This is a genomic window from Nonomuraea roseoviolacea subsp. carminata (genome assembly GCF_024172185.1).
In the GTDB taxonomy this organism is placed as follows: Bacteria; Actinomycetota; Actinomycetes; order Streptosporangiales; family Streptosporangiaceae; genus Nonomuraea; species Nonomuraea roseoviolacea.
Genome location: NZ_JAMZEC010000001.1, coordinates 6,386,599 through 6,444,269 on the forward strand (window position 1 = coordinate 6,386,599; position 57,671 = coordinate 6,444,269).

The following is a 57,671-nucleotide window of genomic DNA, read 5'->3' on the forward strand; positions in this document are numbered from 1 at the left end:
GATGAACCCCGCCCGATGCACCGCGGAGGACAGGACGGCGTCCACGGCGTCCTGGGCGCGGCGCAGCAGCCGCTGGCACGGGTAGTCGAGGTCCTCGGGCAGCACGTAGTGCGCGGAGTACTCGCGCGCCAGCCGCACCCGCTGCCGGACGTCCCGCCGGCCCGCCGTCACGCTGGTGTACCGCAGCAGCCCGACCAGCCCGACGGCCCCCGCGGTGATCGCCGCGGCGGGCAGATCGGCGATGAGGTAGACCAGCAGGGCGATCCAGGGGACCAGGACGAGCAGGACGCGACCGCCCGACGCCTTGGGCTCCGCATCGGTGCGGGCCATGCGGAGGAGGTGCGGCCCCGACCACAGCCGGGCCCAGACGTCCCGCGGCAGTCCTGGATCGATCACCACCCGAGGAGGCAGAGCGCGTGGATCCATATGTTCATGCTGCGTTATGAACATCGAATTCGCTGAAGATTGGCGGACATATAGGGTCTAAGCGATGAACGCGATGACGAGATGGATCGACCTGGAAGGCGCCGTCAACGTCCGCGACCTGGGCGGGCTGCCCACCGTCGACGGAGGCGTCACCCGTTACGGCCGGATCTTGCGGTCGGACAACCTCCAAGGGCTCACGGACCGCGACGTGTCGCGCCTCGTGGGCGAGCTCAAGCTGCGGCACGTCGTGGACCTCCGCTCGACGGCCGAGGTCACCCTGGAAGGACCGGGCCCGCTGGCCGGCGTGCCGGAGGTGACACACCACCATCTGACGCTGTTCGCCGAGGGCGGCCGGCACACCGACGTCGAGGCCGACACCATCGACGCCGACAAGGTGCTGCCCTGGCAGGAGCGCCAGCTCGACGAGGACCTGCGGATGACCGGGTTCTACTACGGCTACCTGCGCGACCGTCCAGACTCGGTGGTGGCGGCGCTGCGGGCCATGGCGCTGGACGACGGCGCGGCCGTGGTCCACTGCGCCGCCGGCAAGGACCGCACCGGCGTGCTGTCGGCGCTGGCGCTGGAGGCGGCGGGCGTCACCCGGCAGGCGATCGTCGAGGACTACGTGGCGACGGGCGAGCGGCTGGAGCTGGTGCTGGGGCGGCTGCGCTCCAGCAGCACCTACCGCGACGACCTGGACTCGCGTCCGGCCGACGACCACATGCCGCGCCCCCGTTACATCCAGCAGTTCCTGTCGGTGCTGGACGAGCGGTTCGGCGGGCCGATGGGCTGGCTGGGGGCGCACGGCTGGACGGCCGCGGACACCGAGGCCATCCGGGCGCGCCTGCGCGACTGAACGGGCGTTCCGGCGTTCAGGTTCCGGCGTTCAGAAGGCGTAGCTTCCGGCGTTCAGAAGGCGTAGCGGACGCGGCAGCAGGGGAGCTCGGCGGCGAGCAGGTCGAGGAGGGCGGCGACGTAGCGCCCCTTGTGGCCGGTGCGGTAGCGGACGTTCCAGCCGCCCGTCTCGGAGCGCTTGGCCTGCTGGAGCTCCGGCCGCCACAGCACCTCCTCCGCCTTCGGATGCCAGCCCAGGTTGACCTGGTGGAGCCGGTCGTTGTGGGTGAGGAAGATCACCTCGGCGGCGAGCTGGGCGCGGGCCTCGGGAGACAGCGCGTCGCCGAGCCGGCCCAGCAGCTCCGCCCAGTCCGCCAGCCAGCCGTCCCGGACCACCACCGGGCTCAGGTTGACGTGCACCTCGTAACCGGCCGCGACGAAGTCGTTGATCGCGTCGATGCGCTCGCCGATCGGGGAGGTGCGGATGTCCAGCAGCTTGGAGTCGGCGGCGGGCATGAGGCTGAAGCGGACGCGGGTGCGCCCCCGCGGGTCCCAGTCGAGCAGGTCGCGGTTGACGTACTTGGTGGCGAAGCTGGCCTTGGCGTTCGGCAGGTCACGGAAGAGCTCCACCAGGTCCCGTACGTTGTCGGAGATCATGGCGTCGACCGAGCAGTCGGAGTTCTCGCCGATGTCGTACACCCACAGGCGGGGATCGACCTGGTTGGGCTCGGGCTTGTCGCCCTGGCGAGCGGCGTGCCGCCGCAGGTAGCCGGTGATCTGGTCGATGTTGGCGAACACCGTGATCGGGTTGCTGTAGCCCTTGCGGCGCGGCACATAGCAGTAGGCGCACGCCATGGCGCAGCCGTTGGCCGTGGACGGCGCGATGAAGTCGGCCGAACGGCCGTTGGGGCGGGCGGTCAGCGACTTCTTGACGCCGAGCACGAGCGCCTCGGTCTTGATCCGCACCCAGCGGGCCACGTTGGCCTCGTCGCCGTACAGTTCCGGGATGCGGTGGTGGCTGTCGATCTCGACGATCTCGGCGCCGGGGAAGCGGCCGAGGATCTCCCGCCCGCGCGGCAGGGCGGCCGCCTCGGGCTCGACGTAGACGCGCCGGACGTCGAGGAGGCCGGTCAACGGCGCTCCGGCTGTTCCACAGGACAACCCTATGCGGTCCTGGACGCTGAGTTGCCAGGTCAGGGCGGGTGCGCCGCGCCGGGCTCGTGCCGGAGGGCGTGCCGTCAGGCGAGGGTGACGACCGTGTGCTCGGCCGCCGAGCGGCGGGCCGCCTCCAGGACGGCCAGCGCGCCGGCCACGCTCTCGGGCGTGACCGGCGGCGGCGCCCCCTCGCGCAGGCACGCCGTGACGCCCCGGTAGAAGTCGAGGTACGCGCCGGGCAGCGTGGGCACCATGCCCTGCCGCTCGGTGTCGCCGAGGGTGCCCCATCGCTCCTCGGGCTCCTCGCCGAACCCCGGGGAGTCGGGCGTCAGGCCGGCTCGCAGCCGCTCCTCCTGCACGTCCAGGCCGTCCTTGACGTACGCGGCCAGCGAGCCGAGCACCCGGAACCGGGGGCCGGGCCGGGCGGCCAGCGCGCTGGCCCACAGGTGGGACCTGGTGCCGCCGGCGTGGGTGAGGGCGAGGAAGGTGTCGTCGTCGCCGGAGACGCCGGCGCGCCGCACGTCGCTCTCGGCGTAGACCTCGCGCACCGGGCCGAAGAGCTCGATCGCCTGGTCGACGAGGTGGCTGCCGAGGTCGTAGAGCAGGCCGCCGATCTCCTCCTCGCCGCCGCTCTCGCGCCAGCCGCCCTTGGGCCGGGGCCGCCAGCGCTCGAAGCGCGACTCGAAGCGGTGGACCTCGCCGAGGGCGCCGCCCTTCACCAGCTCGCGCACGGTGAGGTAGTCGCCGTCCCAGCGGCGGTTCTGGAAGACGGTCAGCATGAGGCCGCGCTCCTCGGCCAGGGCGGCGAGCTCGCGGGCCTCGGCGGCGGTGCGGGCGAGCGGCTTGTCGACGACGACCGGCTTGCCGCGCGTGAGCGCCTCGGTGGCGAGCGGCACGTGGGTGCGGTTGGGCGAGGCGACGACGACGAGGTCGCACAGGTCCCACAGCTCGCCGGGGGAGGGCACGGCGCGCGCGCCGTAGCGGGTGGAGGCGTCGGCGGCGCGGCCCGCGTCGCGGGTCACCACGGCCGCCAGTGTCAGGCCCTCGGCGGCGTGGATAAGCGGCGCGTGGAAGTACGCGCCGGCCGTGCCGTATCCGATCAGGCCGACCCGGATGTCGCTCATCGGGCCAGCCTAACGGGTGAGCGCCGGCCCCCTCGGTTCCCTCGCGGTCCTCCTCGTCCCGCCCTGTCGTCGCTACTCGTCGTCGCGTTCGGCCAGGAAGCGTTCGAACTGGGCGGCCAGCTCGTCGCCCGTGGGCATCTGCGCCGCCTCGGCGATGAGGTTCTCGCGGTCGGCGCCCCCGGCGAACGCGTCGTACTGCTGCTCAAGCCCCGAGATGGCGGTCGACAGCTCCGAGGACGCCTGGATCTGCTCCTCGATCTCGGCCGTGGTGCGCCGGGCGGCCTCGCGCAGCGCGTCCATGGGGAAGACCAGCCCGGTGCCCCGGGTCACGGCCTCCAGCGCGGTGACGGCGGCCTGCGGGTACTCGGCCTGGGCCAGGTAGTGGGGGACGTGGACCGCGTAGCCGAGCGCGTCGTGGCCCTCGGCGCCCAGGCGGTACTCGATCAGCGCGGCGGCGCTGCCGGGCACCTGGACGCGGCCGAACGTGCTGGTCTGGTCGGCGTTGAGCAGTTCCGGCCGGCTGGCGTGCGGGGTGATGCCGAGCGGGCGGGTGTGCGGCACGGCCATGGGGATGCCGTGGACGGTGACGAGCCTGCTGACGCCGAGCCGCTCGACCAGCGTGCCGACGGCCCGGGTGAACAGCTCCCACTCGCGGTCCGGCTCAGGGCCGTTCATCACGAGGAACGGCACGCCGGTGGCGTCCTTCACCGCGTACACGGCCAGCTCCGGCATCTCGCAGGACACCCACCGGTCGGTGTCGAACGTCATGACGGGGCGCCGGGAGCGGTAGTCGAGCAGCCGGTCCACGTCGAAGCGCGCCACCACCCGGTGCTCCAGCCCGTCGAGCACGTGCGCGAGCGCGAGCCGCCCGGCGCCTCCGGCGTCCACGAAGCCCTCGAAGTGGTAGAGCAGCACCGGGTCGGCCGGCTCCGGCACGTCGTCGGCGAGCTTGTAGAGATCCGTCGGGTCGAACACGGTTGGACAGCCTTTCCCTAGCTACTCTCAGGTGAAACCCACGGCGAGCCGGAACGATTCCGTGCACGGCACCCTATCGAGACAGAGGGGACCGGCCGGGCGGGGTCTGGCGGGCCAGGTTCGGCGGCGAAGGTGACACTTTGCTGCTGCCGGGGTCACGCCGGCGACCGTGCGCGGGCCCCGCGCGCCGCGCTGCCCGCCCGATCCGGGCGGCGACCGTCGAGGACACGGCGCGGCAGGTTCGCACACGGCGAATTCCGTGAATGGTTCCGTCAAATGGGTGAATAGTACGCAATAGTGCTAAATATCCGAAAATGACATGGAAGTTAGCGGCTGTGGTTTTTCGGACTGCAGCTCGTCATGCTGTATGAGTGGCTACTTCTGCGCGTCCCTTCACGAGGCGACCCCTCCGCATCCCCCCGCTGCCATGCCCGTTCCCGAACGAGATCAACGTGCACGCCGCAGAGGTCGACGCGGAGAGCCACGCCTGGCTGGCCGCCTCCAGCATGCTCGCCGGAGCCGACACCATCGAGCACTTCCGGCGCTCCCAGATCGGCCTGCTGGCCGCCCGCACCAATCCGTCCGTCCCCCGCGACAGCCTCCGGCTGATCAACGACTGGTACAACTGGTTATTCGCGTTCGACGACGCCTTCTGCGAGAGCGAACGGGTGGGATGCCGGGCCTCAGCGCTGGCCCGCGCCCTGCCGCCGCTCCTGGAGATCGTCGACGGGCGCCGCAAGCCCGATCCGGCCGACCCGTTCGGGGTCGCGCTCGACGAGCTGCTCCACCGGCTGTCCGACATCGCCACCCCCGCCCAGGTGGACCGCTGGCGCATCACGGTGAAGGAATACCTGTTCGCCCAGATCTGGGAGGCGGCCAACCGGGAGGTCGACCTCATCCCCACGCCCGACGACTACATCCTGATGCGCCGCATCACCGGCGCCACCTTCACCTGCTTCGCGCTCATCGACGTGGGCGGCGGCTACCGGCTCGAGGCGGAGGAGTGGCACCACCCGGACGTGCGCGCCCTGTCGGACCTCGCGTGCGACCTCATCGGCTGGGACAACGACCTGCTGTCCTACGCCAAGGAGCGCGACCGCGACAAGGCCCGGCACAACCTCGTCACGGTGCTGGGCACCCACCGCGCCCTCACCCTCCAGGAGGCCCTGGAGGAGGTGGCGCGCATGCACGAGGCCGCGGTCACCGCGTTCGTCGCGCGGCGCGCGGCCGTGGAGCAGTGGGCGTCGCTGCCCGTGCGCAAGTACGTGCGCGGCCTGGAGAACTGGGTGCGGGGACACATCGAGTTCTCCCTCGGCAGCGCCCGCTACGTGCACGCCTGGCCCGCCGGCACCCGCTGGCCGCGGGTCGTCTGACACCCGCCTTCCGGGCAGCCCCTCCCCGCCCCGAGAACGTCAGCCGTCCGAGGTGTCCAGCTCGCCCAGGGCGAGCGCGGACGCCTCGTCGAGGTCGAGCCGCGCGCCCGCCTCGAAGGCGGCCCGGTAGGCCGCCTCGCCCAGCGCCTTCTGGCACTCCTTGACGCACCGCTCGTGGTCGCTGGTCAGGAACGGCGCGCCGAGCATCGGCAGGCCGGCCGTGCGCCAGTTCTGCTGCAGCGCGCCCAGCAGCTTGGCCGCCACGGCGCTCTGCTCGTCGGCGGCGAAGATGCGGGCCATGGTCTCCAGCCCGAGCAGGGTGCCCAGCGTGTCGTGGAAGTGCCGCTTGATCCGCACGCCCTCGCGGGCGCTCTCCAGCGCCTGACCGGTGCGCCGGGTCGCCAGCCTGGTGATCGACAGCGCCCACTGCGCGTACGAGCTGACCCACAGCTCGCCCCGCTCCCGGCACACCTGCAGGCAGTCGACCAGCAGCGACTCCGCCTCGTACAGCTCGCCCTGCGACGACAGCACCAGCGACAGCTCGACGATCGCGGGCAGCAGACCCGGGGTGAGCTCCTTGTTGTCGGTGTTGAACTCGATCGCCACGCCGAGCAGCGCGCTGGCCTTCTGCAGGTCGCCCTGGAGCAGCGCGGCCGTGCCCTGCATCTTGGAGGCGAGGATGACGGCCTTGGAGTCGCCGACCCGGACCGCCTCGCTGCTGCACTGCTCGGCCGCCTCCAGCGCGCCCGCGCTGTCGCCCTGGGCGCTGCGGACGTACGACAGCACCCACAGCGCCTTGCAGCGCTCCTTGCTCACGCCCGGGTTGGCGTGCAGCGCCCGTTCCAGGTACAGGCGGCCCTCGCGGGCGAAGCCGCAGCACACCCACATGAACCACAGCGACGACAGCAGCGTCAGCGCCTGGAGCGCCGAGCCGGGCGTGCGCAGCGCGTGCTCCAGCGCGACGCGCACGTTGTCGTGCTCCTGGCGCATCCGTACGAACCAGTAGATCTGCCGCGGGACGGACCACGCGTCCTCGCCGCGCTGGGCGAGGGTCAGGTAGTAGTCGAGGTGACGCTGGCGCATGCGGTCGCGCTCGCCGAGCTTGTCCAGCCACTCCTCGCCGTACTCGGCCAGCGTGTCGATCAGCTTGTAGCGCACGCCCGCGTGGTTGCTCCGGATGAGCAGCACCGACTTCTCCACCAGCCCGGTCACCAGGTCGGTGATGCGCTCGGCGGCCAGCCGCTCGTCGGCGCAGACGAACCGCGCCGCGTCCAGCTCGAAGTCGCCGGCGAACACCGAGAGCCGCGCCCACAGCAGCCGCTCCGCCGGGTCGCACAGCTCGTGGCTCCAGCCGATCGCCGCCCGCAGCGTCTGGTGGCGCGGCAGCGCGGTGCGGCTCGCGCCCGCCAGCAGGCTGAACCGGTCGGCCAGCAGCTCCACGATCTGCTCCACCGACAGGGCGCGCAGCCGCACGGCCGCCAGCTCGATGGCCAGCGGGATGTCGTCGAGCCGCCGGCACAGCTCGGCCACCGCGCCGATGTTGCGCTCGTCGAGCACGAAGTCGGGCACCACGGCCCCGGCCCGCGCCGCGAACAGCTGCACCGACTCGTTGGTGAACAGGCTCTCCGCCGGGTCGTCGCCCGGCACCTGGAGCGGCGGCACCGGCACCACGTGCTCGTACGGCAGGTGCAGCGACTGGCGGCTGGTGGCCAGCACCTTCAGCCGGGGATTGCTCTCCAGCAGCTCCTCGACCAGCTCGGCACAGCCCTGCACGAGATGCTCGCAGGTGTCGATGATGAGCAGCATGTCACGGTCACCGACCCACTCCGACAGCGTCTCGGAGGCGGCCCGCGAGGACTGGTCGGCGATGCCCAGCGCCGAGGCGATGGTGTGCCGGACCATGCCGGAGTCCTGCAGCCGGGCCAGGTCGGCGAACCAGACGCCGTCCTCGTACTGGGCGCGCACCTGGTGGGCGAGGCGCAGCACGGTGCGCGACTTGCCGACCCCGCCGATCCCGGTCACGGTGACCAGCCGTGACTCGCCGAGATGGCGCTTGAGGTTGGCGAGAAGGCGTGTGCGCCCCACGAAGCTCGTGAGCTCCGCCGGCAGATTGCCCTCTCGCCGCCAGCCGGTCGGGGTGGCCATCGGCAGCCTCACGTGGGGGTAGGCGACACCTGCCCTGGCATCGTACCCTCGCCGCCCGCCGATGTCCGGTCTCCCGCGCGGCCCGAGGGGTCAGGTTTGTACGTCTCGATAGCATGTATGCCGTGAGCGACTATCTCCCGGAACAGACGTCCGACGACACCGACCTCGGCTGGGGCGACGAGCGCGACGACGACGCCGACGCCTTCTACCTCGACAACAAGCCCCCGCACTGGGGCTGAGCGCTCAGCTCACCACGTCCTTGCGGCGGAAGCGGCGGAACGCCACCGCGACCAGCACGGCCGCGTAGGTCACCGACACCGACGCGCCCCTGATCATCCCGCTCAGGTCGGGCTCGGGCGCGAGGGCGTCCAGCCACGCGGTGTTCCAGAACGTCGGCAGGAACTCCCGGGCCGGGCCGAGCGCCTCCACCGCCTGCAGGATGCTGCTGACGATCCACAGCCCCACGGCCCCGCCCACCGCGCCGAGCGGCGAGTCGGTGACCGTCGAGATCAGGAAGGCCAGCGCCGCCACCACGAGCTGGCTCACCAGCGCGTACGCGATGACGATCCCGAAGCGCGGCAGCACGTCGAGCGCCGGGATCGTCTCGCCCGTGCCGGGCACCTGGATGTCGTTCCAGCCGAACGCGAGCGTGCCCGCGAGCAGCGCCATCAGCGGCAGGACGACCACCGCGCTCGCCGAGTAGCCGAGCGCCACGACGAGCTTCTGCCGCAGCAGCCGGTCGCGCGGCACCGGCGCGGCCAGCAGGTAGCGCAGCGACGACCAGCTCGCCTCGCTGGAGACCGTGTCGCCGCAGAACAGCGCGACGGCCACGACGAGCAGGAAGTTGGCCGACACCGACAGCACGAACGCCGCGAAGTTCAGCCCGCCGGCGGTCGCGAGGTCGGAGACGCGCAGCGACGCCTGCTGCTGACCGCCGCCCTGCGGGCCGAGCTGGAAGGCGAGCACGAGGATCCAGGGCAGCGCCAGCAGCAGCCCGAACATGGCCAGCGTGCGCCGGCGCTTGAACTGCCGGACGATCTCCACGCGCAGGGGCAGCGTGCGGCTCGGCGCGTAGCCGGGGGCGTGCGCGTGACCGGATGCCCGCGCGGGGCCGGGGGCGGTGGTGGTCACGACTTGTCTCCGATGAGGTCGAGGAACACGTCTTCGAGCCGGGGGCCGTGCCCGTTGGTCCGCGCCGCCCCGTCGAGGAGCACGGACACCGGGCCGGCGGACACCAGGCGGCCCCGGTGCATGACCACGACGTGGCTGCAGGTCTGCTCCACCTCCGCCAGCAGGTGGCTGGAGACGATGACCGTGCGGCCGTCGCGGGCGTAGCGCTTGAGCACCTCGCGCATCTCGCGGATCTGGGGCGGGTCGAGCCCGTTGGTGGGCTCGTCGAGCACGAGCAGGTCGGGCAGGCCCAGCATCGCCTGGGCGATGGCCAGCCGCTGCCGCATGCCCTGCGAGTACGTGCGCACGGCCCGCTCCAGGGCCTTGCCCAAGCCCGCGATCTCCAGCGCCTCGGCGAAGCGCGCGTCCTCGGCGGGCCGCCCGGTCGCCGCCCAATAGAGCTCCAGGTTGTCGCGCCCGGACAGGTGCGGCAGGAAGCCGGGCCCCTCGACGAAGGAACCGAGCCGCGACAGCACCGGCGCCCCTGGGGTGACGGGCTCGCCGAAGATGCGGATCTCGCCGTCGTCGGGGCGGATGAGGCCCATCATCATGCGCATCGTGGTGGTCTTGCCCGCGCCGTTGGGGCCGAGCAGGCCGAGCACCTGGCCGCGCTCCACCCGGAACGACAGCCCGTCCACGGCCTTGTCGCCGTTGCGGTACGCCTTGGTCAGCCCGCTGATCTCCAGCGGCACGTCCGCGCCGGAGCCGGCGGACGCGGGCCGCGGCCGGTTCCGGCCCGTCACCAGCAGCGCCACGGCGATCACGACCGCGACGAGCGGCATCGCCCACACCCACCAGGCCACGCCGGTCGCGGGCGTCTCCAGCGCGGCCACGGTCGGCACGGCCAGCGCGGCCGAGGCCAGGCCCACCTGGTACGAGGCCGCCCGCGCGGGCGTGGCGTAGCCCATGTCGGTGGTCGAGACCGTCAGCCGCAGCCGGTGGCCGGCGGAGAAGAGGCGGTCGACGGCCGGCAGCGCCACCGTGGCCTCGGTGCTGCCGGCCCCCTCCGGGATCGTCACCCGGAACGGCGCGACCAGCCCGGCGGGCAGCGTGGGCGGCTGCACGCCGTCGGCCACGTCGAGGAGCTTGGCGAACAGCGTCACCTCGCCCTTGCCCGACACCCTGAGCCGCACGGTGGGGCTGCCGGTGAGCTGGAGGGGCCGGGTCAGCGGCGCCGACTCGAAGGAGGCGCTCTGCCCCGGCATGTCCAGCGACACGCTCACGTTGCCCTGGCCGCCGCCGCCCAGCAGGCCGCTGATGCCCGGCACGGTGGAGATCGCGGCGGGGGAGCCGCCGGGCGGGTTGGCCACGTTCTGGTCGGGGCCGCTCAGCGTGACCTGGGTGGTCGCGGTGCCGCCCAGGCCGGGGTAGCCGCCGGTCTCGGGGTGCACGCGGACGCGCTGGCGGGTGCCCGGGTCGCGCCCGGCGTCGCGGGTCACCGTGAACGCCTTCGCGACAGGGGAGCCGTCTCCCTTGAGGTGGCGGCCGAACCAGGCGGTGGTCTGCTCGTACAGCCAGTCGTTCTCGCCGTCGCCGCCGTCGTGGCCCCCGTCGAACCAGGCGACGCTCACCGGCGTGCCGGCGGCGGCGATCGCCCTGGCGTTGGCGTCGGCCTGGCCGAGCGGGAACAGCGAGTCGCGCTGCCCCTGCAGGAGCAGCGTCGGCGCCTTGATCCGGCCCGCCACGGTGACCGGGCTGGAGGCGCGCAGCAGGGCGACCGCCTCGGGCGTGGCCCGGCCGGTCTCGGCGACCTGCTGGTAGACGCGGCAGATGTCGGGCGTGAACCGGCCGCAGCGGGCCTCCTCGGCCGTCAGCGGCCGGGCCGGGGCCTGCGCCCGCGCCGCCAGCCCGCCCAGGCCCTGGATCTCGCCGCCGCCCCGGCCGAAGAAGAAGCCCGCCCACATGCGCTTGAACACGCCGTTCTCCGGCCCCTTGCCGGTGGCGTCGGGGAACAGCGCGTCGGCCAGGTCGGCCCAGGTGATCTGCGGGACGATCGCGTCGATCCGGGAGTCGTGGGCGGCCGTCATCAGCGCGATGGAGCCGCCGTACGAGCCGCCGGCGATGCCCACGCGCGGGTCGCCCGGCCCGTCGAGCCGCACCTCGGGCCGCCGGGCCAGCCAGTCGACGAGCTGCTTGACGTCCTTGACCTCGTAGTCGGGGGAGTTGAGCGCGATCTGCCCGGTGGACGCGCCGAAGCCGCGCGCCGACCAGGTCAGCACGGCGTAGCCGTCGGCGGCCAGCCGCCGCGCCTGGGCGCGCATGCCGTCCTTGTCGCCGCCGAACCCGTGGGCGAGCAGCACAGCCGGGGCCCGGCCGCCGCCGGCCGGCGGGTAGAAGGCGGTGTCGAGCTCGACGCGCTGGTCGCCCGCCGGGCCGTCGAGCACGGTGATCCGCTGCTCCTGCGCGCGCACCTCGGGCGCCGACGGCCAGGCCAGCCAGGCCCCCACTCCCGCGAGGACGAGCACCACGAGGAGGGCGACCACACGTTTCATGGCGGAAAGCCTACTTACCGCACCTGAGAGGACCCTGAGATCATGCGGCCCGCTCACCTTCGACGAGCGCACAGCCGCGCGCACAGCCGAGCGCACAGAGGCACGGACGGGCACAGACAGAGCTCAAAGGGGCATGGAGGCGGGCGCGATCGCCGTAAGATGCAGCCCGTGAACGCACCAGCAATCATCAAAAAGGCCGCCGACTGGGCGGTCCCCTACTGGACGCGGGGGCCGGCGGGCCGTGAGACGCCCCCCGACCTGTTCCGGGTCCTCTACTACGGGTGGCTGGTGGCGCTCACGCTCAAGCTGCTCGGCTCGGCCTGGGACGTCTCCTGGCACTTCAAGTGGCTGCGCGACGACCTCGCCCCGCCCCACCTGCTCAACTCCGCCGGCACCGCCGTGGCCCTCGGCCTGACCATCGTCCACGGCTACACCGGCTACGGCGTGGACAAGGCGGCGCTGCGGCTCATCCAGTGGGGCACCGGCGTGTTCCTGGTCGCGGTGCCGCTCGACCTGATCAACCACCGCGTCAACGGGCTCGACATCACCTCGTGGAGCCCGTCGCACATCATGCTCTACCTTGGAACGTTCTTCATGATCGCCGGTGTGATCCGGGGCTGGTTCACGGGCGCGCCGCCGGGGCGGGAGCGCACGGTGCTGCTGGGGGCGTTCCTCGCGTTCTTCCTGGAGAACGTGCACTTCCCCGAGCAGCACCAGGAGTACGGCGTGCTGTCGATCGGCGCGTGGGACAACCACGCCACCTACGCCGAGCCGATCCTGCTGCGGTTCGCGGCCGACCAGATGGGCCGGCCCGTCGACCGGGCGATGATGACCGCGTTCTCGCTGCCCGTGCCGGACGCCCTGTACCCCGTGTACGCGGTGGTCGTGGGGCTCGGCGTGCTCGTCGCGGCGCGCATGCTGATCGGCAGGTTCGGCGCGGCGACGCTGGTGGCCGCGGCCTACGTCGGGTTCCGCACGCTGATCTGGCCGCTGCTCACCGTCGCCGGCTTCCCGCCGTCGGCCGTGCCGTTCTTCCTCGTCGTGGGCGGGCTGTGCGTGGACCTCGCGTTCGCGGTGCGCCATCCGGTGCTCAGGGCGCTCGTCGGGTCCGTCGGCGTCACCGCCGCCGTCTACGGCGCCCTCGCCGCGCAGAGCGCCCTCATGGGCCACGTGTACGGCGCGATCAAGGGCCAGAGCGGCCTGCTCGGCGCCCCGCCCCTGGCGACCGGCTCGGCGATCTGGGCGGGGGCCGGGCTGCTGGCCGCCTGGCTGGCCTTCGAGTGGTGGGGCGGCCGGGCGGGCCGTCAGCCGATCGAGGCCCGGGTGATCGCCACCGCGACCCCGTAGGCGAGGCCCATGACGGCCAGCTCGGCCGTCGCCCACGCCACCACGGCCGTGGCCGCGCCGCCGCGGATCGCCGGCAGCAGCCGGAAGCGGATGTGCGCGGCCAGCGGCACCAGCAGCGCCGCCAGGGCCAGCTTGGCCACCACCAGCAGGCCGTACTCACTGGTGAGGAGCGCGCCCGGCAGCTCCACGCCGGGCGTCAGCGCCATCGTGCCGAGCCCCGTGACCAGCCCGGACAGGCTCACCACCAGCAGGCAGACCGTGGCGATCCTGGAGAAGCGCGGCAGCACGGCCGCCAGCAGCTCCCGGCGCGGCGCGACGAACACCGTCACCGCCGCCAGCCCGCCCGCCCAGGCCGCCGCGCCCATCACGTGGCTCTCCATCGAGATCATGATCGGGTCGTGCCAGACGGAGTTCACGGCGTGCCCGGTCACCGGGATCGGCAGCAGCCCGAACAGCGCCACCACGATCCGCAGCTCGGCCGGCACCTTCTCGCCGAAGCGCACCGCCATGAGCCCGATGCCGGCCGCGGCCAGCGCGCAGGCGGCGCTGAACAGCAGTCCCTGCCCGGTGCCGACGCTGTCCACGTAATCGGCGATCATCGCGGGCGTGGGGACGGACCCGGGGTTCAGCTCGGCCGTCTGGAACACGATCGTCAGCAGCGCGCTCGCCGCCCACGTCCAGGCGGCGGTGACGGTCAGCGGGCGCACGCGGCGCATCACCGGCTCGGTGCCCCCGGGGTCCTCGAAGCCGAGCAGCTTGGGCAGCAGGCTCATGCCGACCACGGCCACGGCGGCCAGGTCGAGCACCACCCGCACGACCGGCAGGCCGTAGGCGACGACGGGGCCCGGCATGGGGATGCCCGGCACGGCCTCCTGCGCGGTCAGCCCGGAGGCGACCACGGCGGAGACGACGGCGCAGGCCAGGAACACCCCGGCCACCGCGCCGCCGCCGAAGGCGCGGACGCGGCGCCCCGGGGGAGCCTCGACGCTCACGCCCGGCCCTCCCCGTCGGAGGCGTCCTCGTGCGAGGCGCCGATGATGGCGTCGGCGGGGCGGGCGCGGCGCAGGGCGACGCCGGTGCCGGCCGCCAGCAGCAGGAGCGCGGCCACGATCCACACCACGGCCATGCCCGCCCCGCCGTTGGCCGCCGCCTCGGCCGCCCGCGCGCTGTCGGCGGCGTCGGAGGCGGACGCCGACGCGGTCTGCGGCGCCGTCTCAGCCGCCGTCGCGGGCGCCGTCTCGGGTGCCGCCGAGCCCGGGGCCGTCAGCCGAAAGGTGATCTTGCCGGTCACCGGGTGCCCGTCGGCCGACAGGATCCGGTAGCCCACCACGTACGCGCCCGCCGCCGTCAGCGGCTTGACCTTGACCGTCACCTTCTCCGCGGCCACCGACGCGGCCCCGTCGGCCATCGCCGCCCCGTCCGGGCCCGTGACGCCCACCTGCGCGTACCCCTGGCGCACCGCCTGGTCGAACACCAGCGTGACCACGGCGGGCGCCGCCGACAGCGCCGCACCGTCCTTGGGGTCGCTGCTGATGAGCACGTTGTGCGCCCGGGCCGGGAGCGAGATCCCCACCGCGGCCGACGCGAGCAGCAGGACCGTGAGTAGCCGCCTCACCGATCGACAACCTTCCCTTGAACGCTTCCAAACCCGTCTATGCTCCCATCCGTGACGGACCTCTTCGGCGGCGCGGCCACCTATTACGCGCGCTATCGCAGCGACCACGGCGACGAGGCCGTCGAGTGCCTGGCCCGCGCGTTCGGCCCGGACGGCGTCGTGCTGGACCTCGGCTGCGGACCGGGCACGGTGGCGATCCCCCTGGCCGGGCGGGTGCGCGCGGTGCTGGCCGTGGACCCCGACGAGGAGATGCTCGCCGAGGGACGCCGCCTGGCCGAGGGCGCGGCGGGGGACATCCGGTGGATCCGCGGCGACTCCACCGCGCTGCGCGCGCTGCCGCCGTTCGACCACGTCGTCATGGGCAGGTCGTTCCACTGGATGGACCGCCGGGCCGTGCTCGCCGACCTCGACGCCCTGCTGCCGCCGCACGGAGCGGTGGCCCTGGTGGGGCCGGTCCGCGAGGAGGGGGACCCGCCGTGGGAGGCGGTGGTGCGGCCGGTGCGCGCCGCGTTCGGCCTGAACGAGTCGGGGCTGGACAAGGAGCGGGCCCCCGGCTCGTTCCAGGCGACCGGCGAGCACCACGACGAGGTGCTGGCGGGCTCGCCGTTCGGCCGCGTCGAGTCGGCCCGGTTCGAGCGGCGGGTGTCGATGGACGTCGACGCGCTGGTGGGGCTCCAGCTCTCCTTCTCCTACAGCGCGCCCGCCCGGCTGGGCGACCGGCTGGCCGCGTTCACGGACGAGGTGCGCCGGGCGCTGCTGGCCGACCGCCCCTCGGGCGTGTGGGAGGAGCGCAGGACCACCGAGGTCCTCATCGCCCGCCGTCCCTGACCGTCGCCCCTGATCGCCGGCCTGGGCAGGGACCGTATTTACCGCGGCCCTGCCCCGTGTCATCATGCGCTCACCGTCTGCCGATGGGAGCGTCGTGATCCGCGACCTACTGACCGTTGCGCGTTGTGCCCGGCCGGCGATCGCCCTCCCCATCGCGCTCAAGGACGCGGTCGCGTGCGCTCCCGCCGCCGTGCGCGACTTCGAGCGGGCCGTCGAACCCCTCGTCCGCGACGCGCTGGCCGGGCCCGAGCGCGAGGCGATGATCGCCTCGCTGCGCGGCACCGCGCTGACCTTCAACGTCGGCATCCGGGCCTACGCGCGGATGGCGGGCCGGCCCTGCGACGGCGAGCTGGCCATGCTCGCCGGATCGGTCGCCCGGCTCTACGACGACCTGATCGACAACGGCGGCGACCCGGAGGTCGACTCCTGGGTGGCGTCCCTGTTCGGGGACGGCGGGCCCGAAGGCGCGGGGCGATCCGATGACCCGCACCGGCGCCTGCTGGCCGCGCTCTACGCGGAGATCCGCCGTCGCGCCCCCGGCGAGCTCTGGCACACCGCGCTGCTCGAACTGCACGACTACCAGGTGCTCTCCCGCCGGCAGCGCGATCCCGCCACCCCGGCGGCGCAGCTCGGCAAGATCACCCGGGGGAAGGGCGGGCTGGCGTGCGTCGTGCTGTTCGGACTGGTGCATCCGGACATGAGCGTGGTGCAGCGCGACACGGTCATGGAGGCGGGCGAGGCGCTGCAACTCCTGGACGACTACCTCGACCAGGACGCCGACCTGCGCGACGGCATCGGCACCCCGCTCAACCGGGGCGAGGTGAGCCTGGCCGACGTCGGCGCCCGGCTGCGCGCCCTGCGGCCCCGGCTGGCCGCCGGCTACGGGCGGGCCGCCGCCCGGCGCTTCGCCGCGACGCTGCTGCTCGTCCTGGCGGCCGACGTGCTCAAACGCCACCGGTCCCGGCGCGCCCGGAGACGGAAGGACACCCCGCTGGGGCTGCTGCTGGCGGGCGGCACCCACGCCATCCCCCCGAAAAGAGCCTCGTAGATGCGCAGACTGCGGACCGCGGTCCTGATCGTCCTGCCGCTGGCGTTCGTCCTGCTGGCCGTCGTACGGCTGGCGGTGGGCGGCTGGTCCAACGTCGAGGCGGTCATCGCCGCCGCGGCCCTCGTCGTCGCCTACGTCGGCACCCTGCGCGGCACGCGGCCCCCGGACAGCGCCTCCGACCTGGCCGACCGGCTGGCCGACGAGGTCATGCACGCGGCCAGGCGGGAGGCCGGCAACCGCGACGTCCCGCACAGCCGCGGCATCCCGATCCGCTGCGAGTCGGGCGGCGCGCTGCCCGCGACGGTCGAGGAACTGGCCGACCACCTGCTCACCCGGAGGGGAGGCGTGGTGGTGACGGGCGAGCGGGGCTCGGGCAAGACCACGCTCGGCCTGCTCCTCGCGCTGCGCACGCCCTCGGTGCGGCACCGGCCGATCCCGGTCACGCTGCCGCTGTCGTCCTGGGAGCCCCGGCTGAGTCTGCGCGAGTGGGTGGCGCTGCGGCTGGCCGCCGAGTACCCGTTCCTGCGCAGCGCCCCGCTCGCGCTGGAACGGCTGATCAGCAGCGGCAGCCTGCTGGCCGTCTTCGACGGCTTCGACGAGGTGCCGGCGGCGCGGCGCGCCGAGGTGGTCAGGGCCATCGACGAGGACTGGTCCAGCTCGCCGTACGTGCTGACCAGCCGCGTCGAGGCGTTCACCGGTCCCGCCATCCGCCGGCTCGCCGGGACGCCGGTCCTGCGGCTGCTGCCGGTGGACGCCGCGGGCGTCACCGGATACCTGGAGTCGCGCTGGGGGGACGTGCCGGCGGCCGCCGCGCTCGTCGCCCGGCTGCGCGCGGAGCCGAGGGGCCCGCTGGCCGAGGCGCTCGACACCCCGTTGATGATCTTCCTGGCGGCGCGCATCTGCGAGAGCGGCCACACCCCGCGCATCGACGGCACCGCCGCGCGGATCAGGAAGGAGCTGGTCGCCGGGTTCGTGCCGGCCGTCTACCGGCCGGAGCCGGAGGCCGACCAGCCGTGGACCCCCGAGGAGGCGGCCCGCTACCTCCGCGCCCTCGCCGAGTTCCTGCGCCGCCGAGGGACCCACGACCTGGCCTGGTGGGAGCTGCACCACGCGCTGCCCCGCGCGGTGATCCCCGTCGTCCAGACCGTGCTCGGCATGGCGATCTTCGGACCGCTGTGCACCGTCATGTTCGCGCTGTTCGGGCTGACGTCGATCGGCTGGTGGTTCGGCCTGGTGATCGGGCTGGCCGGCGGTCTCGCGGTGTCGCTGGCCAGGCAGCACCACCCGCGCGAGGCGCGGCCGAGGCTGCGCAAGACGCTGACCCGGCGCTACCTGCTGCGCCGCCTCGGCCAGGGCCTGGTGTGCGTGGCGCCCGGCATGGTGATCGTCCTGGTGCTGTACGACGGGGTGACCTACGCGCTCACCGAGGGGGCGGTGTTCCTCATCGGTTTCCTGGCCGCCTCCCTGGCCCTCGCCCCCGCCAACGCCGACAGGGCGGGCACGCCCGACGGCTTCCTGCGCAACGACCGGGCGGCCGTGCTGCTGGCCTTCGCCGCGGGCGGCCTGGTCGGGCTCGCCGTGGGCGCGTGCCTCGGCTGGTGGATGGAGAGCGGGCTGCGGGTCAGGGACCAGGTGTGGCTGCTCACGCTCGACCGGTGGCAGCAGACGCTCGTCGGCTCAGCCTCCGGCGCGGTGCTCGGCGCGGCCGGGTTCGGCCTCACGATGATGGCGCCGAGCGCGTGGGGGCGCTTCATCGACGTCCGCATGTGGTTCGCGCTCCGGCGGGTGCTGCCGCTGCGGCTGATGGCGTTCCTGCGCGACGCCTACGAGCGCGGGGTGCTGCGCCGTAGCGGGCCGTACTACCAGTTCAGGCACGAGCTGCTGCAGGATCGGGCAGCAGCGGCGCCGGAACCGTCGGGGTCAGCAGCACCCGGCCCGCCAGCGACCACGCCGTGACCCGGCCGCCCGCGCCGATGACGTAGCCGCCCTCGGGGAAGCGCACCCGGCCGCTGTCCGGCGCGAAGCGCGCGTACCGTACCTCCAGATCTTCGCGCCTGCGGCGGATCCGCTCGACCGCGACCTGCGCGCCCGCCGCGGGACGGTAGCCGAACTCCAGCACCACCTCCGCGCCCGGCGCGGCCCGCGCCAGCGCCGCCACGTCGCCCAGCCTGGTCAGGTCGCAGACCCGGCCGGCGACCGTGCAGCGCAGGACGTCGAAGCCGTGCCCGCGCAGCACCCGCGTCTGCGCGGCCAGCCAGGCGGGCTCGAAGCGCCGCTGGGCCCGATCCAGCAGCCGCAGCGCCACGACCCGCGCCAGCACGTACGCCCCGGCCAGCCAGGTGGCGGCGGAGAAGGCGGGATGCGGCGCGAAGGTCGCCGCCAGCGCGAGCGCGGCCGTGACCAGCGCCCAGACGACCGTCACGGCGGGGGCGCGCTCCGGCGACGGCCCGGCCAGCGCCCGGCGGACCGTCGCGGGCACGCCGGGCAGCGGCGCGAGCGGGACCGGCAGGTCGGGGCGGCAGTGTTCGGGCCCGTAGGTGACCGGCATCTTGCCAGTATCACCCGGAGCGCCGCCCCGCGTTAGCCGCGGACCGGTTGGGGCCGGTCGCCGGGCGCCCGCACGTGCCCGGCGACCGGGCGGTCACAGGTCGGTGGGGGCGAGGCCGAGCTCGGCCGCGGCCGCCGTCCGGATGAGCTGGTTGGCGCGGCGGCGCGACAGCGCCTTCGGATGGACCTGGATCTGGATGGCGAGCCCGTCGATGAGCGCGAACAGGCGCCAGCTCGCCCCCTCCGGGTCCTCGCAGGCGAACTGGCCGCGCGCCACCCCGTCCTCGATGATGGCCCGCAGCACCTGGCGGCCCTGCTGGTCGAGCCGGCGGGTGGTCTCCTCCAGGTCCGAGCTGCGGATCGACTCCGCCCAGGCGTCGATCCACAGCCGCCAGCCGTCGGGCGAGCCGCCCGGCGAGCAGCGCCGCAGCAGCGTGCGCAGCCGTTCCAGCGGAGGCCGCTCCAGCCGGTCGATGCTGTCCAGCGTGTCGCGGTGCAGGCGGGCCGCGTACGCGAACGCCTGGGCGAAGAGCCGGTCCTTGGTCTCGAAGTGGTAGAAGAGCAGTGCCTGGCTCACCCCGGCGGCTCGGGCGATGTCCAGTGTCCTGGTGTGCCCGAACCCCTGCGCGGAGATCACCTCGCAGGCTGTCTTGAGCAAGTCCTCACGTCGTAATCGGCTGAAACCTGGTGTCACAGCGGGCCACTCTAACCAGTGGCCGGAAAACGCTGTAGGACAAACCGGGCATGGGTATGGGAGCGTGACCAGCAGGTGCGGTCATCCGCGGACAGATGTCCCGGATCACATCTCCCTGATCGGCAGCCGCAGCACGAACCGGGCCCCGCTGTCGGAGTCCTCCAGGGTGAGCGTGCCGTGGTGCGCCTGGGCGATGTCGCGGGCGATCGACAGGCCGAGCCCCGTGCCGCCGGCGTCGCGGTTGCGTGAGGCGTCCAGCCTGGTGAAGCGCTGGAAGACGAGCTCGCGCTGCTCGGGCGCGATACCGCCGCCGTCGTCCAGCACCTCCAGGACGGCGTGGCCGTCGTCCCGGCGCACGGTCACGGTGATCGTGGACTCGGCGTGGCGCTCGGCGTTGTCGAGCAGGTTCGTCAGCAGGCGGGCGAGCTGGAGCCGGTCGCCGGTCACGACCACGCCCGGCTGGAGCGTGGTGATGAGCTTCTTCGTGCGCGGCCTGGTCGTCTCGGCCGCGACCAGCTCGGCGAGGTCCACCGGGTCGCGGGCCATGGGGGAGCCCGCGTCGAGCTTGGCCAGCGTCAGCAGGTCGGTCACGATCGCCTGGAGCCGGTCGAGGCTCGACAGCAGGGCGCGGCCGATGTCCTCCCACTCGGCGTCCTCGGGGTGCAGCATCGCCTCCTCGACCTGGGCGCGCATCGCCGTGATCGGGCTGCGCAGGTCGTGGGAGGCGTCGGAGGCGAACCGGCGCTGCTGCTCGACCGCCGCCTCCAGCCGGTCGAGCGTCTGGTTGGCGGTCTCGGCCAGGGACCGGATCTCCTCGGCCTGGCTCGGCAGGGGCAGGCGTTTGCCCAGGTCGCTGCTCGTGATCTCGGCGAGCTTGTCGCGGACCTCCTGCACGGGCGCGAGCGTCCTCTCCACCACCCGCGACACCCCGAACCAGGCCAGCGCGACCATCGCCACCGAGATGCCGATGAGGAACGCCAGCACGGCCGGATGGACGTACCAGGGCACGGTGGAGTCCACCACGTACACCAGCCAGTCGCCGCCGTGCTCGTACACCCTGACCACGGTCATGTACTCGCACTGGCCGCGGAAGTACGGCAGGTCGCAGACGATCTCCATGCGGCTGGCGTTGAACTCGTCGGGCACGACGGCGCTCATGCGCGGCAGGCCGACGAGGTTGTCGGTGGAGGCCACCACCTGGCCACGGGAGTCGACCACCTGGATGCCGTCCAGGTCGCTGGGGATCACGGTGGGCAGCGCGCCGCGTTTGACGAGGTGGACCACGCGCAGGGCGGAGGTCGTCACCGCGGTCTTGCGGTAGTCGTCCGCGGTGCTGTGGATGGCCCACAGCACGAACGCGTTCACCACGACGCTGAGCAGCACCATGGCGATCCCGGCGAACAGCGTCAGCCGCGTCCGGATGGACCTGCCGAACCGTGTGACCAATCCTTTCCCCCCGGTGATCAGATGATCACACTAAGTCGCCATGGTCCTAATCAACGGAGATTCACCGTCAAATCCGGATAAAAGGTGCATTCGGCGGCGCTCTTTGCCGGTCCGGCGGGGCTGGTTAGAGTAAGTGAACACTGATGCCCGAGGAGCGAACGTGAATCTCGACGATTACCGGCGGGCCGCCAGGGCATGGCTGCGCGACAACGCGCCGGCCGGCGAAACCCCGCCCGAGGACGCGATTCCCCACGCCAAGCACTTCATGGCCAGGCTGTACGACGCCGGCTACTCCGGCATCACCTGGCCCGCGCGATGGGGCGGCCAGGGCCTGACGCAGGCGGAGGAGCGCGCGTTCGCCGCCGAGGCCCGGCACTTCTCCCTCCCCACGTACGTCTTCTCCATCGGGCTCGGCATGACCGGGCCGACCCTGGTCGACCGGGGCTCCGACGAGCAGCGCGAGCGGTTCGTCCGGCCGCTGCTGCGCGGCGAGGAGATCTGGTGCCAGCTGTTCTCCGAGCCGGGCGCGGGCAGCGACGTGGCCGCGCTGCAGACCCGGGCGGTCCGCGACGGCGACCGCTGGATCGTCAACGGGCAGAAGGTGTGGACGTCGGTCGCCCAGCACGCCGACTGGGGTCTGCTGCTCACCCGCACCAACCCGGAGGCGCCCAAGCACCGGGGCCTGACCATGTTCGTCGTGGGCATGCGCGACCCCGGCGTCACGGTCCGGCCGCTCAAGGACATGACCGGCCGCGCCCACTTCAACGAGGTGTTCTTCGACGAGGTGGCCGTCCCCGACGCGCACCGCGTGGGCGAGGTGGACGACGGCTGGAGCGTGGCCGTCACGACCCTGCTGCACGAGCGGCTGTCGATCTCCGCGGGGGTCGGCATGGGCCGCGCCAAGGACGACCCCACCTCGCTGGAGGCGCTGCGCCGCACCGCCGACACGAGCGACCCGCTGGTCCGCGACGACCTGGTCGAGCTGCACATCCGCACCCGGGCGCTGGCCCTGTTCAACCAGCGGCTCGCCCAGGAGGCCGAGGCGGGCCTGTTCCCCGGCGCCCGAGGCAGCGCCGCGAAGCTGCTGCTGGCCGAACTGACCCTGTTCGAGGCCGACCTGGCCACCCGGCTGGCCGGCCCGTCCGCCGTCGTCGGGACCAGGGACGGCGCCGGCGCCGGCCCGCTCGCGCACGCGATCTCGCTGGCCCCGGCCATGTCGCTGGGCGGCGGCACCAACGAGATCATGCGCAACATCATCGGCGAGCGCGTCCTCGGCCTGCCGCCCGGGCCGCGCGTCGACAAGACCGTGCCCTTCAAGGACCTGAAGGTGGGGACCCAGGGATGAGGCTCGTGCTCACACCGGAGCAGCGGGAGCTGCGCGAGGCGGTCCGCTCGTTCCTGGCCGCGGCCGCGCCGCCCGCCAAGGCCCGCGACGGCTACGACCCGGCCGTCCACGCCCGCCTCAACGGCGAGCTGGGCCTGTCCGGGCTGATCGTCCCCGAGGAGTACGGCGGGGCGGGGGCGGGCATGGCGGAGCTGGCCGTGGCGCTGGAGGAGACCGGGGCGGCGCTGCTGCCGGGGCCGTTCCTGGCCACGGCGTTCGCGGCGCTCGCGCTCACCCGGGCGCCCGACAAGGAGCTGCTGACCGGCGTCGCCGAGGGCCGCCTCACCGCCACGCTCGCGCTGCCCGTCGTGCCGGACGGCCTGACGGCGCGGGCCGAGGGCGGCGGGGTGACCCTGCGCGGGACGCTGCCGCAGGTGCTGAGCGGGGCGGAGGCGGACGTGCTGCTGGCCGCCCTGCCCGGGGCGCCGGCGGCTGACGGGTCCGGCGCGCCGGGGGAGTCCTCGGCCGGCGGGTCCGGCGCGCCAGGGGAGTCCGCGGCTGACGGGCCCGTGCTGGTCGCCGTGGATCTGGGCGGACCGGGCGTCACCCGCGTCCCGCTGGAGACCCTCGACCTCACCCGGGGCCAGACGCGGGTGGAGCTGGACGGCGCGCCGGCCCGGGTGCTCGGCCGGCTGGGCGCCGAGGGGGCCGCCGCGGTGGCCGACCTGGTGGCCGTCGCGCTGGCCGCCGAACAGCTCGGCGTGCTGCGCGCCTCGCTCGACGCCATCGTCGCCTACGCCAAGATCCGCGTCACGTTCGGCCGGTTCATCGGCTCGTACCAGGGCGTCAAGCACAAGCTGGCCGACATGCACTGCAAGCTCGAACAGGCCGAGTCCGTCGTCCGCCACGCCGCCTGGACCGCCGACGAGGACCCCGCCGAGCTGCCCCACGCCGCCGCGCTCGCCCAGGCGTACGTGGGGCGGGCCTGCTTCGAGGTGGCCCGCGACCACCTGCTGCTGCACGGCGGCGTCGGCTTCACCTGGGAGCACGACGCGCACCTGTTCTACAAGCGGGCCAAGGCCGACGAGGTGCTGCTCGGCCCGCCGCGCGTCCACCGCGCCCGGCTGGCCGCCCTGATGGAGGCCGGTGAGCCCGCTTCCACGGAAGCGGCCGGCGAGCCGGCTCCGAGGGAGGCGTGATGGCGGCCGACGAGCCCGCGGGCGGGCACCCGCCCGGTTTCTACGCGCTGGCCGCCGCCGACCCCGGCCGCCTCGCGGTGATCGACGCCGATGGCACCCGGACCACGTACGGCGAGCTGCTGGCCCTCGTCAACCAGGTATCCCACGGCCTGCGCGCCCGCGGGCTCGGCACCGGCGACGTGGTCGCCGGCGTGCTGCCCAACGGCCTCGACGCCGTCGTCATGCTCATGGCCACCGGCCAGATCGGGCTGTACTACGTCCCGGTCAACTGGCACCTCACCGCGCCGGAGATCGCCTACATCCTCGGCGACTGCGACGCCAGGCTGGTCGTCACCCACGAGGCGTACGCCGGCAAGGTGCCGGCCGGCGCCGAGACGGGCACGGCCGGACTCGCCGCGGGACAACCCCGCAGCGCGCCGGAGGGCCGCACCTCGGGCGCGGTCATGTGGTACACCTCCGGCACCACCGGCTTCCCCAAGGGCGTGCAGCGCCGCCTGTCCGGCTCGGAGCCGGAGGCGGTCGTCCCGCTGTTCACCTGGTTCCTCGGCGAGGTGGTGGACCTGACGCCGGGGCGCGACGTCCACCTGGTCACCTCGCCGATGTACCACTCGGCGCCGTGCGCGCACACGCAGTTCGCGCTGCACCTCGGGCACACGGTGGTGATCACCGCCCGGTTCGAGCCGGTCCACGTCCTGGAGCTGATCCAGCGCCACCGGGTGACGAACGCGATGATGGTGCCGACCATGTTCCACCGCATGCTCCAGCTCCCGCGCGAGGTCCGCGAGGCGTACGACGTCTCCAGCCTGCGACAGGTGATCCACACGGCCGCGGCCTGCCCGGTCGCGGTCAAGCGCGAGATCATGGAGTGGTGGGGGCCGGTGCTGTACGAGTACTACGGCTCCACCGAGTCCACGATCGCCTTCGCGGTCAAGCCGCGGGAGTGGCTGGCGAGGCCCGGGACCGTGGGCCGTCCCGCGCCGACGTTCGAGGTGCGCGTCCTCGACGACGAGGGCCGTGAGCTGCCGCCGGGGGAGCCCGGCATGGTGTACGTCAAGTCGGGGCTCGGCCGGTTCGAGTACCGCAAGGACCCCGCCAAGACGGCCGCCAGCATGCGCGGCGAGTGGTACGCCCCCGGCGACATCGGCTACCTCGACAAGGACGGCTACCTGTTCCTGTGCGACCGGCGCACCGACCTCATCGTCTCGGGCGGCGTCAACATCTACCCGGCCGAGATCGAGGCCGCGCTGCTGGAGCACCCGGCGGTCGCCGACGTGGCCGTCATCGGGGTGCCCGACGAGGAGTGGGGGCACCGGGTGGTCGCGCTCGTGCAGCCGGCCGAGGGTGTCGCGCCCGGCCCGGAGCTGACGGCCGAGCTGCTGGAGCACTGCGCGCCGCGCCTGGCCCGGTTCAAGCACCCGCGGGTGGTCGAGTACCGCGACAACCTGCCGCGCACGCCGACGGGCAAGCTGTCCCGCTCCCGGGTCCGGGAGGCGTACCTGGCCCAGCAGTGACGTCCACGTCCGGGGGGACGTACCTCGGCCGGCGATGACGGCGTTCACGACCCGGGCGGGCCGGCGGCGGTCGCCCGCCGAGCGCTGCCGATGGTGGCCCGCCGGTAGCGCTCGCCCAGCTCCGCCACCGCCTGCGCCAGCTCCGGCGGGTCCAGCACCTCGAAGTCCACGCGCAGGAACCCCATCCACGCCGCCAGCCCGTCCAGGTCGTCACCACCGATCCGCAGCAGGCAGGTCGTGTCGTCCACCGGCTCCGGCTCCAGCCCGTCCGGCAGGTGTCCCATCCGGTCGGCGGGCGCGTGCAGCAGCACCGTCGCCCGGTACCTCCACATCGCGGTGTTGACGCCCTTCTCCACGTACTGCGCCACGTCGCCGTCGCCGGGCAACTCGCGCGGCGCGAACCGCGGCCCCTCCGGGACGCGCGGGCGCACCCGGTCCACCCGGAACGTCCGCCAGCCGCCCCGCTCGACGTCGTAGGCCAGCAGGTACCACCGGCCGCGCCGATGGACCAGCCGGTACGGCTCCACGTCCCGCACCGTCGACTCGCCCTCGTGGCCGGTGTAGTCGAAGCGCAGCCGGTGCCGGTCGCGGGCGGCGTTGGCGATCGTCGTCAGCACCTCCGGCGCCACCGAGGGAGCCCGGCCGGGGATCTGCACCGTGTACGCGTTGAGGGCGCTCACCCGGTGCCGCAGCCGCGCGGGCAGCACCTGCTCCAGCTTGGCCAGGGCCCGTACCGACGTCTCCTCGATGCCCTCGACGCCGCCGCCCGCGGCCCGGCCCAGCCCCACCGCCACGGCGACGGCCTCCTCGTCGTCCAGCAGCAGCGGCGGCAGCGCGGCGCCCGCCCCGAGCCGGTAGCCGCCCGCGACGCCAGGGGTGGCGTGGACGGGGTAGCCGAGACTGCGCAGGCGCTCGACGTCGCTGCGGATCGTCCGGGTGGAGACCCCGAGCCGTCCGGCCAGCTCGGGGCCCGACCACTCCCGGTGCGCCTGGAGGAGGGACAGCAGCTTCAGCAGGCGCGCGGACGTCTCGAGCATGCGCCCAGTCTGCCCGGTATCGCGGAAGCGTCGCTTCCGCTTTCCTCGCTTCCGCTCTTCAGCCCCCGAACAGCTTCTGCGCCTGCTGGACGACGGTGAGCACGGTCAGCGTGCCGAAGAACGCGATCGACCACACCAGCGCGGCCAGCCGGTACGAGCGGACCTTGATGGCGGACGGCAGCGCCCGGCGGTTCAGCACGATGAGCAGGATCGAGTACACGAACATCATCACGGCGGCGAAGCTCGCCGACAGGACGAGCAGGATCAGCGGCTGGTCGAAGCCGAGCAGCAGGACCGCGATGCCGACCAGCGTCATGGCCCAGACCACGGCGAAGTAGACCCGGTTCACCGAGACGGGCCGGTTCCGCAGGTAGACCGTCTTGATCGTGTCGGAGGCCAGCCGCGAGGTGTAGTCCACGATGCCCATGGCCGAGGCGAACAGCGCCAGCGCCCCGATCACCCAGAACAGGACCCCGAACCACGGGCCCACCACGTCCTTCAGCGTCTCGCCCTCCACCTTGAGGAACCCGATGCTGTTGGCCAGCCCCTGCTTTCCGAACACGGTGGAGTACGCCAGCATCGACATGAACGCGATCGTCAGGAACGACACCAGCGCGAACGTCGTGGCCTGCTCGACGTTCGCGAAGCGCCACCAGGCCCGCCACCGGGCCAGGTTCGCCTTGGTGGGCGCGAACTGGAAGCCCGTCGAGGAGGCCGCCTCCTCGTGCCCGGTGACCGGGCTGACCAGGCGCGGCACGTACACGCCCATGCCGAAGCCCTTGTCGCGGATCCAGTTGCTCTGGCAGAGGTTCTGGCCGCCGCCCGCGCCCGCGTAGGCGATGGCGCCCATGAGCAGCGCGAAGTCCAGCGGCGGGACCGGGATCCGGGCGCCCACCGTCAGCCCCTTGCCCAGCTCCACCCAGCTCTGCGCGGTGATCGCCAGCGCGACCGCCACCACGACGAGGATCGTCACGAGAGCGATCTTGACGAAGATCACCCGCTCCAGGGCGACGTAGATGACCGGCGCCAGCGTCAGCCCGAGCGCGATGACCAGCAGCATGCCGATCGCGATCCAGCGCACGCTGCCCTGCCCCGAGCCGGTCAGGTACGTGACCATGGTGGCCGACGTCGTCACCCAGCCCGGCCACAGGTTCGAGGCGAGCGTCATCAGCACGAACACGATGCCCCAGTGCCGCCACAACCGGCTGAACCCGGTCAGCGCCGTCTCACCGGTGGCCAGGGTGTAGCGCTCGATCTCCATGTTGAGGAACCACTGCGTGATGATGCCGATCGCCGCGCCCCAGATGAACACCAGCCCGACCTGGGAGGCGATGTACGGCCAGAGGATGAACTCGCCGGAGGCGAGCCCCACGCCCGCTCCCACCAGGCCCGGGCCGATGATGCGCCAGGTGGACCGGGGCGGCTCGGGCAGGTCGCGGACGCTGACGGACGGCAGGACTCGTGCGGGGACGGTCGGAGTGAACTCCGTCATCGCGGATCTCCTTGTTCGGCTCCCGGCTTGGAACCTCAAACCAGCAGATAGCTTTTATTTCCTGGTTCGCAGCGGCAGGCGAAGCCCGCGATGACGGCCCGCGGCGGATGACCGCCTACGCCCGCCTGAACCCGTGGCTCCGCTCCACTTTCGCCACGTGCAGCGTGTAGCTCTCGTACCACTCGGCCCGCCCGCGCTTCTGCGCCGCGCGGTGCTCGGCGTCGGACCGCCACTCCGTGAGGGCGTCGGCGTCGCGGAAGTACCCGACGGTGATGGCCAGCCCGCCGGGAGTCTGCGCGTAGTCCATCCCCAGATATCCGGGGATGTTCTTCACCAGGTCTTCCATGCGTGCGTTGGTCTCGCTGTAGCCGCTCTGCTCCTGGGTCCGCACCGCCGTGAAGACCGCCACGTAGTAGGGGGGATCGAAGGCTTCGACGGGCGTGACAGGCGCTTCAGAGGGGATGTTGCTCATGGTGCCACCGTAAGCCGGGATGCCTCTCATGATCCAGTGTGGCGAGGTGACGACTGGCGGCTATCCGGACTGCCGAGTCACCACGACGTACTCGCCGGCATCCGTGAACCCCGTCACCCTGCCGCCCTGCCGCATCAGCCCGCCCAGCGCCTCCCGGACCGCCAACCGCCACGCCTTGCCCGCTCCCGGATCGCGCCGCCGCAACGTCTCGATGTCGTGCGGTGTCGCCACCAGCGTCACCGGCCCGTCCGCGCGGCCCTTCACCGGCCGCTCGTCCGCCACGCCCAGCGCCACCGTGTACGGCGGGGGCGGCGGCTGCTCCGGCTCCCCGTCCAGCCGCCACGCCATGAACAACCGGTCGGACTCGTCGCCCTCGTTGATGGCATCGGCCATGACCCCGTAGAAGTTCTCGGCGTACCCGGTCGGCCGCGCCCCGAGCTTCACCAGGTTGAACCGCGCGTTCCTGCGGACCAGCGGGTCGAACGTCCAGGTGATGCGGGTCAGGTCGTGCTCCAGGCACCAGGCGCGCTGGTGCAGCTTGAGCGCGTAACCGATCCCGCGCCCGATGGCGGCACCGGTCACATGAGAGTGCAGCGCGCCCCCGGCGGCCAGGAACCCCACGGACGCGCCCACCAGCCGCTCGCCCTCGTACGCCCCGGCCACGTACCCGCCGGTGTGGGCGAACCCGATCATCAGCTCGACGGACACGGGGGCGTTGGCCGGATCGGGGTGCCAGATGTCGTCGAACAGGCGGTGAACGTCCTTGAACTCAGGGATCCGGTGCAACTCGCGGATCGTCACCCCGGTCCGCAGGGCCGCCTCCTCCGCCACCCGCCGCGCATCCTCCACTGCCTTGCCCGTCCGCCGCCCCATGGGCTCCACACCGTCTCCCTCTGATCGCCTGACCTGCACGTCGTCTTCCGCCCGGGGTGGCCTTTGCTTCGTCTTCGGCTCGCCGCATGGCTTCCACCTGGGGCTGCGCCTGCCGGGTGGCTTCTGTCCTGTTCTCCGAAGGCTCCTCGCTCATGGCCACGCGCTTTCCCCCTTGCGCCGCTCATCCCCGCGCTTCGGCCCCGGAGCGCTCATGCTGTCGCGCGGATCAACGGGGTTCACGGCCGGCTGTCTTGTATGCCCGCTCGGCCCGGAGGGTTCTGACCTCGCCGGCGCCTCAGCCTGCCGAGCCGGCACCGGAACCCCGGCATCTTCGGGGGGATCGGTGTGCCGGGTCGGTCCGGACGAGTCGGCGTACTCCGCGTGCTCGGACGCGAGGGCGTACCCCGCCCCGCGACCGTCGGCCCGCCGTACCAACCGACCCCCCGACACCCGTACGGCGGTCTCCGTCATGTCGTCCACGGACGGCAGTCCGGCGGTCGCGGCCACGCGTCCGCTCTCGTCGCACACGATCCGCACGTCCGGCCACCCGCCCGCAGGCACGGCGGCACGCAGGTGTGCGCCCATCCGGGCCAGCGCGAACCGTGCCAGCGGCCCGTGCTCGCCGGGATCGGTCATCACCGCGACCAGGGTGATGGGCATCGCGGCCGGCGCGGCCCGTACGACGTCCTCCAGGGCCGACAGGCGTCGCAATCCGAGGAAGACCACCAGCCCGTCGCCGTCGAGGGTGAGAGGATCTCCGCGCAGCGCGTCCACGGCCGGGGGCGGCGCCCAGGGCGCGTCGACGGAGTACGGCTTCAGGGTCAGGACGGGGAACAGCGGGGCAGGTCCGGGATCGAGCCGCGCGAGCCGCTCACACGCTCGCACCACGTCCTCTTCCTCACGCGCGGCCGACACCGTCCGCGAGCGAGTGGCAGGGTGGGCGGCGAGGGCGGCGCGCTGCGACGCCCCCTGGAGGAGGGTGAGCGCTGCGGTCGCCGGCCGCACCATCCGCCGCCCGGAATGTCCGTCGAGCCGTTCCATGGCCAGCCCGAGGAGCGTCGCGTACAACGTCATGAGCTCCGCGAACGCCAGCCGGCTGCCCTCCTCGCCCTGTACCTGCGGCACCACTTCGCGCCAGACGGCCATCGCGCCCGCCGGCACGGGATCATCCAGCCAAGCCCGCGCGACCGCCCCCAGCACCCACCCCACGTCTCCACCGCGAGGCTCTGCACCGGGACGTGAACCGCCACGTCCCTCGCCGACCAGCCCTCCGGCGCCTTCCTCACCCTGCGGGCATCCGTCACGTCCCTCGTCGAGAAGCGGTCCGGCGCCTTCCTCACCCCGCACCCCTCCGCCACGTCCCACGTCGTACGCGTCGGCGAGGACGGAGAAGAACAGGGCTCGCTTGCCGGGGAAGTTCGAGTAGACCGCGCCCCGGGTGAGCCCCGCCCGCTCGGCTATGTCGTCGATCTTGACGTCGCGGAAGCCTCGCTCGGCGAACTCGTCGTGTGCCGCGGCCAGGATGCGCGCCCGGTTGCGCACCTGCGACTCCGCTCTCGTCATCCTCCCCATCCGCTCACGATATCGCCCGTACCTGCCCTCTGATCAGCCCGAACCCAGCCCATGACAAGCCCGCACCCGGCCCCTGCGCCGGGCGCGCCTGGCCCATGGCCGCCCCGTATCCGGCCCGGGGGCCGGACTGCGCCCGGGTCTCTCGTCAGGGCGGCCTCGGGCGTCGGGAAGACTCGGCCCTCTCCGTGATCAGGTGAGGAACTCGCCGAGGAAGCGGTGCAGGTTGCCGCCGATGATCTTGGCGACGTCCTTCTCCGGCAGGCCGCGACCCAGCAGGCCCTCGGTCACCATCGGGAGCCCTCTCGGCCCCTCAAGGCCGGGGACGGCCGCCATCGCGTCCACGTCTCCCGGTTCGACGTCCTCGCAGCACGGCGGGGTCAGGTCCGTCATGACCTCGCGGATGAAGTCGGGGCCGAGCCCCACGTGGTCGATGCCCGCCACGTCCACCACGTGTTCGATGTGGTCCAGCACGTGGTCGAGTGTCGCGGACCGGGCGTCCTCGGTGAGGAAGGGGGCGAAGAAGTTCACGCAGATGACGCCGCCGGTGGCCGCCACGCCGCGGAGCTGCTCGTCGGTGAGGTTGCGGTGGTGGTCGCGCAGCGCGCGGGCCGACGAGTGCGTCGCCATGACCGGCCTGGTGGCCAGCTCCAGCACGTGCGCCACCCCGGACGCGCCCAGATGCGACACGTCGAACACCATGCCGAGCCGTTCCATCTCCCGCAGCGCGGCGACGCCGTGCGAGGTCAGCCCGCTGCCGGTCGCATCCTCGGCGCTGCCGTCGGCGAGCGGCGTGCGGCCGAAGTGGGCGATGGAGGCGATCCGCACGCCCAGCCGGTACGCCGTCGGGATGAGCTCCACGCTCGCGTCCAGCCCCGGCATGCTCTCCAGCGCCAGAATCAGGGCGATGCGGCCCGACTCCAGCGCCTGGTCGATGTCCTGTGAGGTGAGGCAGAGCGCCACCCGGTCGGCGTTGCCCTCGGCGATCACGTGCGCGCACTCGATCATACGCAGCGTCTGCCGCAGCGCCCCCTCGGGCCGGTACTGGTCGTCGATGAACACCGGCAGCACCTGGAGGCCGACCCCGCCCTCCTGGAGCTGCGGCAGCCACTGCTCGCGGAAGAAGGCGGCCCATCGCGCGGGCGGCCGGGCGGAGACGGCCATGAGGAGGTCGTTGTGGGCGTCGGCGACGACGGAACGCTGGTGGAGGGATGTGCTGCTCATGCCCGGGACGCTACCGCCAGGGGCTTGGCTGAGGCCACGCCGGAGCTCACACGTGACGGTACGCGGCGCGCGGCGGCCGCGACGTCAGCCTGCGGTACAGGGTGGTCGTGCCCGGCCAGTTGTTGGTGATCCGCCCGTCGGCCGTCTTGTACCAGCTCCGGCACCCGTCCCGCCACACCATCGGCTCCATCGCGGCGCCGAGCCGCCGTGTCCACGCGGCCATCGCCTCGGGCCGCACCTCCATGGGCCCGTGGTCGGACAGGTGCGGCAGGCAGGCCATGACATGGTTCACCTGGCATTCCAGCATGAAGACGATCGAGTTGTGGCCGAGGTTGGTGTTGGGCCCGTACAGCAGGAACAGGTTCGGGAAGCCCGGCACCGAGATTCCCAAGTACGCCTCCGCGCCGGCCTTCCACCGCTCCGCGAGGTCGAGCCCGTCGCGGCCGGTGACGCTCATCGGCGCGAGGAACTCGGTGCTCCGGAAGCCGGTGGCGTAGACGATCGTGTCGGCCGGGTGGAGAGCCTCGGCCGTCTCGACGCCCTCCGGCGTGATCCGGACGATCTTCTCCGTCACCACGTCCACGTTCGGCCTGGTCAGGGCGGGATAGAAGGCGCTGTCGATGACGACGCGCTTGCAGCCCGGCGGGTAGTCGGGGGTGAGCTTGGCGCGCAGGCCGGGGTCCGGTACCTGGCGGCGCAGGTGTCCGAGGGCGCGTCTGCGCAACAGGTCGGCACTCCAGCCCTGGGCGAGCGCCGGGTACAGGGCGGCCTCGGCGTACCGGTAGATCCACTCCCGGTAGACGCGCTGCACGCCCGGCAGGTACCGGAACGCGAGCCTCGCCCGCGGGCCGAACACGGCATCGGGCTTGGGGATCACCCAGTTCGGGGTGCGCTGGAAGACCTCCAGACGCTCGGCGGCCCGGGCGACGTGCGGGATGAGCTGGGCGGCGGACGAGCCGTTGCCGATCACGGCCACCCGCCTGCTGGTGAGGTCGTGGCCGTGGTCCCAGCGGGCGGAGTGGAACGATGTGCCCGCGAAGTCCGGCATTCCCGGGATGTCGGGGAGGTGGGGCCGGTTGAGCTGGCCCACCGCACTCACCACCACGTCGAACGCCTCGGTCGAGGGTGAGGCGGAACCGGTCGCGGCGGTCACCTGCCAGCGGTTCCCGTCGAAGGCGGCGCTCACGACTTCGGTGTTGAAGCGGATCTTCCGCCTGACGCCGTATTTATCGGCGCAATGCTGTAAGTAGGCGAGGATTTCGGGTTGGCCGGGGTAGCGGCGCGTCCAGCTCCCGTACCTCTCGAACGAGTACGAGTACAGGTGCGAGGGGATGTCGCACCCCGCGCCCGGATAGGTGTTGTCGCGCCAGGTCCCGCCGAGGTCGCCCGCCTTCTCGAACACGGTGTACGTCGTGATGCCGGCCCGTTCCAGCCGGATCGCCATGCACAGCCCGCCGAACCCCGCCCCGATGATCGCGACCCTGGGTGCCATCCATGCCTCCTCGACGGATGTCAGGACGCACTTACGGTACGCCGGGGCCATGCCGTAGGACAGCCCGGACGACGCTCCGCACGCGGGCGACCGCCCCCGCGCGACGATCGCGCGACGCCCCCGCGAGGGCACCGCGGCAAGGAACGGGACACCCTCCGTTCCCGATAGTCTGCCGAGGTGGCTGCAGTGACGCTGGCAGAGGTGATCGGGGTGCTCGAGGCGGCCTACCCGCCCGCCCGGGCCGAGTCGTGGGACGCGGTGGGCCTGGTCTGCGGAGACCCCGCCCAGCCGGTCGGACGGGTGCTGTTCGCGGTCGACCCGGTCAGGGCCGTGCTCGACGAGGCCGTCGAGTGGGGAGCCGACCTGATCGTCGTCCACCACCCGCTCTACCTGCGCGGCACCACCACGGTCGCCGCCGACACGCCCAAGGGCCGCATCGTCCACACCCTGATCAAGCACGACATCGCCCTCTACACCGCCCACACCAACGCCGACGTCGCCAATCCCGGCGTCTCCGACGCGCTGGCCCGCGCCGTCGGGCTCGTGGGCGACCTCGTGCCGCTGCGGCCGTTCCCGGACGACCCGTGGCGCGGCCTCGGACGCGTCGGGGAGCTGCCGGAGCCGGTGACGCTGGAGGAGTTCGCGGTCGCGGTGGCCGAGGGGCTGCCGAAGACCTCGTGGGGCATCCGGGTGGCGGGCGACCCGTCGCGCCGCGTCGCCCGCGTGGCGGTCAGCGGGGGAGCGGGCGACTCGCTGCTGGAGACGGCCCGCGCGGCCGGCGTCGACGCGTTCCTCACCGCCGACCTGCGGCACCACCCGGCCAGCGAGTTCGCCGAGGCGGGCGGCCCCGCGCTCATCGACGCCGCCCACTGGGCCACCGAGTGGCCGTGGCTGGACGGCGCCGCGTCCATCCTGCGCGGCGGTGGCGTTAACGTTGAGACGCGCGTCTCCGCCACGGTCACCGATGCTTGGACAAGAGGATATTGATCATGAAAGCAGCCCCTGACGCCCAGAAGCGACTCCTCGACCTGGCCGAGCTCGACTCCGTCGCCGACCGGCTCGCCCACCGTCGCCGCACGCTGCCCGAGCTGGCCGAGATCGACGAGCAGTCCAAGCGCTACGCCAAGCTCGCCACCGAGGTGATCGAGGCCGAGACCGAGGCCGGCGACCTCGCCCGCGAGCAGGCCAAGGCCGAGGGTGACGTCGACACCGTGCGCGCCCGCGCCGAGCGCGACCAGAAGCGGCTCGACTCCGGCGCCGTGACCTCGCCGAAGGACCTCGCGAGCCTCCAGTCCGAGATCGCCTCGCTGCACCGCCGCCAGGGCGACCTCGAAGAGGTGGTGCTGGAGATCATGGAACGGCGGGAGGCCGCCGACAGCAAGGTCGCCGACCTGCGCGGCAAGCTCGACGAGGTGGCCGCGGCCCGCGGCGCCGCCGAGGACCGCCGCGACGCCGCCCTCGTCGAGATCGACAAGGAGGCGGGCGAGACCGCGGGCCGCCGCTCCGCCGTGGCCGGCGACATCCCGGCCGACCTGCTCGGCCTCTACGAGAAGCTGCGCGAGCAGTACGGCGTCGGCGCGGCCATGCTGCGCGGCGGCCGCTGCCAGGGCTGCAAGGTCGCGCTGTCCATCGCCGAGATGAACCGCATCAAGGCCGCCCCCCACGACGACGTGCTGCGCTGCGACGAGTGCCGCCGCATCCTCGTCCGCACCGCAGAGTCGGGCCTGTGACGTCGTACGTCATCGAGGCCGACGGCGGCTCGCGCGGCAACCCGGGGCCGGCCGGTTACGGCGCCGTGGTCCGCGACGCCTCCGACGGCCAGGTGCTGGCGGAGGCGGCCGAGGCCATCGGCGTCACGACCAACAACGTCGCCGAGTACCGCGGGCTGATCGCCGGTCTGCGTGCCGTCCTCGACGTGGGCGGCGAGGGGGCGTCGGTGGCGGTGCGCATGGACTCCAAGCTGGTCGTCGAGCAGATGGCCGGCCGGTGGAAGATCAAGCACGAGGGGCTGCGCCCGCTCGCCCTTGAGGCGGCCGGGCTGGCGCGGCGGCTGCGCGTGACCGAGTGGACGTGGATCCCCCGCGCCAGCAACACCCACGCCGACCGCCTGGCCAACGAGGCCATGGACGCCGCCGCCAAGGGCCTCACCTGGACCCGCTCCGCCGCCCCGGCTGACGCGTCCGGTGGCGGCGCGGCGTCGCCTGGCGTCGTGTCCGGTGGTGGCGCGGCGTCGCCTGGCGTCGTGTCCGGTGGTGGCGCGGCGTCGCCTGGTGTCGTGTCCGGTGGTGGCGCGGCGTCGCCTGGTGTCGTGTCCGGTGGTGGCGCGGCGTCGCCTGATGTCGTGTCCGGAGGTGGCGCGGCGCGGACCGCCGCTCGTTCCGGGGACCAGACGGACCTCCTCGACCTCGCCGCCCCCACGGCGTCCGTCGCCGCCGAGCAGCAACGCCGGGGCGGCCGCCCCGAGGGCGTGGGCACCGGCTGGGCGCCGCCCACCCGGGTCGCGACCTCCCTGCTGCTCCTGCGCCACGGCGAGACCCCGCTCTCGGTCGAACGCCGCTTCTCCGGGCTCGGCGACCCCGAGCTGACGCCCCACGGCCTGGCCCAGGCCGAGGCCGCCGCGGAGCGGCTGTCCCGCCCGCCGTACCGGCTGGACGCCATCGTGAGCTCCCCGCTCGCGCGCGCCCGCCGCACCGCGCAGGCGGTCGCCGAGAAGACCGGGTTGTCCGTCGAGGTGGACGACGACCTCCGGGAGACCGACTTCGGGGCGTGGGAGGGGCACACGTTCACCGAGGTCCAGCGCCGGTGGCCGGAGGAGCTGACCCGGTGGCTGGCCGACTCCGACGCGGCGCCGCCGGGCGGAGAGAGCTTCACCGAGGTGGCCGAGCGGGTGCAGCGCGCGTCCGACCGGCTGCTCGAACGCTACGAGGGCCGTACGGTGCTGGTCGTCTCGCACGTGACGCCCATCAAGACGGTGCTGCGGCTCGCCCTGATGGCCCCGCCGGCGGCCCTGTACCGGATGCACCTCGACGTCGCCTGCCTGTCGCTGGTCGAGCACTACGCCGACGGCGGGTGCGTGGTGAAGTCGTTCAACGACACCGCGCACCTTCGCTGAACCGGCCGTCAGGGCAGGATGGAGCCGTGCCGACCACTGTCGCGCTGCTGCGCGGAATCAATCTCGGATCGCGGCGGCGGGTGGCCATGGCCGACCTGCGAGGCTGGCTGGACGAGCTGGGCTGCGCCCGGGTCAGGACCTTCCTGCAGAGCGGCAACGTCGTCTTCGACAGCGACGAACCGCTCTCCAGCCTGGGCCCGCTGATCGAGGCCCGGCTGGCGGACGGAGCCGGCTTCCCGATCGCCTGCGTGCTGCGGACGGCCGGCGAGTTGCGCGCCGTCGTCGAGTCCGACCCGTTCGGCGACGTGGCGACCGACGGCACGCGGTACCTCGTGTCCTTCCGCGCCGCCCCGGCTCCGCCGCCGCCCTTCGCCCGTGCCGACTTCGAGCCGGAACGCTTCCACTTCGGCGAGCGCGAGTCCTTCTTCTGGCTGCCGGACGGCATGCGAAACTCCAGGCTGCTCGCCGCGGTCGCGAAGGCCGACGACGGCGCGGCCACGATGCGCAACTGGAACACCGTCACCCGGCTCCTCGCGCTGGCCGAGACCGCACCGAACGGTCGGGGATGAACGGGAAGGCGACGTCGGCCACATGCTCCTCCGGACCGGCCGTGTCCCAGGTGGGGTGGTAGATCTCGCGCGCCGACAGGCACGGCGTCACGTCGTGGTCGTCGAGCCAGACCTGCAGCGCGTCGTAGGCGGGCAGGATCGCGGGAAGGCCGCATCGTTGCTTGGCGACCATGACGTACGCCTCGCGATGGGCCGGCTCCAGCCGCAGCCCGATGCGGCCGGCGGGCTCGATCGGGCTGTCGGTGGGCACGCAGACCTCGACCGGTCCGTCGGAGTCCTGGCTGACGGTGCCGTGGAAGACGGCGAACGGTGGCCCGGACAGGCAGCCGGCGAACGCCGAGAGGTGGCCGAACAACGCGGCCGAGGCCTCGGTGATGAAGCCGGCCAGCGAGGCGGCGTCCACGTGGCCCTGGATGGAGATGACGCGCTGCTCGGGGACGTCGCGCTCGCGGACCTCGTACGTGCTCGCGCCGTCCTCCAGGAAGACGTCCCGGATGTAGGCCAGGACGGACTGCTGCGCCCGCCACTCGGCCTCGCGTCGCCCCCAGAACTCCGCCACGGCATGCGCCGCGTCCGGCCCCGTCAGCCGCAGCACCCGGCTCACCTCCGCCAGCGGCATGCCGATGGCCCGCAGCAACGTGATGCGCCTGGCCAGCGCGAGCTGCGGGCGACCGTAGCGGCGGAAACCGGTGTGCGGATCGACCTCGGCGGGCGGCAGCAGACCTTTGGCGTCGTAGAGCCGGAGCGCCTTGACCGTCAGGTTCGAGCGCGCGGAAAACTCCCCAGTAGTCATCAAATCGGACACGAGGCCAGTATGGTGACTGCCCCAGGGGCAGAGGCAACGCCCCGAACACACTTGTGCCTTGGGATGCCGGGCGTTTTGGTAGGGTCACAGGCAGACGAGCCGGCCGGGCGACCGCGTCGAGCCCTTCGCGGGGCTCGCCGAGGAAGGTCCGGGCTCCACAGGGCAGGGTGGTCGGTAACGCCGACCCGGGGTGACCCGCGGGACAGTGCCACAGAGAACAGACCGCCTCCCGTCCGCGGGAGGTGAGGGTGAAACGGTGGTGTAAGAGACCACCAGCGCCCACGGTGACGTGGGCGGCTCGGTAAACCCCACCCGGAGCAAGGTCAAGAAGGGACGCTCCTCGGAGCGTCCCGCGCGCGGCGTTCGAGGGCTGCCCGCCCGAGCCGCGCGGGTAGACCGCTTGAGGCCGCCGGCAACGGCGGCCCTAGATGGATGGTCGCCCCTTCGGCAACGAAGGACAGAACCCGGCCTACAGGCCGGCTCGTCACTCTCATCCCTTGGGTTCTCAGTTCGGCGAGCGACGCGCGGTATGGCCAGTCGATCTACGATTGAGGCCTTATGCGACGAAAGATACCCATACTCGCTACAGCCCTCATGATGTTAGCGACGCGGGCCCGGCAACTCCGGCGTGAACGACATCCTGCGGCCGTCCGGTTTCAGTGAGGACGTTCAGCGGCGGTTCGACATCGTCAGCTTCGACCCCCGGGGCGTGGCCCGCAGCGGCTCGACCACGTGTACGGCGTCGGTGTACAACGAGATGCCGTACCCGGTGATGAGCAGCCAGGCCGACTACGACAAGTGGGTGGCCTTCGACGCGAAGCTGCACGCCGACTGCCGCAAGCAGACCGGTCCGCTGTACGACCACCTCGACTCGGTCAACGTGGCGCGGGACATGGACGCCATCCGGGCCGCGCTGGGCGAGGCCAAGCTGACCTCCTACGGCGTGTCGTACGGCACGCTGGCCCAGCAGATGTACGCCGAGATGTACCCGAACCGGATCCGGGCCATGGTGCTGGACAGCAACATGGACCACAGCCTGAACGTCAAGGGCTTCCAGGTGACCGAGGCGGCCACCGTCTAGGACAGCTTCGACGAGTTCGCCGCCTGGTGCGAGCGGGACACCGACTGCGTCCTGCACGGCCGCGACGTCAGGGCGCTGTGGAAGAAGCTGCTGGAGAAGGCGGACCGCGGCGAGCTCTACTGGCCGGGCTTCACCGACCGCCCGGTGAGCGCGCACAACCTGCTGTGGCTGGGCGTGGTGCTCAACGAGGCTCCGGCCTGGCGGCAGGAGGCCAAGGTGCTGCTCGCCCTGGACGGCGGGCCCGTGCCGGACGACATGGGCAACCCGCCCGGCAACGGACCGGTGAACGGTGAGTTCGCCGAACTGCCGACCGCGATCCTCTGCCAGGACTGGAACCTGTCGCTGCGCGACTACGCCGAGTACGCCGACGTGATGCGCGCCTCCAACGCGGTGGCGCCCGACCTGCGCTACAACCCGATGCCGATGGGCGACATGCCGCTCTGCCAGGGCAGCCAGGTCCCGGTCAACAACCCGCAGCACCGGCTGCGGTACAGGGGGAGCACGCCGCTGCTGGTGGGCACCTCCATGCACGACCCGGACACGCCGTACGAGTGGTCGGCCAACGTGGCGCGCCAGCTCGGCGCCAAGGCCAGGCTGCTCACGTACGAGGGCTGGGGCCACGGCATCTATGGCATGACGCGGTGCACCACGGAAGCGATGGACGACTACCTGATCTCGCTGACCGTGCCCGCACGCGGCGCCCGCTGCCCGGCGGAGGAGCCGCAGGGCTGAAACCGGACGGTGCCGGGCTGACACCCGCCGGCTCGGCACCGGGCCGGAAACCCGTTGGACGTGATCGTGTGTCCGCTGATATGTTTCCGCGAACCGTGACAAACACGCGAGGAGGTGAGACCCATGAACGTTGTATCGATGTGGGTGCTCCCCTCGTCGTCACGGTAAGGCGATTCGACGTAGGTGTCGCCCGGGAGCGCCGCAACAGGGCTATCCCGGAAGGTGACACCTCATGGAATCTGCGCATCTCACCGCCCGTACCGACGGGCAGGCCGTGACGATCGAACGCGTCGCCGACGGCTCATGGCACGCCGTGGAGGACGACCAGGTGGTCGGCCGCGGCGACCTCTCAGGCAGGCCCGACGGGCGGATGTTCGTCAGCGTCGACGCCTGGCACTGCGCCGTCTTCGACCGGCTCGCCGGCGCCATGCTGGCCGAGCTGCCGAGGCCGCTGCACACGCTGGTCGGCGAGGACGACCTCGACCTGATCTCCCACTGGGAACGGGCCGGGTTCACGGCGCGGCGGCGCGAGTGGGAGTGCCTCGTGCCGACCGACCCGGCCCTCACGGGGCTCGGCCCGGCGCTCCCGCCGCCGGGGGTGACGATCGGCCCGGCGGAGGAGGACCCGCTGCGGGTGCTGGACCGGGTGATCCGCGACGAGGTCGAGGCCGCTGTCGGCTGGCGCGAGATGCCGGCCGAGGTGCTGCCCCGCCCGGCCGCGCCGGACCTGTCGAGGTACACGGTGGCGGCGGAGGCCGGCGAATACGTGGGATACGTCCGGCTGGCCGCGGTCACCAGACAGCCCCGGATCGGGCTGGTCGCCGTACGGTCCGGCCACCGGCGCCGCGGGATCGGGCGGGCGCTGCTCGCCCGGGTGCTCGACGACCTGCACCGCCGCGGGATCGAGGCGGCGTCGGCCGAGGTGAACGAGTCCAACACGGCGGCCATGGCACTGTTCGAGGCCATAGGTGCCCGCCGTACGGGCAGCAATCTGGAACTGGTGCTGGAAGGAAGTGAACACCATGGCTAGATCAGCAGGCGGCATCGAAGTCGAAGGCACCGTCACCGAGTGCCTGCGCAACGCCACCTTCAGGGTGGAGCTGGAGAACGGGCACAAGGTGCTGGCCCACATCAGCGGGAAGATCCGTAAGAACTACATCAAGATCCTCCCGTTCGACCGGGTGCTGGTGGAGCTCAGCCCGTACGACCTGAACCGCGGCCGCATCCTCTACCGCTACCGCAACTGAACCCCCGGCGCCTGACTCTCCGACGCCCCCCGCTGACCGTTGCCGAGGCCACTGCGCTCCTGGTCGCCACCGCGACGCCACCGCGACGCCACCGCGACGCCACCGCGACGCTGCCGCGCCGGCAGCGGCCCGCGGGAGCCGGGCGCCCCGGCACCGGCAGCGGGCGGGCGCGCTCCACGGATGAAGGTGGAGCGGCCGTGCGGCAGATGGGCGGCGTCGGGGCCACTGCGCTTGACCAGGGTCGCTCCGCCGGCGCCTTGGACTCGTCACCATGCGACCGGGCCGAGGGACAGGCTCACGGACCCCAGAACTTCACCTCCGGATATTCGGCCGAGGGACCGTCCAGGAGAGGGCGGCGTTCGCCGCGCAGGTGCGTGTCCAGGAAGGCCGTGACGTAGGCGCGGGTGATCCGCAACGAGCGCTCTCCGTCGATCGGGGACGCGGGCAGCCCGAGCTGTGGCTGCAGCACCGCGTAGTCCACGAAGCTCATGTGCTCGGCCCCCGTGACCGTCAGCCAGCGCTTCCAGTCGCCGGTCAGATGCGTCCAGAACGCGTCCCACGAGCCCTGCTCGCCGCTCGTGCCCGGCTGCTGCCGCGGGTTGCCGATCATCATGAACGGCTTGCCGATGTCCTGGGCGGGGGTCCTCGGGTTGTACGAGCCGTCCAGGTTGACCGCGGCCCGGACGCGCCGGCTCACGGGCAGGAGATGGGCGGCGCTCTGCCCGCCGACCGAGTGACCGACCATCGCGATCCTGCGTTCGTCGATGAGGCGGTTCCAGCGCCCGGCCTTCACCAGCCGGTCCAGCACGAACTCCGTGTCGGCCGCGCGGACCCGCGCCACCTTCTCGCCCAGCTCGGGCGTCTGCCCGCCCCTGCCGGCCTCGAACGTCGCCGTCCTGCCGTCCGGGAACGAGGTGGCCACGGCCTCGTACGTGTGCCCGATGCCGGCGACCACATAGCCCCTGCTCGCGAACTCCTCGGCCAGCGAGGTCAACGTCGCCCGCGGCAGCGACATGCCGGGGGACATCACCACCAGCGGCCTGCCGCCCTTCCGGCCGAGCGCGGGCGCGTCGGTCGTGGCGTACGTCCTGGTCTTCGCCAGCGTGTCCGGCGGCAGGTCCGTCAACTGCGGAACGCCGCGCAGGATCAGCTCCGACTCCTGAGGCGTGACGTACGGGGCGGGGCGGCCGGTCGCCTTGCGCGCCGGATACCAGACGGACACCATCAGCTCCCGCGCCTTGCGGTCGGGCACCCAGGGGTCCGGGCGGCTGGAGTCGACCAGGTGGAGAGTCGAGCGTCCGACCGGGTGCGGACCGGTCGGGCGGGGAAGGGCGGGCGTGACGGTGGCCGCGCTGTGCGCATGGGGACGCGACTCGGCCGCCGCCTGCCCGGCCTGAGGAGCCAGGTCGCCGCCCGGGTGTGTCAGGGCGGCGGGCACGGATCCGTTCGAACGGGGTGAAGCGGACGCGGTGGCCGGGGCGGCGCCCATGAGTGTCGAGGTGCCGATGCAGGTGAGCGCGAGCAGAAGGCCCGCGACGGCGTTCTTCTTCATGCCGCCCAGCTTCATGGAGCACCGGGCGGCAGCGTATCCGGCGAAAGAGACGGAGCACGTTCGACTTTCGTAGGGGGTCGTCCGGCCGGACCCCCGATAACCTCGGGCCATGACGTACGGCGACGGAAGCGTTATCGAGCGCATCATGCCGTGGGCGCTCGGTGCGGTGGTGTCCGCGCTGTCCATGGCCTCGGCGACGGGCAGTGTGGGCGTCGCCTCGGGGCTGCCCTGGCCGCTGCTCGCGGCGATGGCCGCCACCTCGGGCGCGGTCGCGGTGTTCGCGGCCCTGGGGGAGCGGGTGTCGCCGCACGCGGACGAGCCGGTGTCCTGGCAGGCTGACGGGCGGACGTCGCGCGATACGGGCGCCAAGCCATGGCACCACATAGGTCGCAGGCTGTGGCGCCACATGAGTGGGAAGCCGTGGCGCCACATGAGTGGGAAGCCGTGGCGCCACATGAGTGGGGAGTCGTCGCGTCGCTCAGGTGCGGAGCTTTCGCGTCACATGGGTGGGCGTCGGTTGTGGCCGCTCGCCCTCGTGGGCGCACTGCTCTACGTGTGGCTGGTGATGTGGCCGGCCGCCGCCGCGGCGTCCTACTACGCGGGCACACGGCTGCGCGGACGCGCCCTGTGGTTGTACTGCGGGGGAGCGGTCGCCGTCCTGGCCGCGGGCGGCGTCGTCTCCCATTTCAGTGGCGGCCACCGCATGCTGGTCGCGGGCACCCTGCCCAACATGGTGGTCATGGGCGGCGCGCTGCTGGGCCTTCCCCTGATAACCGGCCTGTGGACGCGGGCGCGCAGGCAGGTGATCGACGCGATGCGCGAGCAAGCGGCGCACCTTCGCCGGGAGCAAGGGCTGCGCGCCGACCAGGCCCGGGCGCAGGAACGCGCGCGCATCGCGCGGGAGATGCATGACGTGGTCGCGCACCGGGTGTCGCTGATGGTGCTCCATGCGGGGGCGCTGGAGCTGCGCGCTCCGGACGAGCCCACGGCCGAGGCGGCGGCCCTCATCGGCCGTGTCGGCCGCGACGCGCTGACCGACCTGCGCGAGGTCCTCGGGGTGCTGCGCTCAGCGGGCGGTGTCTCATGTGAGGTCGAAGTTCCGGCGTCACCAGAGGACGATGCCGCGTCATCTGGGTGTACGGCTACGTCACGAGAGGACGGTGTCGCGTCATCCGAGGGGGTGGCGGCATCGGGTCCGGCCACAGGGTTGCGGGTCGCGTCCGGTGATGGGGTGAGTGGCGATGCGTTCGTGCCGGTCGATGGCGTACCGGACCCTCGGCCCGCGTTCACCGATCTCGTAGGGCGGGATCAACTGACGGGCGGTGCAGAACTCCATCCACAACCGACGCTCGCCGACCTCGACCGGCTGCTCGACGAGTCGCGTGCGCTGGGCGTCGTGGTCAGCCGCCATGACGAGGGGGAGGCCCGTCCGCTGACGTCCACGGTCGAACGCACCGCGTACCGCGTCATCCAGGAGGCTCTGACCAACGCCCACAAGCATGCGGGCGACACCAGGATCGACGTGTTCGTCCGCTATCTGCCTGCGGATCTTGAGGTGGTGGTGCGCAACACGGCACCGTCCACGTCCGGCCGCGGGCGTCCGGATGGCGGGGTGTCGCAGGAGAGGCGTCCGGGTGCCGGGGACGGGTTGCCGGGGTCCGGGTGGGGGCTGGTCGGGTTGAGGGAGCGGGTGGAGCTGGCCGGGGGCTGCCTGGTGGCCGGTCCTCATGTCGCAGAACGGGTCAAGGACGGGTCGAGGTGTGACGAGGATGCCGACACTCGGGTCGCGGTGAGTGGCCGGAAGGGTTCGGAGGTCGGGGGCGGCTTGTGCGGCGAGGCGGGGTTTCGGGTGCTGGCGCGGATACCGGCTCCATGATCCGTGTTCTGGTGGTCGACGACGAGGAACTCGTCAGGTCCGGGTTGCGGATGATCCTGGAGGCGGCGGGCGACATGGCGGTCGTGGGTGAGGCTCGGGCCGGCGACGAGGCCGTGTCCGCCGCCGCCCGGCTCAGGCCCGACGTCGTGCTGATGGACGTCCGCATGCCGGGAACCGACGGGTTGACCGCCGGTGCGCGTCTGATGGCGGGGCCGCGGGCGCCGAAGCTGATCATGCTGACCACGTTCGACCTGGACGAGTACGTTCACGAGGCGCTGCGGGTGGGCGCCGTCGGGTTCCTGTTGAAGGACACGCCGCCGCGTGACCTGGCCGCCGCCGTGCGCACGGTCGCGGCCGGGCACGCCATGCTGTCGCCCACGGTCACCAAACGAGTGATCAGCTCGTTCGCCGACAGAACACCTTCCCGGGCGGAGGCCGCGCGCGGCCGGCTCGCGACGCTGACGGCCCGCGAGGAAGACGTGATCAGGGCCGTGGCCCGCGGCCTGTCCAACGCCGAGATCGGCCGCGAGCTCAAGCTGACCGAGGCGACCGTGAAGGCTCATGTCAGCCGGGTGCTGGCCAAGCTGGGCCTTGCCAACCGGGTCCAGGCAGCCATCCTGGTCCACGACGCCGACCTGGGCTGATGGGGATCTGTTCTTCTCGTCCAGGACACGGGTGTGGTGCAGCCCTGGCCTGCGGATCATGCTCAGCGGCGTCGCCCGGTAACGCCTGGCATGGCGAGACCACCCTCTGGCATCCGTGAGCGTCGCGATCGTCGGCAGCCGGTACGTCGGGGAAAACGCGTTGCGCCGGGACGGGACGTTCCCTAAGGTCTCGCGCATGACAGGCTTCTGCATCTGCTTCATTCGCATCCGCTCCGGCCGGGCCCAGGCCCGCTAGGAGCGATTTCCTCATCGCCTCCGGCGTGCCCGGGGCCCTTCGAGATCCCTTTTCTCTCGAAGACCCAGAAGGGCAACTGCTGTGGCGCAGTCTTTCGCCTTCGGCGACTATTCCCACACCCAGAAGAAGACCGCCCAGAAGAAGGGCGGCGGTCGCACGCCCAGAGATCGGGCGCGACGCGAGCTCTCCCAGAACTTCCTGGTCGATCGGCATGCTCTCGAGCAGATCGTCAAGGCGGCCGAGCCGGCCGGGCTCATCCTCGAACCCGGCTCCGGCGAGGGCGTCCTGACCATGGCGCTGGCCTCGGCCGGCGCCCGCGTCGTCGGCTACGAGCTCGACCCGCTGCTCGCGGCCAAGCTGCGGGCCAGAACCCGGGACATCGCGGGCATCGAGATCGTGAAGGGCGACTTCACCGCGGCCCGGCCGCCGGAGGAGCCGTTCGCGGTCGTCGGCAACATCCCGTACTCGATCACCTCGAAGATCGTGGACTGGTGCCTGACGGCCGAGCACCTCACCTCCGCGACCCTCCTCACCCAGCTCGAGTACGCGCGCAAGCGCTCGGGCGACTACGGCCGCTGGAGCCTGGTCACGGTGCTCAGCTGGCCGTGGTTCACCTGGGAGCTGCTCGGTCACGTCGAACGGACCAGCTTCCGGCCGGTGCCCTCCGTCGACTCGGCCATCCTGCGCATCGAGCGGCGGCCGGACCCGCTGGTCGGGGATGAGGCGGCCTATCGGGATCTGGTGGAGCTGGGCTTCACCGGGGTCGGTGGGTCGTTGCGCGCCTCGCTTGAGCGGCATTACCGACATGTCTCTCGGGCCTTCCGTGTCGCGGGCATCGCTCCTGACACGGTCGTCGCCTTCGTCCATCCGGATCAGTGGATCACGTTGTTCCGGGAGCTGCACCGCTGACCGGTCCGCGGACGCACCGCCCCCTTGCCCCGGCCGAAGCCGCCGCCCCCTCGGCGAAGCCGCCGCCCCCTGGGCGAAGCCGCCCCCAGGGCGAGGCCGCCCCCCTGACGGAGGTTGCTGCCCTGGTGGAGGCTCGCCGCCCCTGCCGAAGGTGTCGCCTCTGATGGCGACGGTTTCGCGAGGGCGGCGGCTCCGGGGCCGGGGGGCTCCGGCGTAGGGGGCGGCTCCGGGCAGGTGGGGGCCCTGGGTAGGTGGGGGCTCGGGTAGATGGGGCGGGAGGGAGGCTCGGGTAGAGGGGCGGTCCTGCCGGGGCACCGGGTGCGGAGGCGAATCCCGTCGTGAGCGCCGTCGGCTCCGTCGCCAGGCTGAGGGGTCGTCACTCGGCCGGTGGACGACGCGGCAGGCCCTCGCCGCCTACCGTCGGCGGCGTGTTGAACGACCACGTCACCTTCCGCCGCCTCGCGGCGGGCACCCTGCTCATCGCCGCCCCCCTGCTCCAGGCGGTGGCGGTCATCGTCGACCCCGGCACCTGGGGCGACGACCGTGAGGCGGTCAGCTACGGCTCCAACCCCGCCCTCGCCCAGACCGAGTCCGCCCTCTACCACTGGAGCTGGATGCTCATGGGCGTGGCCGCCATCGGCCTCGTCCACCTCACCAGGCAGCGGGCGACCCGGCTCGGGCACGTCGCCGGCGCCATGACGGTCATCGGCTACCTCAACCTGTCGGCCCTGCTGATGATGGACCCCGTCGAGTGGTGGCTCGGCCGGCACCACCCGCCGGAGCAGGCGCAGAAGATCCTCGACGAGATGCTCGACCTCCCGGGTGTGATCATCGGGTTCCAGATGCCGTGGGTGCCGCTCGGCCTCATCGGCCTGCCGCTGCTGACCGTCGCCGTGTGGCGGTCCGGGTTCTCCGGCTGGTGGGTGCCCGTGACGGTCGTCGTCGGCTACGGAGGCGGGTTCGCGGTCGACTACGGCCCGCTCACGGTCGTGCTCTGGGCCATCCCCGTCGCCGGGCTCGGCACGCTCGGGGTCAAGGTCCTGCGCATGGGCGACGACGCCTGGGCCGCCCTCTATGCGCGGCGAGGGGCGCAGGAGCCGCCCCCACCCCTCCCGGCCGCCGAGACCCTCCCGGCCGCCGAGACCCTCCCGGTCGGCGAGACTCTCCCGGTCGCCGAGAGCGGTGAGCACCGGCGCCACGCCAGGTGACGGGTCAGATCTTCACCGACACCGTGGACGGCAGCGGCGGGAGCATCTGGACCCGGGCCGAGCCGATGTCGAAGTACAGCCCGACCAGCTCCAGCCGCCCCGCCCGTACCTGCTCGTCCACCTTGCGGTGGGTGCGGAGGTTCTCGAGCTGCTGCTGCACGTTGATCCGGCAGAGCTGGTCGAGCGCCCGCGAGTCGAGCGGCCCGTCGGCGCTCTCGATGAACCTGGCCAGGCTGTGGTGTCCGTGCCGCAGCCAGCGCCGCATCCCCGGCAGGCTGCCGGCCTTCACCCCGCCGCTCAGCAGCCCGGCCATGGCCCCGCAGCCCGAGTGCCCGCACACGGTGATCGTGTGGACGCCCAGCACCTGCGTGGCGTACTCGATGGCCGCCACCACCGAGTCGTCGTGCGGCTCGGCGCCCCGGCGGGGCACCAGGTTGCCGATGTTGCGGACCGTGAACAGGTCGCCCGGCCCGCTCGCCGTGATCAGGCTCGGCACCACCCGGGAGTCGGCGCACGTGATGAACAGGTGCGACGGCTGCTGCTTGTGGGCCAGCTCGGTGAGGATGGGCCGCACCAAGGGCGCCGTACGCCGGTGGAACTCCCGGGCGCCCGCCGTCAGCCGGCACTCGGGCCGGTCGGGCGGCCCCACCGGCGGCTCCGACGACGGCTCGGCCGAGGGCCGGACGGGCCGGTGGTGCCGGTGCGCCCACGGCAGCCACCACCGGTCGGGCGCCCGGGGCGGCTTCTTGGCCTGATAGGTACGGGCGCCGCTCGCGGCCAGCGCGTACCACTCGTCGTGCAACTCGTCGATGTCCACCGTGCCACCGGACCGCTCGTGGTTGAGCCGCCAGGAGTGGATGGCCTCGAAGGCGGCGTTGTCCATGAAATCGATGTTGAGGTCGAGGTCCACGGCCGAGCGCGGCGGGATGGCGCGCAGCTCGTGGGTCAGCCGCGGCACCCCCAGGAACGTCAGCGACCCGCTGATCGACACGTGCCACCGGCCACCGTCCACCGGCTCGTGCGTCTTGACCGTCACCCACGTCAGCCGCCGCAGCGCCATCACGGCGGCCAGCGCCAGGCCCGCCACCACGCCCTCGGCCAGGCCGAGCACGACGACCGCGAGCATGGTCGCGACGTAGACCGGCACCTCGCCGTGGCCGTGGACTTTGCGGACGTGGCCGAGGTTGACCATCTGCACGCCGATGAACACCAGCAGCGCCGCCAGCGCCTCCATGGGGATGAGCTGGATCGTCCAGCCGAACCCCAGCGCGAACATCAGCACCCACACCCCGTGCAGCACCGTCGACGTGCGGCTGCGGGCGCCCGCCTGGACGTTCGCGGTGCTGCGCACGATCACCCCGGCCACCGGCAGGCCGCCGAGCGCGCCGGAGACCATGTTGGCCGCGCCCTGGCCGGTCAGCTCCTGGTCGAGGTCGGCGCGCGGCCCGGCGTGCATGCCGTCGACCGCCACCGAGCACAGCAGCGACTCGACTCCCGCGAGCAGCGCCACCAGCAGCACGGCCGCCACGATCTCGTGCCAGTCGCCCTGCGGCAGCACCGGGAACGCCCACGTGCCGAAGCTGCCCGACAGGTCGACCCGGGTGACGTCCCACTGGAACGCCCACGCGACGAGCGCGGCCACGAGCAGCGCCGCGAGCGGCGCGGGCACCACCTTGATCTGCTTCGGCAGCCGCGTCCACAGCGCGAGGACCGCGATCGTGAGCAGCCCGACCGCCACGGTGTGGCCGTGCATCGCGGCCACCTGGGCCGGCAGCTCCATGAGGTTGGCCAGGGCCGAGCGCTGGGGGCTGCCGCCGAGCACGATGTGCAGCTGGGACAGCGCGATCACCACGCCGACGCCCGCCAGCATGCCGTGGATCACGGCGGGGGAGACGGCCAGCGCCGCCCGGGCCGCCCGCAGCAGGCCCAGCACGAGCTGGACCGCCCCGGCCAGCAGCGTGATCATGCAGGTCGCCCGCCAGCCGTACGTCTGGACGAGGTCCGCCACCACCAGCGAGAGGCCGGCGGCGGGCCCGCTCACCTGGACGACGGAGCCGCCGAGCGCTCCGGCCACGACACCGCCCACGACGGCGGCTATGAGTCCTGCGGCGAGGGGGGCACCCGAGGCCATCGCGATGCCCAGGGAGAGGGGCACCGCGACGAGGAAGACCACGAGCGAGGCAGGCACATCGTACCTGAGAGTCCTCAGCCCGTTACTGTGAGTGTCGCCGGTCATGCCGCAAACCCTAGTGCCCCGCCGGGGCGGGGCTTCAGGGTCGTCACCGGGTTTTACGCAATCCAGGGCTGGCGCGGCGGCGCGCCTGGCTGCGACGCCGGCCGCCGTCACTCTCGCGGGGCCGTGAACGGGACGGCCCCGCGGCGGGATCAGCGGTAGTAGTCGGGGAAGTCCGGCTCGGGGGTGGCCCGGCGACGGCCGCGGCCGCCGCCGTTCTGGCCCGGACGCGGGGCCTCGGACTTGCCGTACATCTCGTTGTAGGTGGGCCAGCCGCCCGTGCCGCCGGTGGACGGCGACTCGGGCCAGCCGGGGCCGCCGGGCTGGCCGGCCGCGCTGGTGAAGTCACCCGTCTCGTACGCGATGGACTGCGGCACGGGCGGCGCCGACAGCACGTCGTCGTGGGGCGAGACCGCGCGCGCCGGAGCGGTGGGCACGCCCGTCGCCGGGGAGGGGCCGGTCAGCGGGTCGCTGTCGTCAGCCACGGCCCAGCCGGCCCGCACCTCGTACGAGGCCGGGTAGGAGCCGGACGGCTGCTGCGGCTGGAAGCCCGGCCACGACCCGGAAGGACCGGAGGCGGCGGCCGGAGCCGGAGCCGGGGAGTCGTCGAGGATGTCGTGCGACGGCCAGGAGCCGGACGCGGTCGGCGCGGCGGGAGAGTTCCAGCCGGCGTCGAGGGCGTCGGCCGCGTTGTTGGCCGCCGGGAACGGGTCGCTCGTCGGCGCCCCGTGGATGGGGGCGACCGGCGTGGCGGGGAAGGAGCCGCTGCTCGCCGGGCTGAACGCGCCGCCCGCGGCGGCGAACGAGCCGGTCACCGGGCCGGTGGTGGGCAGCGGGCCGGTGGCGACGCCGTTGCTGGACAGGGAGCCGGGGGCGCCCACGGCCGGGAAGGAGCCGCTGGTGGCCGGCGCCCCGTTGCTGGACAGGGAGCCGGAGGGCAGCGGGTCGGGGCGGTTGGCGGGCACCGGCTTGGCGCCGGCGCCGAGGATGCTCATCACGTCGGCGGGCGGGGCCGCGAACGTCACCGTGCGCTGGTCGGCCAGGTCGGACGCCGACGGGACGGGACGGGGCTGCACGGGCTCGACCAGGTCGGCGAGGCCGGCCGTGGGAGCGGGGACGGGAGCGGCGGGCTCGCGGCGCGGCCGCTGCGTCCGCTGCGGCAGCGCCGCCTGGACGGTGGTGGCGTCGGGATCGACGGCGGCGGCCTCGCGGCGGGCGGGACGCTTGCGCTCACCGGTGCGCTCACGCCCGGCGGGACGGGCCGCCGCGGGCCGCTCGGGCTCGCGCTCGGCGGGGCGGGGGGCGGCGGGCTCGCGCTCGTCACGCTCGACGGGGCGGGCGGCGCCCTTGCGGGCCGCGACGGTGCCACCGGCGCCGAAGCCGCCCTCGGTGGCGTCGCTGCGGATGGTGGCCCAGAACTCCTCGTCGTCCTCGTCGTTCGTCGGGTTGCCCCACTCGTCGACGCCGCGCTTGCCACGCTGACCGGTGCGCACCGGTTTGGGCTTGACCTCGTCGATGGGGCTGAAGTCCGGGCTGAAGTTGGCCATGCGGGGCTCGTGGGCGGCGAACTCGTCCGTGGACCGAGCGTGGGTCTGCTCTTCCTTCTCGATCATCTGCTTCAGCCGCTCCGGAGGAAGCGAGCTCTCCCGCCGGCTCATCGAACGCATGCCCAGTGCCACGACAGCGATCACGAGGAGCACGACAGCGACCAAGCTGACTACGACCGCGATCATTGCACCACCCTCAATGCCATGGCCTCCCTGTGGCGCCGGTGAGGTCGCGCGGCCATCGACGCGACCTGCCCCCATTGATCACCAGCGCCTGACAATTGGATCTGATTGTGTCGGACCACTGCGAGCGTTGTCACACCCTAAGCGAAGAATTGGTAACGATTACTACACCGGGTGTTTGGAACCTCACTCGATGTTCACCGCCGTCAGTCGACCTCGGGCGATGGTCTTGTCGGCGATCTCCCGCAGGATCTCGGGGAGGGGAGCGCCCTCCTTCGCCTGCACCTTCGCCGACAGCGTGTAGACCGTGAAGCGGTAGCTCACGCCTCGCGCGCACGGAGGCTGGTAGCCGACCTTCCCGCTGGTCACCCGGGCCTGGCTGGAGCCGTCCGGAGGGTTCTCCGCCGCTCCGGGGCCGAGCTCGGTGGTGGTCGCGGGGATGTTGTACAGCACCCACTGCACGCCCGACTCGGACTGCGTGTGGGAGTCGACCACGATCGCGATCGACTTCGCCTGGGGGAGCGGCTCGCTGGACCAGCGCAGCGGCGGGCTGCCCTGGGTGCCCTCGCACGAGTACTCGCGCGGCAGCGGCTCGCCTTCGCGCAGCTCGGGGCTGGAGACGTTGATCTGCGCGATCTCCTTGGCCTCCGATCTGCCCACCAGGAAACTGGCGCCGCATCCCGACAAGGCCAGCATGGCCGCCACCGCTGTCACAGTGACAACGATGGGTCCCATGCGTCCAGTCGTGTTACACAGCCCCATGTCGCATGATGCTACGCGGCCATGAGGCGTGCGCCGACCGTTTCGCGAAGGTCGGTGAATGGTAAAGAGACCCAAAGGGGCCAGAAACCCGACATCGAGACCGTGTATTCGCAGGCGAGGCCGGTCGTCACCGTCCGGCCGCCCGCGCGGCGCCGGATTCCCGGCGGAGGATGCGGCCGGCGGGGATCCGGGAGAGATCGCCCGGGGGCGGGCGCGGCTTAAGCTGGTTTGCGTGACCGCAACTGGCCCGCTACGGGATCCGGCGCACCGCGTCTCGCCCAAGGCCGTCCGGCTCTGGCTGATGGAGGCGCTGGTCGCCTTCGTGCTGCTGGTCGGCGGCTCGTTCCTGGCCGGAAGGTGGGTCGGGGGGAGCGGGTGGCCGTGGGTGCCCGACTGGTTCGCGGCCCGGCCCTGGCTGCTGCCGGTCGCCGTGGGCGTGCTGACGACGCCGTTCCTGCTGGCCGAGCCGTTCGTCCGGTACGCCGTGCACCGCTGGGAGCTGTCCGGGGACGTCGTGTACGCGCGGACCGGGTTCCTGACCAGGGAGTGGGTGTTCGTGCCGGTGAGCCGCATCCAGACGGTCGACAAGGCCCAGGGCTGGCTGGAGCGGGCGCTCGGGCTGGCGACACTGGAGATCCGCACCGCCTCGCACGCGGGCTCGTCCACCATCAAGGGGCTCGACTACGCGGTGGCGGCGGGGCTGGCCGAGCGGCTGGCGCACCGCGCCGAGCAGCTCAGGGACGACGCCACATGACCCATCCCGCGCAGCCGCCCCAGGACCCCGCACCGATGGGGCCGCCGCCGATGGGCCCGCCGCCGGGGGGCCCGCCTCAGGGCGGGATGCCGCCGGGTGGGATGCCCCCGCGTGGTGTGCCGCCGGGTGGCATGCCCCCGGGTGGGATGCCTCCGGGCCCGGTGCCGCCGGTGGGGCGTGAGTCGGTCGCGCCGTTGCGGCTCAGTCCCAAGGTGCTGCTCATCGACCCCGTGCGGATGCTGCCGTCCCTGTTGCTGCCGCTGGTCGGCGTGCTGTTCGTGGGCGGCTTCTCCGGCCGCTCGTACGTCTGGGCCGCCGTCGGTCTCGCCGGCACCGTCGCGTTCGCCGTGGTCAGGTGGGCCACGCTCACGTACGAGGTGCTGGGCGACCGGCTGGAGATCAGACGCTCGCTCGTCAGCCGCTCCGTGCGCACCATTCCGCTCGAACGCATCCGCGGCGTCGACGTCTCCACCCCGCCCCTGCACCGGGTCCTCGGCCTGGCCGTCCTCAAGATCGACACGGGGGCGAGCGGCGGCGACGAGGAGGGCAGGCTCGACGGCGTCACGCAGGGGGAGGCCGAGCGGCTGAAGGCCGTCCTGCTGCGCCGGGCCCGCCCCGCCGCCGCCGGCGTCCCCGCCCCCGCCGGGCCGCTCGCCGGCGAGGCATCGGCCGCGCGCCGCTCCGGCCGCACGATCATCGAGGTGCCGCGGGTGTGGCTGCTGTACGGCCCGCTGTCCGGCACGTACCTGCTGACCCCGTTCGCGCTGGCCGGCGGCGCCGTCGGGCTGGCGTTCCAGTGGGGGAACGACCTGGGCTTCGGCCGCGACGCCGCCTGGACGGCCGGCGAATGGCTGTGGCACCACCCGTACCTGCTGCTCGGGGTGGCCGTGCTGCTCGTGCTGGCGATGCCGTTCGCGGGCGGCCTCATGTACGCGGTGTTCAACTGGGACTTCCGGCTCATGGAGCGCGACGGCTACCTCGTGGCCGAGCGGGGGCTGATCAACCGGCGCAACGTGTCGCTGGAGTCCAGGCGGGTGCGCGGGTACGAGATCGTCGAAGGCTTCGCGGAGCGCTGGGCCGGGGTCGTACGCGTCTGGGCGATCGTGACCGGGCTCGGCGACTCCTCCACCCGCGGCCAGCTCCTGCCGGACGTGCCGCGGCCGGTCGCCTTCCAGGTCACGGCCGACGCCGTCGGACCCTACCGGGCCGAGCTGCGCCCCCATCCGCCCATCGCCCGCAACCGGCGCCTGTTCCGCGCGGTCTTCCCGTGGGCGGCGCTGGCGGTGCTGGCGGTGCTGGGGGAGGCGGTGACGGGGTCGTCGCTGTGGTGGTTCCTCGCCGTGCCGGCGCTGCTGCTGGCGGTCCTGGGCGTGCCGCTGGGGCTCGACCGCTACCGCTCGCTGGGCCACGGGTACGACGGGGTGCGGCTGGCGGTCCGCTCGGGCTCGCTGCGGCGCTCGCAGGCCGTGGTGGAACGCCGCGCGGTGGTGGGCTGGCGCGTCAGGCAGACGTGGTTCCAGCGGCGGGCCGGGGTGTTCACGCTGATCGCCGGGGTCGGCGCGGGGAAGGGCGGCTACGAGGCCGTGGACGTGTCCCGGGCCCAGGTGGTGGGGCTGCCGGTCGAGGTGACGCCGGACTGGGTTGCGCCGTTCCTGCCGGGGGCGGGTGCTGAGGATCGGTCGTCCGTGCGAGCGCCGGGGGCGGGCGCTGAGGAGGGGTCCTCCGCGGCGGCGGGTTCTGAGGCGAGGCCGCCTGCCGGGGCGGGTGACGCGCCGGGAGGAACGGTCGATGGAGACGGCGAGGGGCGGCCTCGCGCGTCCGACGACCAGAGGGCGGGCGGGGGCGGCGCTCCGGCCTCCTGACGGCACGGGCCAGGGTGGCGGCCCTGGGGACGCCGTTGCACAGGCGTCGCCCAGGATGCCGCCCGATCCGTCAGGCCTGGTTCTCCGTCAGTCCTGGCGCCGGGCGCCGAACATGATCTCGTCCCACGTGGGCACCGAGGCGCGGCGCCCCCTCGAACCCTTGCGCGCCTGCCGGGCCGCCGGCGCGGGCGGCGGCGAGGGCACCGGAACGGGGGATCCGTCCTTGCCTCGCTTGCCCCGGTCGTTGCGGGGGTCGGGCTTGGGCTCGTCCTTGGGGCCGGCTGCCTTGGGCTCGTCGTCCTTGGCGGCCGTGTCCTTGTCCACCGCTTCCTTGTGCACCGCTTCCTTGGCCGCAGCGGCCTTGTCCACCGCGTCCTTGTCCGCAGTGCCGGTGGGCGTGTCCTCGTCGGCGGCGTCGTTCACCTGAGCCGTCTCCTCCTTCTGGGGGGATGGCTGTGGGGTGGGCGCCGGCTTCGGCTTGGGTACGGGCGGCTTCGACTCCTCCGAGGCCGCCGGCGTCGCCTCGCCGGTCGTGGCGGCGGGCGTCCCGGTGCCGGACGGCTCGGCGGTGGTCTCGGCGACAGGCGCGTCGGGCGTGTCGGCGGCTGGTGTGCTGCCGGGCTCGGCGGTCGGGGTCTCCGCAGACACCTCAGTGGCCGGAGGCGCTTCGGCGGCCGGGGTCGCCGGGGGTGCCTCAGCAGGTGCGGAGGCGGCCTGGGTCTCCTCAGCGGTTGTGGTGGCGGGTGCGGCGGACTCCGTGGTGTCGTCCGCCGGCGCCTGGGCTGCGGGTGTCTCGGTGCTGGGCCCGGTGGCGGGCGCGTCGGGCGTGTCGGCGGCTGGTGTGCTGCCGGGCTCGGCGGCCGTGGTGGAGGGCGCGCTCGACTGCGCGGTGTCGTCGGTCACCGCCTCGTCGGTCGGCGTCTCGGTGCCGGACGGCTCGGTGCTGGGCTCGGTGCTGGGCTCGGTGGCGGGCGCGTCGGGCGTCGCCGCGACCGGTGCGCCGGTGGGCTCCGCGGGCGACGTGGTCGTGGACGCGGCGGTCTCACCGGTGGGCTCGGTCGAAGCTGTCTCGACGGGCTGCGGCGCGGCATCGGCGGCCGTCTCGACTGCGGTTGCGGGCGCGGCCTCTTCCCCGGTGCTCGGGGCTACTTCAGGCTGCGTGCCCTCAGCGGGCAGAGCGGCTTCGGGCTGGGTGTCCGCGGCAGGCTGGGCGTCCTCAGGCTGCGTGGCCGCAGCAGGGAGGGCGGCCTCCGGTCGCGGGGTCTCGTCCGGCTGAGCATCACGCGCCGTGCCCTCGGAGGGAGCAGTGCCCTCGGAGGGCGCCGTGGCCGGTGACGTCTCGGCGGCGGCAGGCGCCGCCTCCGAAGGCGCCTCCGTTCCGGTCGAGGCGGCGGCCGGGACTGCGGTCTCGGACGAAGTCGGGGCAGCGGTCTCAGGCGAGGTCGGAACGTCGGTCCCCGTGGGAGCCTGCTCCGTGACCGCCTCAGGCGAGGTCTGCCCCGGAACGGCCTCAGCGGGCGAGGTCTGTCCGGGGACGGTCTCAGCGGGTGAGGTCTGTCCGGGAACGGCGCCAGTGGATGAGGTCTGCCCGGGAACGGCCTCCGACGGGGACTCGGGCGCCCGGCCCGTGTCGGACGGCGGCGGCGTGACCGGCAGGAACGCCGGGGTCGGCTGGCTGGGCGTCTGGCCGGACGGCGTTCCGGGGAACGCGTCGGCGGGACGTTGCTGGGACGTGTCCGCGGGACGCTGCTGGGACGGGTGCGTGGCGGGCGCGTAGTACGCCTCCGCCTCGTGCCCCGTGCCGCGGTCGCTCGTACGGCCGGCGCCGAAGTCAGGCAGCCACGCCGGAGCGCCGCCACGGCGCGAAGAGTCGCCGGGACGGGACTGCGCGTCCCCGCGGTCGCCCGCGCCCGGAGCTTCCGCGCCCGCCTGATCCCCGGAGCCGGCGGCGCCCGAGGCGGACGCGCCGGGGGACGAGGCCGGGGGACGGTCGAAGCCGAACTCGCCCGGCGGGCGCCCGTAGATGCCCTCCGTGCCGCGCGAAGGCGAGGGGAAGCCCACCGCGGGCTCCTCGGCCTCCGAGTCGCGCCGCGCCACCGAGGGGAACGGCACCGGGTCGGAGGAGGCCAGCGGCGGGACCGGCTGCAGCTTGGCCACCCGCGGCGCGAACGGCGTGACCGTGGTGTCCTCCACCGGAGGGCTCGGGTCGAAGTCGGCCGACGACAGCCGCAGCGCCTCGTCGTCGTGGGGGGTCACGTGGCGGCGGCGCGGGTCGAAGAGCCATTCGGCGTGCCGCGTGTGACCGTTCCACACGTAGCCGAGCTTGACGCGCCAGAGGCCGTCGTCGCGCTTGGCGGAGTCCCAGTCGATCTCGTCGGTGGGCACGCCACGGCGGGTGAGCCGCTCGGCGACCAGCTCGCCGAGCGTGGGGCCGGACGAGGACTCGCCTGGCATGCGGACGGCGACGCGCTGCGCCTGCTGGGCGACGTACTCGCGCTCCTGGAGCACCGGTCCCTCGAACCAGCGGACGCGTTCGACCGGGATGCCGGCGGTCGCGGCGATCTCCTCCGCGGTCTCTCCCGCGCGGATGCGCGCCTGGATCTCCTTGGGGCGCAACGGACTCTCCACTTCGATCTCGTACTGGCCGAGACGGGAGAAGTTGCCGCGGACGGCAGCACGGAGCCGGTCGTCCACGGGAAGTGTGAAGCGGGTGCCTCGCCCGGCAGTCGCCAGCACGAGATAGGTGCCGTCCTCACTTACCGCGACGAGTCGGAGCTCCTGCATGCGAGTCCCTTCGTCAGCGTGCTCATTCTTCCCCCGGACCCTTGAGTCTCTCGCGTGTGCCGGTTGCCTGCCAGCACCGTACCCGGCATGTCCGAACATCGCCTTCCTGGGATAGCCCCGGGACGATGTGACGCCGGTCACAT

48 protein-coding genes and 1 other RNA gene (1 of these 49 running past the window's edge) are annotated in these 57,671 nt (G+C 73.1%); 24 read left to right on the forward strand and 25 right to left on the reverse strand.

All coding sequences use genetic code 11. From position 1 onward, the window contains the following. Positions 1 to 426: the 5' end (the start) of a hypothetical protein gene (locus HD595_RS29560; protein WP_253774645.1), read on the reverse strand. The gene continues 447 nt to the left of window position 1, outside the view; 426 of the gene's 873 nt are visible here — the first part of the coding sequence; it begins with the start codon at positions 424 to 426; its stop codon lies off the left edge, out of view. Between the two features lie 64 nt (positions 427 to 490). On the opposite strand from HD595_RS29560, the gene HD595_RS29565 reads away from it, so the two are divergent. Next, positions 491 to 1,282 carry a tyrosine-protein phosphatase gene (locus tag HD595_RS29565; protein WP_253774676.1) on the forward strand — a complete coding sequence of 264 codons (792 nt, stop codon included), beginning with the start codon at positions 491 to 493 and terminating at the stop codon, positions 1,280 to 1,282. Between the two features lie 53 nt (positions 1,283 to 1,335). Here the strand turns inward: HD595_RS29565 and HD595_RS29570 are convergent, their stop codons facing one another. From HD595_RS29570 to HD595_RS29580, 3 genes are all read right to left on the reverse strand, one after another. Continuing rightward, positions 1,336 to 2,394: a spore photoproduct lyase family protein gene (locus HD595_RS29570; RefSeq protein ID WP_253774678.1), complete on the reverse strand. Its 1,059-nt coding sequence runs from the start codon at positions 2,392 to 2,394 to the stop codon at positions 1,336 to 1,338. A gap of 104 nt (positions 2,395 to 2,498) precedes the next feature. After that, positions 2,499 to 3,539 carry a Gfo/Idh/MocA family oxidoreductase gene (locus HD595_RS29575; protein WP_253774680.1) on the reverse strand — a complete coding sequence of 347 codons (1,041 nt, stop codon included), beginning with the start codon at positions 3,537 to 3,539 and terminating at the stop codon, positions 2,499 to 2,501. A gap of 72 nt (positions 3,540 to 3,611) precedes the next feature. Beyond that, the gene (locus HD595_RS29580) at positions 3,612 to 4,514 is read right to left on the reverse strand and encodes a proteasome assembly chaperone family protein (RefSeq protein ID WP_253774683.1); all 903 of its coding nucleotides are present in this window, start codon (positions 4,512 to 4,514) and stop codon (positions 3,612 to 3,614) included. Positions 4,515 to 4,966: 452 nt separating this feature from the next. On the opposite strand from HD595_RS29580, the gene HD595_RS29585 reads away from it, so the two are divergent. After that, positions 4,967 to 5,887 carry a terpene synthase family protein gene (locus HD595_RS29585; protein WP_253774685.1) on the forward strand — a complete coding sequence of 307 codons (921 nt, stop codon included), beginning with the start codon at positions 4,967 to 4,969 and terminating at the stop codon, positions 5,885 to 5,887. Positions 5,888 to 5,926: 39 nt separating this feature from the next. Here the strand turns inward: HD595_RS29585 and HD595_RS29590 are convergent, their stop codons facing one another. The 3 genes from HD595_RS29590 to HD595_RS29600 all read right to left on the reverse strand — a co-directional run bounded on the left by HD595_RS29590 (position 5,927) and on the right by HD595_RS29600 (position 11,694). Then, positions 5,927 to 8,044 carry an ATP-binding protein gene (locus HD595_RS29590; protein WP_253774687.1) on the reverse strand — a complete coding sequence of 706 codons (2,118 nt, stop codon included), beginning with the start codon at positions 8,042 to 8,044 and terminating at the stop codon, positions 5,927 to 5,929. Between the two features lie 231 nt (positions 8,045 to 8,275). After that, positions 8,276 to 9,163: an ABC transporter permease gene (locus HD595_RS29595; protein WP_253774689.1), complete on the reverse strand. Its 888-nt coding sequence runs from the start codon at positions 9,161 to 9,163 to the stop codon at positions 8,276 to 8,278. Beyond that, a complete protein-coding gene (locus HD595_RS29600; protein WP_253774691.1) occupies positions 9,160 to 11,694 on the reverse strand; it encodes a CocE/NonD family hydrolase in 2,535 nt (844 codons plus the stop codon). The genes HD595_RS29595 and HD595_RS29600 overlap by 4 nt, the downstream gene beginning before the upstream one ends. Positions 11,695 to 11,853: 159 nt before the next feature. Between HD595_RS29600 and HD595_RS29605 the strand changes: the two genes are divergently transcribed. Continuing rightward, a complete protein-coding gene (locus tag HD595_RS29605; protein WP_253774693.1) occupies positions 11,854 to 13,041 on the forward strand; it encodes a hypothetical protein in 1,188 nt (395 codons plus the stop codon). On the opposite strand, the gene HD595_RS46890 is transcribed toward HD595_RS29605, so the two are convergent. Both HD595_RS46890 and HD595_RS29615 read right to left on the reverse strand, forming a co-directional pair. Beyond that, entirely contained in the window at positions 12,999 to 14,033 is a 1,035-nt protein-coding gene (locus HD595_RS46890; RefSeq protein ID WP_253774695.1) for a CopD family protein, read from the reverse strand. The genes HD595_RS29605 and HD595_RS46890 overlap by 43 nt on opposite strands. Continuing rightward, positions 14,030 to 14,656, reverse strand: a complete 627-nt coding sequence (locus HD595_RS29615; RefSeq protein ID WP_253774697.1) for a copper resistance CopC family protein — start codon at positions 14,654 to 14,656, stop codon at positions 14,030 to 14,032. Before HD595_RS29615 ends, HD595_RS46890 begins: the two co-directional genes overlap by 4 nt. Positions 14,657 to 14,707: 51 nt before the next feature. Here HD595_RS29615 and HD595_RS29620 point away from each other — a divergent pair, with 51 nt between their 5' ends. From HD595_RS29620 to HD595_RS29630, 3 genes are all read left to right on the forward strand, one after another. Then, entirely contained in the window at positions 14,708 to 15,484 is a 777-nt protein-coding gene (locus HD595_RS29620; protein ID WP_253774699.1) for a class I SAM-dependent methyltransferase, read from the forward strand. Between the two features lie 94 nt (positions 15,485 to 15,578). Beyond that, a complete protein-coding gene (locus HD595_RS29625; protein ID WP_253774701.1) occupies positions 15,579 to 16,532 on the forward strand; it encodes a class 1 isoprenoid biosynthesis enzyme in 954 nt (317 codons plus the stop codon). Beyond that, positions 16,533 to 18,488: an NACHT domain-containing protein gene (locus HD595_RS29630; protein ID WP_253774703.1), complete on the forward strand. Its 1,956-nt coding sequence runs from the start codon at positions 16,533 to 16,535 to the stop codon at positions 18,486 to 18,488. On the opposite strand, the gene HD595_RS29635 is transcribed toward HD595_RS29630, so the two are convergent. From HD595_RS29635 to HD595_RS29645, 3 genes are all read right to left on the reverse strand, one after another. After that, positions 18,400 to 19,080 carry a hypothetical protein gene (locus tag HD595_RS29635; RefSeq protein WP_253774705.1) on the reverse strand — a complete coding sequence of 227 codons (681 nt, stop codon included), beginning with the start codon at positions 19,078 to 19,080 and terminating at the stop codon, positions 18,400 to 18,402. The genes HD595_RS29630 and HD595_RS29635 overlap by 89 nt on opposite strands. 93 nt (positions 19,081 to 19,173) lie before the next feature. Further along, positions 19,174 to 19,737 (reverse strand): TetR/AcrR family transcriptional regulator, encoded by a 564-nt coding sequence (locus tag HD595_RS29640; protein ID WP_253774707.1) that lies wholly within the window; start codon positions 19,735 to 19,737, stop codon positions 19,174 to 19,176. 141 nt (positions 19,738 to 19,878) lie between these two features. Then, positions 19,879 to 21,219 carry a sensor histidine kinase gene (locus tag HD595_RS29645; RefSeq protein ID WP_253774709.1) on the reverse strand — a complete coding sequence of 447 codons (1,341 nt, stop codon included), beginning with the start codon at positions 21,217 to 21,219 and terminating at the stop codon, positions 19,879 to 19,881. Between the two features lie 160 nt (positions 21,220 to 21,379). On the opposite strand from HD595_RS29645, the gene HD595_RS29650 reads away from it, so the two are divergent. From HD595_RS29650 to HD595_RS29660, 3 genes are read left to right on the forward strand one after another with little or no spacing between them, the layout of a single operon-like run. After that, complete coding sequence (locus HD595_RS29650; RefSeq protein ID WP_253774711.1) at positions 21,380 to 22,564, forward strand: acyl-CoA dehydrogenase family protein; 1,185 nt, start codon at positions 21,380 to 21,382, stop codon at positions 22,562 to 22,564. After that, positions 22,561 to 23,742 carry an acyl-CoA dehydrogenase family protein gene (locus tag HD595_RS29655; protein WP_253774713.1) on the forward strand — a complete coding sequence of 394 codons (1,182 nt, stop codon included), beginning with the start codon at positions 22,561 to 22,563 and terminating at the stop codon, positions 23,740 to 23,742. Before HD595_RS29650 ends, HD595_RS29655 begins: the two co-directional genes overlap by 4 nt. Then, on the forward strand, positions 23,742 to 25,253 hold the full coding sequence (locus tag HD595_RS29660; protein ID WP_253774716.1) for an AMP-binding protein: 1,512 nt from the start codon (positions 23,742 to 23,744) through the stop codon (positions 25,251 to 25,253). Before HD595_RS29655 ends, HD595_RS29660 begins: the two co-directional genes overlap by 1 nt. Before the next feature lie 44 nt (positions 25,254 to 25,297). On the opposite strand, the gene HD595_RS29665 is transcribed toward HD595_RS29660, so the two are convergent. The 7 genes from HD595_RS29665 to HD595_RS29695 form a co-directional block, all read right to left on the reverse strand. Then, entirely contained in the window at positions 25,298 to 26,290 is a 993-nt protein-coding gene (locus tag HD595_RS29665) for a helix-turn-helix transcriptional regulator (protein ID WP_253774718.1), read from the reverse strand. A 58-nt stretch (positions 26,291 to 26,348) separates the two neighbouring features. Continuing rightward, positions 26,349 to 27,782: an Nramp family divalent metal transporter gene (locus HD595_RS29670; protein WP_253774720.1), complete on the reverse strand. Its 1,434-nt coding sequence runs from the start codon at positions 27,780 to 27,782 to the stop codon at positions 26,349 to 26,351. A gap of 115 nt (positions 27,783 to 27,897) precedes the next feature. Continuing rightward, positions 27,898 to 28,254, reverse strand: coding sequence for an antibiotic biosynthesis monooxygenase family protein (locus tag HD595_RS29675; RefSeq protein ID WP_253774722.1), 357 nt, complete (start codon positions 28,252 to 28,254; stop codon positions 27,898 to 27,900). A 60-nt stretch (positions 28,255 to 28,314) separates the two neighbouring features. Next, entirely contained in the window at positions 28,315 to 29,127 is an 813-nt protein-coding gene (locus tag HD595_RS29680; protein ID WP_253781359.1) for a GNAT family N-acetyltransferase, read from the reverse strand. 150 nt (positions 29,128 to 29,277) lie between these two features. Continuing rightward, positions 29,278 to 30,690, reverse strand: a complete 1,413-nt coding sequence (locus HD595_RS47290) for a TetR/AcrR family transcriptional regulator (protein ID WP_420540722.1) — start codon at positions 30,688 to 30,690, stop codon at positions 29,278 to 29,280. A gap of 198 nt (positions 30,691 to 30,888) precedes the next feature. Next, positions 30,889 to 31,920, reverse strand: coding sequence for a dipeptidase (locus tag HD595_RS29690; protein WP_253774724.1), 1,032 nt, complete (start codon positions 31,918 to 31,920; stop codon positions 30,889 to 30,891). Between the two features lie 46 nt (positions 31,921 to 31,966). Continuing rightward, positions 31,967 to 33,412: a flavin-containing monooxygenase gene (locus HD595_RS29695; protein ID WP_253774726.1), complete on the reverse strand. Its 1,446-nt coding sequence runs from the start codon at positions 33,410 to 33,412 to the stop codon at positions 31,967 to 31,969. Positions 33,413 to 33,598: 186 nt separating this feature from the next. On the opposite strand from HD595_RS29695, the gene HD595_RS29700 reads away from it, so the two are divergent. From HD595_RS29700 to HD595_RS29715, 4 genes are read left to right on the forward strand one after another with little or no spacing between them, the layout of a single operon-like run. After that, complete coding sequence (locus HD595_RS29700) at positions 33,599 to 34,399, forward strand: Nif3-like dinuclear metal center hexameric protein (protein WP_253774728.1); 801 nt, start codon at positions 33,599 to 33,601, stop codon at positions 34,397 to 34,399. Positions 34,400 to 34,401: 2 nt separating this feature from the next. Then, a complete protein-coding gene (locus HD595_RS29705; protein WP_253774730.1) occupies positions 34,402 to 35,142 on the forward strand; it encodes a zinc ribbon domain-containing protein in 741 nt (246 codons plus the stop codon). Further along, positions 35,139 to 36,524 carry a bifunctional RNase H/acid phosphatase gene (locus HD595_RS29710; RefSeq protein ID WP_253774732.1) on the forward strand — a complete coding sequence of 462 codons (1,386 nt, stop codon included), beginning with the start codon at positions 35,139 to 35,141 and terminating at the stop codon, positions 36,522 to 36,524. Before HD595_RS29705 ends, HD595_RS29710 begins: the two co-directional genes overlap by 4 nt. A 26-nt stretch (positions 36,525 to 36,550) precedes the next feature. After that, a complete protein-coding gene (locus HD595_RS29715) occupies positions 36,551 to 37,093 on the forward strand; it encodes a DUF1697 domain-containing protein (protein WP_253774733.1) in 543 nt (180 codons plus the stop codon). On the opposite strand, the gene HD595_RS29720 is transcribed toward HD595_RS29715, so the two are convergent. Then, positions 37,044 to 37,898 carry a MerR family transcriptional regulator gene (locus HD595_RS29720; protein WP_253774734.1) on the reverse strand — a complete coding sequence of 285 codons (855 nt, stop codon included), beginning with the start codon at positions 37,896 to 37,898 and terminating at the stop codon, positions 37,044 to 37,046. The two genes, HD595_RS29715 and HD595_RS29720, sit on opposite strands and share 50 nt — an antisense overlap. A gap of 95 nt (positions 37,899 to 37,993) precedes the next feature. Here HD595_RS29720 and rnpB point away from each other — a divergent pair. The 5 genes from rnpB to infA all read left to right on the forward strand — a co-directional run bounded on the left by rnpB (position 37,994) and on the right by infA (position 40,958). Beyond that, positions 37,994 to 38,386, forward strand: an RNA gene (gene rnpB, locus HD595_RS29725) — RNase P RNA component class A. A 140-nt stretch (positions 38,387 to 38,526) separates the two neighbouring features. After that, entirely contained in the window at positions 38,527 to 38,979 is a 453-nt protein-coding gene (locus HD595_RS29730; protein WP_253774735.1) for an alpha/beta fold hydrolase, read from the forward strand. 144 nt (positions 38,980 to 39,123) lie between these two features. Further along, complete coding sequence (locus HD595_RS46895; RefSeq protein WP_253774736.1) at positions 39,124 to 39,711, forward strand: alpha/beta hydrolase; 588 nt, start codon at positions 39,124 to 39,126, stop codon at positions 39,709 to 39,711. Positions 39,712 to 39,943: 232 nt separating this feature from the next. Next, a complete protein-coding gene (locus tag HD595_RS29740; RefSeq protein ID WP_253774738.1) occupies positions 39,944 to 40,741 on the forward strand; it encodes a GNAT family N-acetyltransferase in 798 nt (265 codons plus the stop codon). Beyond that, positions 40,734 to 40,958, forward strand: a complete 225-nt coding sequence (infA, locus tag HD595_RS29745; RefSeq protein WP_253774740.1) for a translation initiation factor IF-1 — start codon at positions 40,734 to 40,736, stop codon at positions 40,956 to 40,958. Before HD595_RS29740 ends, infA begins: the two co-directional genes overlap by 8 nt. Before the next feature lie 295 nt (positions 40,959 to 41,253). On the opposite strand, the gene HD595_RS29750 is transcribed toward infA, so the two are convergent. Beyond that, positions 41,254 to 42,510 carry an alpha/beta hydrolase family protein gene (locus HD595_RS29750; RefSeq protein WP_253774742.1) on the reverse strand — a complete coding sequence of 419 codons (1,257 nt, stop codon included), beginning with the start codon at positions 42,508 to 42,510 and terminating at the stop codon, positions 41,254 to 41,256. Positions 42,511 to 42,619: 109 nt separating this feature from the next. Here HD595_RS29750 and HD595_RS29755 point away from each other — a divergent pair, with 109 nt between their 5' ends. The 4 genes from HD595_RS29755 (at position 42,620) to HD595_RS29770 (ending at position 47,403) form a co-directional block, all read left to right on the forward strand. After that, positions 42,620 to 44,386: a sensor histidine kinase gene (locus HD595_RS29755; protein ID WP_253774744.1), complete on the forward strand. Its 1,767-nt coding sequence runs from the start codon at positions 42,620 to 42,622 to the stop codon at positions 44,384 to 44,386. Beyond that, positions 44,383 to 45,030, forward strand: a complete 648-nt coding sequence (locus tag HD595_RS29760; protein WP_253774746.1) for a response regulator — start codon at positions 44,383 to 44,385, stop codon at positions 45,028 to 45,030. The genes HD595_RS29755 and HD595_RS29760 overlap by 4 nt, the downstream gene beginning before the upstream one ends. A gap of 454 nt (positions 45,031 to 45,484) precedes the next feature. Next, complete coding sequence (gene erm / locus HD595_RS29765; RefSeq protein WP_420540763.1) at positions 45,485 to 46,195, forward strand: 23S ribosomal RNA methyltransferase Erm; 711 nt, start codon at positions 45,485 to 45,487, stop codon at positions 46,193 to 46,195. 428 nt (positions 46,196 to 46,623) lie between these two features. Beyond that, positions 46,624 to 47,403, forward strand: a complete 780-nt coding sequence (locus tag HD595_RS29770; RefSeq protein ID WP_253774750.1) for a hypothetical protein — start codon at positions 46,624 to 46,626, stop codon at positions 47,401 to 47,403. A gap of 4 nt (positions 47,404 to 47,407) precedes the next feature. Here the strand turns inward: HD595_RS29770 and HD595_RS29775 are convergent, their stop codons facing one another. From HD595_RS29775 to HD595_RS29785, 3 genes are all read right to left on the reverse strand, one after another. Beyond that, on the reverse strand, positions 47,408 to 49,591 hold the full coding sequence (locus HD595_RS29775; RefSeq protein WP_420540723.1) for a SulP family inorganic anion transporter: 2,184 nt from the start codon (positions 49,589 to 49,591) through the stop codon (positions 47,408 to 47,410). Between the two features lie 197 nt (positions 49,592 to 49,788). After that, positions 49,789 to 51,327 carry a hypothetical protein gene (locus HD595_RS29780; protein WP_253774752.1) on the reverse strand — a complete coding sequence of 513 codons (1,539 nt, stop codon included), beginning with the start codon at positions 51,325 to 51,327 and terminating at the stop codon, positions 49,789 to 49,791. 225 nt (positions 51,328 to 51,552) lie between these two features. Beyond that, on the reverse strand, positions 51,553 to 52,080 hold the full coding sequence (locus tag HD595_RS29785; RefSeq protein ID WP_253774753.1) for a YbhB/YbcL family Raf kinase inhibitor-like protein: 528 nt from the start codon (positions 52,078 to 52,080) through the stop codon (positions 51,553 to 51,555). Positions 52,081 to 52,360: 280 nt separating this feature from the next. On the opposite strand from HD595_RS29785, the gene HD595_RS29790 reads away from it, so the two are divergent. Further along, complete coding sequence (locus HD595_RS29790; RefSeq protein ID WP_253774754.1) at positions 52,361 to 52,882, forward strand: PH domain-containing protein; 522 nt, start codon at positions 52,361 to 52,363, stop codon at positions 52,880 to 52,882. A 170-nt stretch (positions 52,883 to 53,052) separates the two neighbouring features. Then, the gene (locus HD595_RS29795) at positions 53,053 to 54,744 is read left to right on the forward strand and encodes a PH domain-containing protein (RefSeq protein ID WP_253781360.1); all 1,692 of its coding nucleotides are present in this window, start codon (positions 53,053 to 53,055) and stop codon (positions 54,742 to 54,744) included. A gap of 87 nt (positions 54,745 to 54,831) precedes the next feature. Here HD595_RS29795 and sepH read toward each other — a convergent pair whose 3' ends face one another. After that, the gene (sepH, locus tag HD595_RS29800; protein WP_253774755.1) at positions 54,832 to 57,528 is read right to left on the reverse strand and encodes a septation protein SepH; all 2,697 of its coding nucleotides are present in this window, start codon (positions 57,526 to 57,528) and stop codon (positions 54,832 to 54,834) included. Between the last annotated feature and the right edge of the window lie 143 nt (positions 57,529 to 57,671).

Excerpts from the sequence above, each read along its gene's own strand:
- HD595_RS29690 (WP_253774724.1), bottom strand. The coding sequence starts at position 31,920 with ATGAGCAGCACATCCCTCCACCAGCGTTCCGTCGTCGCCGACGCCCAC.
- HD595_RS29630 (WP_253774703.1), top strand. The coding sequence starts at position 16,533 with ATGCGCAGACTGCGGACCGCGGTCCTGATCGTCCTGCCGCTGGCGTTC.
- HD595_RS29680 (WP_253781359.1), bottom strand. The coding sequence starts at position 29,127 with ATGGGGCGGCGGACGGGCAAGGCAGTGGAGGATGCGCGGCGGGTGGCG.
- HD595_RS29695 (WP_253774726.1), bottom strand. The coding sequence starts at position 33,412 with ATGGCACCCAGGGTCGCGATCATCGGGGCGGGGTTCGGCGGGCTGTGC.
- HD595_RS29665 (WP_253774718.1), bottom strand. The coding sequence starts at position 26,290 with ATGCTCGAGACGTCCGCGCGCCTGCTGAAGCTGCTGTCCCTCCTCCAG.
- HD595_RS29755 (WP_253774744.1), top strand. The coding sequence starts at position 42,620 with ATGACGTACGGCGACGGAAGCGTTATCGAGCGCATCATGCCGTGGGCG.
- HD595_RS29675 (WP_253774722.1), bottom strand. The coding sequence starts at position 28,254 with ATGAGCAACATCCCCTCTGAAGCGCCTGTCACGCCCGTCGAAGCCTTC.
- HD595_RS29600 (WP_253774691.1), bottom strand. The coding sequence starts at position 11,694 with ATGAAACGTGTGGTCGCCCTCCTCGTGGTGCTCGTCCTCGCGGGAGTG.
- HD595_RS47290 (WP_420540722.1), bottom strand. The coding sequence starts at position 30,690 with ATGACGAGAGCGGAGTCGCAGGTGCGCAACCGGGCGCGCATCCTGGCC.
- HD595_RS29705 (WP_253774730.1), top strand. The coding sequence starts at position 34,402 with ATGAAAGCAGCCCCTGACGCCCAGAAGCGACTCCTCGACCTGGCCGAG.
- HD595_RS29670 (WP_253774720.1), bottom strand. The coding sequence starts at position 27,782 with ATGACGGAGTTCACTCCGACCGTCCCCGCACGAGTCCTGCCGTCCGTC.
- HD595_RS29635 (WP_253774705.1), bottom strand. The coding sequence starts at position 19,080 with ATGCCGGTCACCTACGGGCCCGAACACTGCCGCCCCGACCTGCCGGTC.
- HD595_RS29660 (WP_253774716.1), top strand. The coding sequence starts at position 23,742 with ATGGCGGCCGACGAGCCCGCGGGCGGGCACCCGCCCGGTTTCTACGCG.
- sepH (WP_253774755.1), bottom strand. The coding sequence starts at position 57,528 with ATGCAGGAGCTCCGACTCGTCGCGGTAAGTGAGGACGGCACCTATCTC.
- HD595_RS29750 (WP_253774742.1), bottom strand. The coding sequence starts at position 42,510 with ATGAAGAAGAACGCCGTCGCGGGCCTTCTGCTCGCGCTCACCTGCATC.
- HD595_RS29740 (WP_253774738.1), top strand. The coding sequence starts at position 39,944 with ATGGAATCTGCGCATCTCACCGCCCGTACCGACGGGCAGGCCGTGACG.
- HD595_RS29565 (WP_253774676.1), top strand. The coding sequence starts at position 491 with ATGAACGCGATGACGAGATGGATCGACCTGGAAGGCGCCGTCAACGTC.
- HD595_RS29575 (WP_253774680.1), bottom strand. The coding sequence starts at position 3,539 with ATGAGCGACATCCGGGTCGGCCTGATCGGATACGGCACGGCCGGCGCG.
- HD595_RS29655 (WP_253774713.1), top strand. The coding sequence starts at position 22,561 with ATGAGGCTCGTGCTCACACCGGAGCAGCGGGAGCTGCGCGAGGCGGTC.
- HD595_RS29760 (WP_253774746.1), top strand. The coding sequence starts at position 44,383 with ATGATCCGTGTTCTGGTGGTCGACGACGAGGAACTCGTCAGGTCCGGG.
- infA (WP_253774740.1), top strand. The coding sequence starts at position 40,734 with ATGGCTAGATCAGCAGGCGGCATCGAAGTCGAAGGCACCGTCACCGAG.
- HD595_RS29605 (WP_253774693.1), top strand. The coding sequence starts at position 11,854 with ATGCAGCCCGTGAACGCACCAGCAATCATCAAAAAGGCCGCCGACTGG.